The following is a 57,671-nucleotide window of genomic DNA, read 5'->3' as shown; positions in this document are numbered from 1 at the left end:
TAACGACAACTTCCTCGGCAATATCCAGAAAGACGGCACTTATTCGGTGATCCCACGCTCCGCCGGCGGTGAAATCACGCCGGACGGTTTGATGGCGGTCGGCCAGATCGCCAAGGAATACAATCTGTACACCAAGATGACCGGCTCTCAGCGCATCGGCATGTTCGGCGCGCAAAAAGACGACCTGCCGGCCATTTGGAGCAAACTGATTGCCGCCGGTTTTGAAACCGGCCACGCCTACGCCAAGGCGCTGCGCATGTCGAAAACCTGCGTTGGCAGCACCTGGTGCCGCTATGGCGTCGGCGACAGCGTCGGGTTTGGCGTCAAGCTGGAACACCGCTACAAAGGCATTCGCACCCCGCACAAAATGAAGTTTGGCGTTTCCGGCTGCACCCGTGAATGCGCCGAGGCGCAGGGCAAGGACGTCGGTATTATCGCGACCGAAAACGGCTGGAATCTGTACGTCTGCGGCAACGGCGGCATGAAACCGCGCCATGCCGATCTGCTGGCGGCTGACCTCGACAGCGAAACGCTGGAGCACTACCTCGATCGCTTTATGATGTTCTATATCCGCACCGCCGATAAGCTGCAGCGCACCTCGGTATGGCTGGAAAGCCTGGAAGGCGGCATCGATTACCTGCGCAAAGTGATCATTGACGACAAACTGGGCATCAACGCTCAACTGGAAGCCGAAATCGCCCGCCTTCGCGACGCGGTGATCTGCGAGTGGAAAGAAACCGTTGAGCACCCCGAATCTCAGGTCCGCTTCGCCCACTTTATCAACAGTAGCCAGCGCGATCCGAACGTCCAGGTGGTCGCCGAACGCGAGCAGCACCGCCCGGCCCGTCCGGATGAACGCATTCCTGTCACCCTGTTGGAAACCGAGGAGAACAACGCATGAGCCAGTGGACAACCCTTTGCCCTATCAGCGATATCCTGCCAGGTACCGGCGTGTGTGCCCTGATTGGCGACCAACAGGTGGCCATCTTCCGCCCCTACGCCGACGATCAGGTCTTTGCCATCAGCAATATTGATCCCTTCGCCCAGGCCAGCGTGTTATCACGCGGGCTGATCGCCGAACATCAGGGTGAGCTGTGGGTCGCCAGCCCGTTAAAAAAACAACATTTCCGCCTGCACGACGGTTACTGTCTGGAAGATGACAGCCGCTCCGTCGCGCATTTCGCCAGCCGGGTTTTGGACGGCATGGTGCAGGTCGCGGCCTGATATTTCTACTTTAACCTCAGGGGAAGCAGCATGTTCACCGATACCATCAACAAATGCGCCGCCAATGCGGCGCGCATCGTCCGGCTGGCAAAACACAGCCCGCTGGGCTTTTGGATCAGCTCGGCAATGGCCGGGGCCTACGTCGGCCTCGGCATCATTTTGATCTTCACCCTCGGCAATCTGGTCGATCCCTCCCTGCGTCCGCTGGTGATGGGGGCCACCTTCGGCATCGCGCTGACGCTGGTGATCATCGCCGGTTCCGAACTGTTCACTGGCCACACCATGTTCCTGACGCTCGGCGTCAAGGCCGGCACCATCACGCAGGGCCAAATGTGGGCGGTCTTGCCGCAGACCTGGTTGGGCAACCTGTTGGGCTCGGTGCTGGTGGCGCTGATGTACTATTACGGCGGCGGCAGCCTGTTGCCGGTGGATACCAGTCTGGTACACACCGCGGCGTTGGCAAAAACCACCGCACCGGCGGAAGTGCTGTTCTTCAAGGGCGTGCTGTGTAACTGGCTGGTCTGCCTGGCGATTTGGATGGCGATCCGCGTGGAAGGTGCCGCCAAGTTCATCGCCATCTGGTGGTGTCTGCTGGCCTTTATCGCTTCCGGCTATGAACACTCGGTTGCCAATATGACGCTGTTCGCCCTGTCCTGGTTCGGCCATCACAGCGAAGCCTATACCCTGAGTGGCATCGGCCATAACCTGCTGTGGGTGACACTGGGTAATATCCTGTCCGGCTCGGTGCTGATGGGCCTGGGCTACTGGTACGCCACACCACGTGCCGAACGGCCACAGGCTGAAAAAGCCGTAACGCGTCAAGCCGCATAATATTCCGGGGCGCTTTGCGCCCCACTGCTGATTGCCCCGAGGATTGCCGATGGATTACCTGCCGATTTTCTGCCAACTGCAACACAAAGCCTGCCTGCTGGTCGGTGGCGGTGAGATTGCCGAACGCAAAGCCCGTTTGCTGCTGGATGCCGGCGCGACGTTGACCGTCAACGCCTGCAGCTTTAGCCCGCAATTTCACGAATGGGCCGCGCTTGGCCGGGTCACGCTGGCAGAAGGCGAGTTCAGCGCGGCGTTGCTGGCGGAAAAGTGGCTGGTGATCGCCGCCACCGATCGGGTGGAAGTCAACGCGTTGGTGTATCAATGCGCCAACCAGCAACGGGTGTTCTGCAACGTCGTGGATGATCCCAAGCGCGCCAGCTTTATCATGCCATCGATTATCGATCGCTCGCCGATTATGGTCGCGGTGTCTTCCGGCGGTAAAGCGCCGGTGCTGGCGCGGCTGTTACGAGAAAAACTGGAGGCCATGCTGCCTCAGCACCTTGGCAAGCTGGCGCAACTGGGCGGCTTATTGCGTCAACGGGTGAAAAAGCACTTCTCTGACATCGGCGCACGCCGCCGTTTTTGGGAAAAACTGTTTGCCCACGACCGCCTGGCGCAGTCTTTGGCCAATGATGACCAACCGCTGGCGGATCGGCAGATCGAGGAGCTGTTTAGCCATCAACAGCAACAATGCGGTGAAGTGGTACTGGTGGGTGCCGGACCGGGTGACGCTGGCCTGTTGACCCTGAAAGGTCTGCAGCAGATCCAGCAGGCTGACGTGGTGGTTTATGACCGCCTGGTCTCCGATGAGGTCATGACGCTGGTGCGTCGCGATGCCGAGCGCATTTTCGTCGGCAAACGTGCCGGCAACCATTGCGTGCCACAAGATCAGATTAACCAAATCCTGCTCGAGCAGGCGCAACAAGGTAAGCGCGTGGTACGACTGAAAGGCGGTGACCCATTCATCTTTGGCCGCGGCGGTGAAGAGCTGGAAACGTTGGCCGACGCCAATATTCCGTTCTCGGTGGTGCCGGGCATTACCGCTGCTTCCGGTTGCTCAGCCTACAGCGGTATTCCCCTCACCCATCGCGACCATGCGCAAAGCGTGCGCCTGGTGACGGGGCACGCCAAGCGCGATGGCGGGTTAAACTGGTCAACGCTGGCCGCCGGGCAGCAAACGTTGGTGTTTTACATGGGCCTGACGCAGGCGGCAGAGATCCAACGCCAACTGATCGCGCACGGTATGCCAGCCTCCACCCCGGTGGCGCTGGTAGAAAACGGCACCTCTTGTCGTCAAAGGGTGATCGAAGGGGAACTGAAGCAGCTGGGAACCCTGGCCTTGCGTGCTGCCAGCCCAAGTTTAATCATCGTCGGCAGCGTGGTGAGCCTGCGCAGCAAGCTGAACTGGTTCTCTAGCCAGGAATCACCACAGCCACTGGCGCAAATGGCTTAATCCAGACGTAAAAAAAGCGGCCAATGGCCGCTTTTCTTTTATGGCGAGGATCACTGTGGTGACACGAAGCCAACTGCCTGGTAAACCTTGGCCAACGTTTCCTGTGCGCGCGCACGAGCCTTGGCCGCACCGTCACGCATCACCTGCTGCAGCAAGGCCTCGTCATTGCGGAAACGGTGGTAACGCTCCTGCAGCTCACCCAGCATGCCGGATACCGCTTCGGCTACCGCACCTTTCAGGTGGCCGTACATCTGGCCTTCAAACTCGGCTTCCAACTGAGCGATGCTCTTGCCGGTCACACCGGCGAGAATATCCAGCAGGTTTGATACCCCTGCCTTGTTCGCCACGTCGTAACGCACTACCGGCGGCTCTTCGGAGTCGGTCATCGCACGTTTGATTTTCTTGCTCACCGCTTTCGGATCTTCCAGCAGGCCAATCACGTTGTTGCGGTTATCGTCCGACTTGGACATTTTCTTGGTCGGCTCTTGCAGCGACATCACGCGAGCGCCGGACTTGGGAATAAACGGCTCAGGGACTTTGAATACGTCACCGTACAGCGCATTGAAACGCTGACCAATGTCACGGCTCAGTTCCAGATGTTGCTTCTGGTCTTCACCGACCGGAACCTGGTTGGTCTGGTACAGCAGGATATCCGCCGCCATCAGCACCGGATAGCTGAACAGGCCGGCGTTGATGTTTTCCGCATAGCGTGCGGATTTGTCTTTGAACTGGGTCATGCGGCTCAGTTCGCCGAAATAGGTATAGCAGTTCAACACCCAGCTCAGTTGCGTATGCTCCGGCACGTGAGACTGTACGAAGATGGTGCTCTTTTGCGGATCGATGCCGCAGGCCAGATACAGCGCCAGCGTGTCCAGCGTAGCTTTGCGCAGTTTTTCTGCGTCCTGACGTACGGTTATCGCATGCAAATCAACGATGCAGTAGATGCAGTCATAATCGTCCTGCATTTTCTCCCACTGACGCAGGGCACCCATGTAGTTGCCAATGGTCAGTTCACCGGACGGCTGTGCGCCGCTAAATACGATGGGCTTACTCATGTTTAAATTTCCTGATTCTCTAAAGATGACAGCCCAAGAGCGGGCAACAAATCGGCAAAGCGCTCCAACACGCGGTCGGGATGGCTCAGGGCAATCGCCTCGCCGTAGTTATAACCGTAGGTCAGCGCGGCGCTAGGGCAGCCAGCCGCCTGCGCCGCCTGAATATCGTTGCGGGAATCGCCCACAAACAGCAACTCGTTGGTGCGCAGGCCCAATTTGCCGAGGACCAGATACAGCGGTGCCGGGTGCGGTTTTTTTTCCACCACGTCATCGCCGCCGATAATCAGCGAAAAGTCATCGAGAATGCCCAATGCGGCCAACAGTGGTGCGACAAACGGCGTCGGCTTGTTGGTCACCAGCGCCATGGGATACCCTTGCGCAGCTAATTGGGCCAGCGTTTCCTTCACCTGCGGAAACAGGCGACTGCCGCTGTCCACGGTTTGCGCATAGAAGTGATCAAAACGTTCGCGCAGTTGTTGGCAGTGTTCTGGGGTGGCTTCCACCTCAGCCCAGCGCAGCGCGCGTTGTACCAGCACGTCTGCGCCATTGCCAATCCAGGTGCTGACCCGGTCTTCGCCGGCCTGTGGCAAACCCATTTCCGCCAGCGCCATATCAATAGCGGCCGCCAATCCCGGCGCGCTGTCTACCAGCGTGCCATCGAGATCAAAGGCCAGAGCGCGGATGGCACTGAAATCAGCCATGCGTCACCTTCGCCAGTTCGCTGCGCATATCATCAATCACCCGGCGATAGTCCGGCTTGCCGAAGATGGCTGAACCGGCGACAAACATGTCTGCACCGGCTGCGGCGATTTCGGCGATGTTGTCGACTTTCACCCCGCCATCCACTTCCAAACGGATATCGCGACCGCTTTCGTCGATCAGCTTGCGCACCTGGCGCAGCTTATCCAAAGTACCGTGGATAAACGACTGGCCGCCAAAGCCAGGGTTGACCGACATCAGCAGGATCACGTCGATTTTGTCCATCACGTAATCAAGATAGCTCAGCGGCGTCGCCGGGTTGAATACCAAGCCGGCTTTACAGCCGTGCTCTTTAATCAATTGAATGGTGCGATCGACGTGTTCGGAGGCTTCCGGATGGAAAGAGATGTAACTGGCACCCGCTGCGGCGAAGTCCGGCACTATGCGGTCTACCGGCTTCACCATCAGATGCACGTCAATCGGTGCGGTGATGCCGTAGTTACGCAGCGCCTGACAAACCATCGGCCCGATGGTCAGATTGGGAACGTAGTGGTTATCCATCACGTCGAAGTGCACTACGTCGGCACCTGCGGCCAGCACGTTGGCTGTGTCTTCACCCAGGCGAGCAAAATCTGCCGACAAAATGGACGGGGCAATCAAAAATTTTTTCATCCGCTATCTCCAAACGTAGGGTTCGAATTTGTTATACGCCGGGGCGTAACCCCGGTTTAACGATAAAGCGCCAAAAGTTCATTCACTTTGCTGCGGCCGAGAATATTGCGGCTGATGGTGCGACGCGCTTTCACAACAAACAGCGAGGCGTGCTGATACCAGTCACGCGTCAGTTCGGTATCGTGGTTGGAAATCAATACCGGCACCTGGCTTTCTACTGAAAGCTGATGTGCCATCAACGCCAGGCTTTGTTGATCGGCCATGCTGAAGCTGTTGGTGTGGTAGGCGGTAAAATTCGCCGTCGCCGATAATGGCGCATACGGCGGATCGCAATACACCACGGTACCACGCTCGGCTTTTGCCATGGTATCCCGGTAATGCTCGCAGACAAAAGTGGCGTTGCGGGATTTTTCGGCGAACCAGTACAGCTCTTCCTCGGGGAAGTACGGTTTCTTGTAACGTCCAAAGGGAACGTTGAACTCGCCACGCAGGTTATATCGGCACAGGCCGTTATAACAGTGGCGGTTCAGATAAAGAAACAGCAGCGCGCGGCGATAAGGATCGGCACTAGTATTAAACTCTTCGCGCAGCAGGTAAAACTGATCCGACTTATTGAATTCATCGGTGAAAAGAAGGCGGGCATCACGCACGAAGTCATCCGTACGCAGCTTAACGATGTTATACAGGTTAATAAGATCGCTGTTGATGTCGGCGAGAATATAGGCATCGTATTCCGTGTTCAGAAAGACTGAACCCGCACCCACGAAGGGCTCGATTAAGCAGTCGCCTGCTGGCAGATGACGACGAATCTCGTCCACCAGCGGGTATTTTCCACCAGCCCATTTTAAAAAAGCGCGGTTTTTCTTCATGCCGTCAATTAGCTACTTATTATACAATTCAGAGCGGCGGATTGTACTCTGTTTCAGACAGCACATCAGCGCACAAATTTAAGTGATTGATACCCTTCATACTTCAAGCCGCAGCATCGCTGGCCACGCACGGTTGTTCAGCCTGTTTCCAGGCCACTTCAGTCATCTGTCGCGGGCTAAATTGCGTGCCCCGATTAACATGGGCGCAGCATGCTGCGCCCCTAAATGTCTGAAATCCCTGCCTTCGCCAACTGAATGCAGCTTGAAATCTACCGGGTTACTTTTTCAGATCTTGCTGTACCTGGCGTACAGGTCGAACCCATGGTTTTTTCGCCTGAACATCCGCTGGCAGCGTCGCGATTGCGCGCTTCGCTTCTGCCGAAGAGGCATAGTTGCCACTCACCAGCACATACCAAGGTTTACCGTCACGCTGGGTTGCGTACACCAGATAATGCTGCAGTTTCTGCTGCTTGGCGTAAGCATTGAGCGTATCGGAACGCGAGGCACTGCTCAGTTGCAGAGTGTAATGGCCTGCCGGTGCAGATTGCAGCGAACCCGCGTTGCCGCTCACGGCTCCCGCCTTGGCACTTGCCGCTCCCGCTTTGGCGGAAGAGGTCGGCGCCGGTGTATACACCGTGGTTGGCGTTTTGTGCTGCGAGGTCGTAGCCGTCGGCTTGCTGGCTGTTTTTGCCGGCGTTTTGTGTTGCTGTGGCGCCGTTCCCTGAACCGGGCGTACGGTTTCTTTCGCCGTTGCGCCGTTCATCAGCGTCGCAGGAGCCGTCGGCAGGGTCGAAGCCGGCCCTGTCATGCCCTGCGCCGCGGTATCAACCGGCCCTTGCTGGGCCGACAGCGCGTCCGACATATTGCCCGGTAAATCGACCCGTTGCTGCGCGCCGCCTTGCTGTGGCTGCGGTTGCGCTTCCGTCGGGGTGCTGGCGATCGGTGGAACGCTGACGGTTTGCGGCTGCGAACTGCTGCTCACACCGTTATTGTCATTGGTGTCGGTAGTACCACCCGGAACGCCGGAATTACCGGCCGTCAGCGACGAAGAACCGGACAGGTTAATGTCTTTGGCCGCGCCATTTTGCGCGCCTTCCTGGGCCGCTTCATGCTTGGTTGGCGCTTTCAGCGCCGAGCCAATGCCGACAATCAGCAATAACAGCACCAAAATACCGATACCAATCATTAAATGCTGACGCGAAACGGCAAAACGCGGTCCCGGAGCCGGTTTGCGCGAACGTGCAGGACGACGATCGCTGCTATCAGGTCTGAGATCGTCTTCCGGTTTAAACTCATCCATCTGAAACCCTCCAACTAGAGGCAAAAGCCCACCACTGTAGATCTACCGTGGCACGGGCAGATTAACCCGATGATGTCAAAGCGACGCCATGCCTGCTTTGCACATAATTAATATAGATGTAAACGGCGGCTAAGCCACTGTTACTTCGTCCGATTTACTTAGGCATTCCCTGCAGGAAGGCAAGCTGCGATGGAAGCAAGCACCATTTCATGCCCAACTCCGCCGCGGACTTCCGCCTGGCCAATGGCCGTCGGCAGTACCAGACGCAGTTCACCGGCCAGTACTTTCTTATCGCGCATCATATGTGGCAAATAAGATTCCGGTGCCATTTCCTGCGGACCACACACCGGCAAGCCAGCGCGTAATAACAGTGCTTTGATACGTTCAATATCTTCGGCGGAGAACTGACCGAGACGGTGCGCGGTTTCTGCCGCCATCACCATGCCGGCAGCGACGGCCTCACCGTGCAACCATACACCATAGCCCATTTCGGCTTCGATAGCATGGCCGTAAGTATGGCCCAAATTCAGCAGCGCACGCAGACCGCTTTCGCGTTCGTCAGCGGCAACGACCTCAGCCTTAAGTTCACAGCAACGGCGGATGCAATAGGCCAAAGCCTGCATGTCCAACGCCACCAGAGCATCAATATTGTTTTCCAGCCAGACAAAGAAATCGCGATCGAGAATAATCCCGTACTTGATCACTTCAGCCAAACCAGAGGAGAGCTCACGCGCCGGCAAGGTTTTCAGGCAATCCAGATCAACCACGACTGAAGCGGGTTGATAGAAGGCACCGATCATGTTTTTACCGAGCGGATGATTGACGGCGGTTTTACCGCCAACGGAAGAGTCCACCTGCGACAGCAGAGTGGTAGGGACCTGAATAAAGCGGACTCCGCGCTGATAACACGCGGCGGCAAAACCGGTTAGATCGCCTACCACGCCGCCGCCAAGGGCAATCAGCGTGGTATCGCGACCGTGCGGTTTTTCCAACAGCGCCGAGAACACCTGCTCGAGCACGGCAAGAGATTTGTACTGTTCGCCATCAGGTAAAATCACCTGATCCACCATGACGCCAGCCTGTTCCAGCACCTTCCGGACGTGGTCCAGATAGAGTGGCGCCAGGGTTTGGTTGGTGACCAGCATAACCTGCTCACCCGCCTTCAGCGGCATAAAAGAAGCCGGATCGTTGAACAATCCGGCGGCTATGGTAATCGGGTAGCTGCGCTCCCCAAGCGTTACGGTAATTCTCTCCATGTCGCGCTCAGTTCTCAGTGTGGTTTATCCCCGCTACTGCGGGGAACACAATCAGTCTTTCCGCATTTGCCGTGGCGAACACGGAAACCGCAATCAGTTGCTTTCCAGCATGTTGATAATCTGGTTGGCAACCACTTTGGCGCTTTGATCGTCGGTGCGGATGGTGACATCTGCAATTTCTTCGTATAACGGATTGCGCTCTTTCGCCAGCGCTTCAAGCACTTCACGCGGAGGAGAATCAACCTGCAGCAGCGGACGCTTTTTGTCGCGCTGGGTTCGGGCCAATTGCTTCTCGATAGTGGTTTCCAGGTACACCACTACGCCACGCGCCGACAGACGGTTACGCGTTTCACGCGATTTAACCGAACCGCCGCCGGTAGCCAGCACGATGCCTTGCTTTTCCGTCAGTTCATTAATGACTTTTTCTTCACGATCGCGGAAACCTTCTTCACCTTCCACGTCGAATACCCAGCCCACGTCAGCTCCGGTACGTCGCTCAATTTCTTGATCGGAGTCGAAAAACTCCATATTGAGTTGCTGAGCTAACTGACGGCCAATAGTGCTTTTGCCGGCACCCATAGGCCCAACCAGAAAGATATTGCGTTTCTCTGCCATGTTTTTCGGTATTACTAAGACAATTCGTTAATGTTAACCCGCCCCGCCAATCAAATCAGCGGCGGGACCTAAACTGAAACCTCATGAACGATAGTGCGAGATCAGACGGAAAATTATCTCAACACTCTTGGTAGTTTGGCAACCGAATAAATCGCAATCCACGCCGCAGGAGGGAAACCATACGTTTTTAACGGCGTCTTGGCGCTAACAAAAAAACCTCGGTGCTCAATTCGGTAACCCTTGTAAGCTAAATCGGTCGCAGCGTCAAACGCAGATGCCCCCAAGGCGATAAAAAAGTGCATCTGCTCATCAACTTTAGGTGATTTTCCACGAACCTGACACATTGCCGCTCAGGCCTTAATCAATGTCGGAGTAATGAATATCACCAGCTCACGCCGTTTATGCTGCTTGCTGCTCTGTTTGAACAAAGATCCCAGCAGTGGCACATCGCCAATACCGGGCACCTTATCTGCCCCCTGGGCGCTATGGCGCTGAAATACGCCGCCCAAAACAATGGTTTCGCCATCTTTCACCGTCACCTGGGTTTTGATCTCCTGCTTATCTATCGCCAGCGTCTCGCCTGTCGCGCGGCTGATGGAGCGCCCCGGCATGTTCTGACTGATTTGCAACGTCAGGGTAATACGGCCATTCGGCAAAATTTTTGGCGTCACCTCCATGCCCAGCACCGCCTCTTTAAATTCTATCGATGTCGCCCCGCTGGCACCGCTGTTCACTTCATAGGGAATTTCCGTCCCTTGCTTGATGCTGGCAGTCTGCAGATTAGCGGTCAGCAGGCGCGGGCTGGCGATAATTTCCACCCGGTTCTCCTGTTCCAGCGCCATCAGTTCCAGATCGAGCAAACGGCCACCGATTCGTGCCAGATGAAAACCGGCGCTGACGGCGCTGCGATCCAACGGCAACGCCACGTTGAAGCCATCCAATTGCCACGACTTTGCTGGCCGCTCGTCCGGCGCCAGCCCCCAACGCACACCAAGCTCCCGCAAGCTTTCGCTGTTAATAGTGACGATATGCGCCGCTAACTGCACCTGCGCCAATGGCACATCCATCTCCGCGATCCGCTGCGTCAATAACGCCACTATCGGTGCGGTATCGCGGAGCAGCACGGCATTGGTGCGTTTGTCCGCCACCAGGCTGCCCCGCTCACTCAACAAGGTACCGTCCTGAGCATTCAGATTTTCAGCAATCTCCGTCGCGTCGGCATGATTCAGCGGCAGGGTCACGCTGTGTAATGGCTGTTTTTGCGCTAAAGCCAGCTGTTGTCGTTGCTTTTCCTGTTCGCTTGGTTCGGGAAACACCATCATCACGTTGCCCTCCAGCGTCATAGTCAGTTTCCCCATGCGTAAAATCACGGCCAGGGCCTGCCGCCAGGGTACCTTATCCAACCGCAGCGTCAGGTTTCCCCCCACGCCTGCGGCGGTGACGACATTAAGCTGCTGATGATCCGCCAGCGCCTGCAATACCACAGCCACAGGCGCATCCTGAAACTCCAGAGAAATGGGGTCAGGCTCCTGTGCTATGCTTGCGAATGCACTCCCCCACAGCAAAACTGCAAGCCAACGACATCCTTTCATTTTTCTTCCTTATGCTTTCCCAACGCCAACACCACCCTATCCTCGGCAACCGAACAGGCCGGATTACTCTGAACCGCGCTTAACGTCACTTGCCGCTCCAGTATCTGCTCAACCTGCCAACGCCCAGCCAGTAGCGTTTGGCTGGGTTTGACTCGCAACCACTTTCCGCCCGGCGTAACTATCCAGGCAAAACGCAGCTTCTCGTGTCCGAGGGTACCTTTTAATCGCCAATTCACCGGCGACTCTGCCGCGGCAGGACAGTCGGGGGAAGGCAGCGGTCGAAAAGGATCCCGTGGCTGCGCCAGCAGCGCCATCGGTAGCAACAACAGCCAGAACCCAAGGTTTTTATTCATAGGGGGCAACCCGCACAGCCTCAGCCACATCCTGGAAAGTGAAATGCACCGACACCCCCTCCGTCTGCGTTTCAACAGTCATCTGTTCGATGCGTAGCTTGGTGGGCAATTTTTCCAGCAGCCTTAATAAGCTGCCGTACTCAAGATGCAGCCGTAGGGCTTGCCGCGAGGCTTTTTCCTGCTGCTGCCAGCGTTGCAGCCCGGCCCCCACTTGCTGCAATACGTCCAGCAACGCTTCATTAGCCACCGGTGAGGGCTTAATCTGTTGCAGTTGTTGATTGAGAGCCTCCATTGTCGGCATCCGGGCCAATTGTGCCCACAGCGGAGACATTTGTTGCGTTAGGCGTTGCCGCTCCACCTGGGTCTGCCCCAGTTGCTGCCATTTGCCCTGTAGCAGCAGAAGGCCGAACAACAGGATCGGGCCGCTCAACGCCAGCCACTGCATCAGCAACAGCTTCCACCCCGGCAGGTTCAAGCATCTCGTTAGCCAGTGCGGTAGAGGCTTATTCATCCCGCCCCCACTGTGCCGTCAGGGTAAATGAAAACAAACCATCCTGACGCTGCACCACCTCAGTCAGGCGGCCGTGCTGCAACAACGGCAACGCAACTAGCCGTTGTTCAAACTGAGTCACCGCCTCATAACGGCGGCTCAGGCCCCGCAGACGGATATTTTGTGCATTAGTATCCAATGCGATAAGCCACAACGCTGCGGGCAACAGGGGCGACAGCTGTTGCAGCAATTGAAGGTAACGTCGGTTGTGCACCCCATTTATGCCCTGTTGCTCCACCTGCGCGGTTAAGCTTGCCAGGCGAGCCATTGCCCGTTGCCGTTGCTGAAAACGTTCCGTCAATTCCGTCTGCTGCCCGACCAACGTCAAAAGTGCCAGATGCTGTTGATCCTGCTGACGGTTTAACAATCCCAAAACCCCCGTCAGCACCGCCGCAGCCAGCGCCAGTTGCAACACCAACAGGCGCAACCAGAAAGTGGCGCGCCGACGCTGAGCTCGAGTGCGCCAGGGCAAAAGATTAACCTGATACATCAGCTAGTTGTCCTCTGTGCGCAGCGCCAAACCCCCGGCTAATACAAATGCCGCCGGTATAAGGGGCTGCGGTGGACGCAGTTGACTAAAAGCGCTAAATGGAGACCAGGACAAACATCCTGGCGGAGGCAGCTCATCCAGCACGCTGCTATAGTAAATTTGCTGCGTAGCAAGTGGCGGGCAGGCGGCATGCATTGCCGCCAGCGCCTGACCCGCCTCTGTGGCCTCCACCATTGGGACAACCCCATAGGCAAAGGACGTAGAAGGTGATGCGACCCATAACCACTCCAGCTCGAGGCGATGCAGCAAACCGGTTTCGGTCGACACGCCTGCCGCTGTCGCCATCGTGCGAAGCGCGCAAGGGGTAATATCGACTACCTGCGGCTGCAAATTGGCCTGGTGCAAGCAATGCAGCCACTGTTCCACCTCTTGCTGCCGCGCAGCGGTAATCAGCAAAGTGGCAGCGTCTGCCGGTGATGGACGGTAATCCAGAGCCAGCGACTGGCTATCCAGCGGGAACTGTTTTAATCCCTGGTTGGTGATGTATTCACCGCGAGCCGGCTCTTTCAGCCTGGCGTCCGGCAGCGGCATCTGCTGCTGTAAAACCCGTTGAGCGGGCAAAGCAATGCGTAAGGAAATATGTCTTGGTAACTGAATTCGCCATTGTCGCAGCGCCTGAATCAGCAGCTCGGGGTGTTCGAGGCAGCCTTCTCGCAACACCGGTTGCGGCAGACTGTGTTGCCACCAGTGACGCAGTTGCCAACCGTTGCGGCGCCGCTGTACCGCCAGGGCGCGAATGCAGCCACTTTGTATATCCAGCCCCACCTGCCATGCTTGAGTGAACATATTTCGCCCGACCTCCATATCGTCAGATGATAAAAGAACATATCCATGTTGCAGGCTTGCCTTTATACTACCGCGCGGTTGTTTATAAACTGCCCAAATGACATGAAAATGGGAAATCTCAGGTGAAGTTCGTAAAGTATTTACTAATCCTTGCAGTGTGTTGCATCGTATTGGGGGCAGCCTCGATCTTTGGCTTGTACAAATATGTCGAGCCACAGTTGCCTGACGTTGCGACGCTGAAAGATGTGCGGCTGCAAATACCGATGCAGGTTTACAGCGCCGACGGCGAACTGATCGCCCAATACGGTGAGAAACGCCGTATTCCGCTGAAGTTGAACCAAATTCCACCGGTTATGGTGCATGCGTTTATCGCTACCGAAGACAGCCGCTTCTATGAGCATCACGGCGTCGACCCGGTCGGTATCTTCCGTGCCGCCTCTATTGCGCTGGTCTCCGGCCATGCGTCCCAGGGGGCGAGTACCATTACCCAGCAGTTGGCGAGAAACTTCTTCTTAAGCCCGGAACGCACCCTGATGCGAAAAATCAAGGAAGCTTTCCTGGCGATTCGCATCGAACAGATGCTGAGCAAAGACGAAATTCTCGAGCTGTACCTGAACAAAATCTATCTGGGGTATCGCGCCTATGGCGTGGGTGCCGCGGCTCAGGTTTACTTCGGTAAAGACGTTAGCCAGCTCACCTTAAGCGAAATGGCGACCATCGCCGGCTTGCCGAAAGCACCGTCTACCTTCAACCCGCTTTACTCCCACGATCGCGCCGTCGCGCGCCGCAACGTGGTGCTGTCGCGCATGATGGATGAGCATTACATCACTCAGGCGCAGTACGATCAGGCCCGTAGCGAAGAACTGGTGGCCAACTACCATGCACCGGAAATCAGCTTCTCCGCCCCGTATCTCTCCGAGATGGTGCGTCAGGAAATGATCAAGCGTTATGGCGACAACGCCTATACCGACGGTTACAAGGTCTACACCACCATCACCAAAAAGCTGCAGCTGGCGGCGCAGGAGTCGGTACGTAACAACGTGCTGGCCTACGATATGCGCCACGGTTACCGCGGCCCGTCCAACGTGCTGTGGAAAGTCGGTGAAGCGGCGTGGGATCAAAAACAGATCGTCGATTCGCTGAAGAATCTGCCGAACTACGGCCCGCTGTCTCCGGCGGTGATTGTCTCGGCCAACGCCGAAGAAGCGACGGCGATGATGGCTGACGGCAGCCACATTGCGCTACCGATGGCGACCATGCGTTGGGCGCGTCCTTACAAATCAGATACTCAGCAGGGCCCAACGCCGAAACGCGTCACCGACGTAGTGCAGGCCGGTCAGCAAGTCTGGGTACGTAAGGTGGGCGAAAATTGGTGGCTGTCACAGGTGCCGGACGTCAACTCGGCCCTGGTGTCGATCAACCCGAATGACGGGGCCGTGAAGGCGCTGGTCGGCGGGTTCGACTTCAACCAGAGCAAGTTCAACCGCGTTACCCAGGCGCTGCGTCAGGTCGGTTCCAATATCAAACCTTTCCTGTACACCGCCGCGATGGACAAGGGCCTGACCCTGGCAACCATCCTGAATGACCTGCCGATCACCCGTTGGGATCCGGGCGCCGGTACCGACTGGCGACCGAAAAACTCACCGCCAACCTACGATGGGCCAATTCGTCTGCGTCAGGGTCTGGGACAGTCGAAGAACGTAGTGATGGTGCGTGCAATGCGTGCGATGGGCGTCGACTATGCGGCAGAATATCTGCAGCGTTTCGGCTTCCCGGCACAGAACATCGTGCACACCGAATCGCTGGCGTTAGGCTCCGCATCGTTCACCCCTATGCAACTGGTGCGCGGCTATGCGGTTCTGGCCAACGGCGGTTACCTGGTGGATCCGTACTTTATCACCAAGATTGAAGACGATAGCGGCAACACGGTGTTCGAAACCAAGCCGAAGATTGTCTGCAGCAGCTGTAACCTGCCGGTGATCTACGGTGATACCCACCGTTCCGCCGTACTTTCTGAAGACAATATTGAAAATGTCGCTACGTCGCAGGAAGGCAAGAATGGCAGCGTGCCGATGCCGCAACTGGAGCAGGTGACTCCGGCTCAGGTGCTCCAGGATGGCGATCAGCAGTATGCCCCACACGTGATCAGCACCCCGCTGGCGTTCCTGATGCATGACGCGCTGAACAGTAACATTTTCGGCGAACCGGGCTGGATGGGCACCGCATGGCGTGCGGGCCGTGACCTGAAGCGTCGTGATATCGGCGGCAAAACCGGTACCACCAACAGCTCGAAAGATGCCTGGTTCTCCGGCTATGGCCCGGATACCGTGACCTCGGTATGGATTGGCTTTGATGACCATCGCCGTGATCTTGGCCGCGCTACGGCTTCAGGCGCGATACCGGATCAGGTTTCCGGCGGCGAAGGCGGTGCGAAGAGTGCACAGCCGGCATGGGACGACTTTATGAAAACCGCGCTGGAAGGCATTCCGGAACAGAAGGTCACTCCACCACCGGGCATCATCAGCGTCACCATCGACAAGAGCAGCGGCAAGCTTTCTGGCGGCGGCGGCGGCAGTCGCTCCGAGTACTTCATCGAAGGGACTCAGCCAACGGACTACCCATCGCGAGATACCGGCACGACGTTGACGGATCCCGGCGGCGAGAGCCACGAGCTGTTCTAACAAAAAAGGGCCAGAGAAATCTGGCCCTTTTTTTATCTAGCAATCAACGATTAACGTGAACCGCGTAAAAATGCCTCGGTCAGGAACAGCGCACTGACATTGCGCGCCTCACGGAAATCCGGTTCGGCCAGCAACGCCATCATATCGGCAATCGGCCAGCGAACCTGCGGCAAGGGCTCCGGCTCATCCCCTTCCAGACTCTGCGGGTAGAGATCGTGCGCCAGCACGATATTCATTTTGCTGGAAAAGTACGAAGGGGCCATCGTCAGCTTGCTGAGGAAATCAAAACGTTTGGCGCCAAACCCCACCTCTTCCATCAGTTCACGGTTGGCCGCCTCCAACACACCCTCACCGGGATCGATCAGCCCCTTGGGGAACCCCAGCTCATAAGATTCGGTACCCACCGCATATTCACGGATCAGCAGCAAGTCATCGCCAATCACCGGCACAATCATCACGGCCTCACGGTCCGAGGGCCGCATCCGCTCATACACCCGCCGTACACCGTTACTGAACTCCAGATCGACGGACTCAACGTTAAATAAACGCGAACGTGCGACCATTTCAACTTTCAGAATTTTAGGTTTTTGCAGGTGTTTATCCATGATTGCCTCAAATGAGTTATCCGGCGGCAGGCCACAACATCAGGCGTGATGACGCAGATAACCAGAATAATGATTGGCGTGACGCGCAGTTCACTTGCGCTCAAACGCTGACCAAAACCGATCTTGATCACATTGTGCGTTAATGAGAACCTTTGCCGCAACGAGCACAAGCAGTAATTTACTTTTTTTTAACAACTGTAGCCAGCACCTGCCGATTTTCTGTCTTTCTCGGGTAAAAAAGAGTGCATTAAAATAAGATAATGCCGATACCGATAGAAGAGCCCGATTGCTATCATCACGCAGGTAAGACATGGCGATAAAACGGGCAGTTATTATCAATAAATGAGATCCCGGCGGAGAATCTTTCCTCCCGTCACTGTTCAGGGTGTCTCTTGGTGATTTGACTGCGTATAATGCGCCACGATTCATCAGGTTGGTGAGGTTCACGGGTCCAAGATGGGGATAGCATGAGCACAATAGTGTTGATATTGGCCTTAGTGCTTGCCTGCCTGATTGCCGCCGGCCTGTATCTCTGGTTTAAAGCCCGCAATCAGCCGCTGCTCACGCGCGCGTTGCCCTTTATCAAACCCACACACCGTAAACTGACCGGCGAAGAGCGCGCCGCCGTCGAGCATTATCTCGGCCAGCAAAATAAGCTGAGCAACAAACTGTTGCCCGGTAACGGCTCATTGCCTTCCGCCAAGCTGGCGCTGACTCCGCAAAGCGACAACGTCTACCCCATTACCCACGCCATTACCCGCTACGGGCTGGCCAGCGATGAACCCAACAAGTGGCGCTATTATCTGGACGCCGAAGAGGTGCATCTGCCACCGTTCTGGGAACAGTACATCAGCGCCGATAACCATGTGGAAGTGATCAGAACCCAGACGTTACCGCTGGTCATCTCCCTCAACGGGCATTCGCTGAAAGACCATATTCACGATCGGCCGCAACCGCCGGTGGTGAAAGCAGCCCCGAGCCAAAATGCCTCCATTCGCAAGGAAGAGAGCGAGCATGTCGAGCTGGTGAATATCCGCAAGGAAACGCCGGAAGAACATGCGCTGACTCGCCCGAACGGCATCAAGGAAGCCGCCGTTATCTCGGCAGCCCTGCTGCTGCTGTTCTTCAGCCTGATAAGCCCGGTGGTGGTCATTCCCTGGATGATAGTGGTCGCCGTGCTGATGATCGCCTGGGGTTGCTGGAATCTGTTCCGTCGGCCGACATCACGCGAACTGAAAGAAGTGCACTGCCTGCGTGGCACCCCCAAGCGTTGGGGGCTGTTTGGCGAATCTAATCAGGGGCAGATCAGCAATATCTCTCTCGGCATCATCGATCTGATTTATCCGCCGCACTGGCAGCCTTATATCACCCAGGATCTGGGCAAGACCACCGACGTGGATATCTACCTTAACCGCCAGGTGTTGCGCCAGGGACGCTTCCTTTCTCTGCATGATGAGGTGAAAAACTTCCCGTTGCAGCAGTGGGGCAGAAACGCGGTGCTGATGGCCAGTTCGTTTTTGGTGCTGGTGCTGCTGCTGACCTATATTCCGCTAAGTCTGCCGCTTAAGCTGAGCATGGCCTGGCTGCAGGGCGCGCAAAAAATCGAAGTGACCAACGTTCAGGCTCTCGAAGGCGCCACCTTGCGCATCGGCGATACCCTGAAAGCTCAAGGCAACGGTATGTGTTATGTGCCGCCACCGGTCAGCGGTTCGCACACCTCCAACTTTATGCCTTTCGACTGCTCAGGCATTTACTGGAACAACGCAGCCCCCCTGCCGCAGCCGGAATCAGACGTCATCGACAAAGCTTCAGCGTTGCTGGCGACGGTCAATACTCAGTTGCATCCCGATGGTACCGATCAGAAACTCAACCCGCAGCTGGCCAGCGCGATTGAAAAATCCGGCATGATCCTATTGGATGATTTTTCCGATATCGTGCTGAAAACGCAGGATCTGTGCCAGGCGGACAACGACTGCGTTCGGCTGAAAAACGCCCTGGTGAACCTGGGTAACGTCAAAAACTGGGCTACCCTGGTGAAACGCGCCAAGTCGGGCGCTTTGCAGGGGGTCAACGTGTTGCTGCGCCCGGTGAGTGCCGAATCGCTGGAAAGCCTGACCAAGGTTGCCGCATCGTCGTTTGTCTACAGCGAAACCCGGCAGGCCGCCGCCGCGCTCAACAGCCCTCCACCTGGCGGGTTCCTGATCAGCAGCGATGAAGGCAAACAGCTGGTCAATCACCCACAGCCTGCGGTCCCCTTAAACGAGTACAACGCGCTCGATCAATGGAATGAACTGCAACGTCTGGCCAGCATGCTGCTGCATACGCCGTTTGAAGCTCAGGGCGTGATCACCAGTATCAGCGTCGACGCCAACGGTACACGCCATATTGCGCTGCACAGCGAGCCAGATATCATCACCCTGTGGCGCTATCTCGGTACCAGCCTGCTGCTGCTGACGGTCGCCGTCGTTCTGGGTTACAACACCTGGCGACTGGTGCAGCGCCGCCGCATCAACCAGCACCGAACCGCCGATATCCAGCGCTATTACGAAAGCTGCTTTAACCCGCAGCTCTCCCCGATGTCATTGCGGCCAATGCCCTGAGTCGTTCGCAGGCCTGCTTCCTGTCATCCGCTTATGCTACGCTAACGCTATTCCCCTTATCCTGCGGACCCCCGACGGTTCGCCTATGGAGTTTTCATGGTTCCCGAGTTTGACTGGCGTGAAATTGATACCGTGCTGCTGGATATGGACGGCACCCTGCTCGATCTGGAGTTCGACAGCCACTTTTGGCTCAGCCTGGTGCCACAAGCCCTGAGCGAGCAGCGTGCTATTCCCTTCGACGAAGCGCGTAAAATCATTCACCAGGAATATTTGGCGGTGCAGCACACCATGAACTGGTACTGCTTCGACTACTGGAGCGAACGGCTGGATCTTGATATTTACCGCATGACCACTGAGGTTGGCAGCCGAGCCCGCCTGCGTGAGGATACCGAGCCCTTTTTGCAGGCATTGCGAGCCGCAGGTCACCGGACTATCCTGTTGACCAACGCCCATCCGCACAGCCTGGCGGTAAAAATTGAGCATACCGGTTTGGATCGCCACCTTGATTTATTACTTTCTACCCACACATTTGGTTATCCGAAAGAAGATCAGCGTTTGTGGCAGGCCGTGCAGCAACACACCGGATTTGATCCGCAACGCACCCTGTTCGTCGACGACGGTGAACCTATTCTGGATGCTGCCCGCACCTTCGGTATTCGCTATTGCCTGGGCGTGCAGAATCCGGACTCCAGCATGGCGGAGAAAACCTTTCGACACTACCCGGCAATGCGCGACTACCGCCTGTTGATACCGGCGTTAGCCAAGGGGGAGCAATGAAAGATAAGGAAACACGGGACGACGCGGTCCGGCTGGATAAATGGCTTTGGGCGGCTCGTTTCTACAAAACCCGCGCGTTGGCGCGGGACATGATCGACGGCGGCAAGGTGCACTATAACGGACAGCGCGGTAAGCCGAGCAAGAATGTCGAGCTCAATGCCGAGATCAAGCTGCGTCAGGGTAACGATGAACGCACGGTGATCGTTCTGGCTCTGGCCAGCCAACGGCGCGGCGCCGACGAGGCGCAGCAGATGTATCAGGAAACCGAAGCCAGCATCGCCAATCGAGAGAAAGTGGCGCTCGCACGCAAGATGAATGCGCTGACCATGCCGCATCCGGACCGCCGTCCGGACAAGAAAGAGCGGCGCGACCTGATTAAATTTAAATTTGGTGAGCAGGAATAACCCCTCGCCGCAATGAGAGAAAACTATGTCTAACCATGACCAATTGCACCGTTACCTGTTTGAAAACTACGCGGTGCGCGGTGAGCTGGTTACCGTCAGCGAAACCTATCAGCAGGTCCTGAACAACCATGATTATCCGGCGCCGGTTAAAAAACTGCTGGGTGAACTGCTGGTGGCCACCAGCCTGCTGACCGCAACCTTGAAGTTCGACGGCGATATCACCGTACAATTGCAGGGTGATGGCCCGCTGAAGCTGGCCGTGATTAACGGCAACAACCGCCAGGAAATGCGTGGCGTAGCGCGCGTACAGAGCGAAATCGCCGATGACAGCACGCTGCATCAGTTGATCGGCAACGGCGTCATGGTGATCACCATCGCGCCAACCGAAGGCGAGCGCTATCAGGGCGTAGTGGCACTGGAAGGCGAAACGCTGGCCGAATGCCTTGAGGCTTACTTCCGCCAGTCCGAACAGCTGCCAACCCGTCTGTTCATTCGCACCGGCGAGTTCGAAGGCCAACCGGCCGCGGGCGGTATGTTGCTGCAGGTGCTGCCGGCACAGGACGGCAATGCCGATGATTTCGATCATTTGGTACAACTGACCAACACGGTGAAAAGCGAAGAGCTGTTCAGCCTGCCAGCCAACGAAGTGCTGTATCGTCTGTATCACCAGGAAGAAGTCACTCTGTATGAACCACAGGACGTGATCTTCCGTTGCACCTGTTCACGTCAGCGCTGCGCTGATGCGTTGGTCACCTTGCCAACCGACGAAGTGGCCCAAATGCTGGAGCAGGATGGCAATATCGATATGCACTGCGATTACTGCGGCAATCACTATGTGTTTGACGCCGTAGACGTTGCCGCCTTGTACACCGGTAACACCGGTGACAGCGATCAGTTGCACTAAGTAGCACCCCATATCGGCGGGCGCGCCCTGCGCCCGCTCATTCACCTCGTTTGCACGTTTGCTTTTTTCCGTGTGCTATCTCTCAGATCGTAACGAAAAACCGACTAAAACGTTAAATATTTGATACCTATCGCGGTTACTCGCTGCTGAATCCCTACAATTGGCGCCAGAAATTCTGTGACCAAGGAGTAGTGACATGCGTGTTAAAGGTATAACCCCTCAGGATCTGGCCGCTTATGGGATTCATAACGTCGGCGAAATCGTTCACAACCCGAGTTATGACTTGCTGTTCAAGGAAGAAACAGACCCATCTCTGGAAGGTTATGAGCGTGGGGTCGTAACCAAGCTGGGTGCTGTATCCGTCGACACCGGTATTTTTACCGGCCGTTCCCCGAAAGATAAGTACATCGTCCGTGACGACATCACCCGTGACACCGTCTGGTGGGCCGATCAGGGTAAAGGCAAAAACGACAACAAACCCCTCAGTCCGGAAATTTGGGCTGACCTGAAACAGCTGGTCACCACGCAGCTCTCCGGCAAACGCCTGTTTGTGGTGGATACCTTCTGCGGCGCCAACGCCGACTCACGCTTGAAAGTCCGCTTTATCACCGAGGTGGCCTGGCAGGCGCACTTCGTCAAAAACATGTTCATTCGCCCGACGGAAGAAGAACTGCAGGATTTCGAACCGGACTTCGTGGTGATGAACGGCGCCAAATGCACTAACCCGAACTGGCAGCAACAGGGCCTGAACTCGGAGAACTTTGTCGCTTTCAACCTGACCGAACGCATGCAGTTGATTGGCGGCACCTGGTACGGCGGCGAAATGAAAAAGGGTATGTTCTCCATGATGAACTACCTGCTGCCGCTGAAAGGCATCGCTTCCATGCACTGCTCGGCTAACGTGGGTGAAAAAGGCGACGTGGCGGTGTTCTTCGGCCTGTCCGGCACCGGCAAAACCACCCTGTCCACCGATCCAAAACGCCAGTTGATTGGCGATGACGAACACGGCTGGGATGACGACGGCGTGTTCAACTTCGAAGGCGGTTGCTACGCCAAAACCATCAAGCTGTCCGAAGAAGCCGAGCCGGATATCTATCACGCCATCAAACGCGATGCGCTGCTGGAAAACGTCACGGTGCTGGCCGACGGTACGATTGATTTCAACGACGGCTCTAAAACCGAAAACACCCGTGTTTCCTACCCGATCTATCACATCCAGAACATCGTCAAGCCGGTTTCCAAGGCCGGCCACGCCACCAAGGTGATTTTCCTGACTGCGGACGCCTTCGGCGTGTTGCCACCGGTTTCTCGCCTGACCGCCAACCAGACCCAGTACCACTTCCTGTCCGGCTTTACCGCCAAGCTGGCCGGTACCGAGCGCGGCGTGACCGAGCCGACCCCAACCTTCTCCGCCTGCTTCGGCGCAGCCTTCCTGTCGCTGCACCCAACGCAATACGCCGAAGTCCTGGTGAAGCGCATGCAGGCTGCGGGTGCCCAGGCCTACCTGGTCAACACCGGCTGGAACGGCACCGGTAAACGCATTTCGATCAAAGATACTCGCGGTATTATCGATGCGATCCTCAGCGGTGAAATCGATAAGGCAGAAACCATTACCCTGCCTATCTTCGATCTGGCGATGCCAACCTCACTGCCGGGCGTCAACCCGGATATCCTGGATCCGCGCGCCACTTACGCCAGCATTGAGCAATGGCAAGAGAAGGCACAGGATCTGGCAGAGCGTTTTGTCACCAACTTTGACAAATACACCGACACTCCAGCGGGTGCAGCGCTGGTCAGCGCCGGTCCAAAACTGTAATAGCTTCCTTTTACAGCTTCAGCTAAGGCGTGGATATCACGCCTTTTTTTATTTTTATTGGTTGTTTCTTGAACGACGCAAAGAGATAATAATGCAGTGCAATCATTGATAGCAACGGAGGTTTCAATGGCTACCATAACCGTCAGAAATCTGGACGACGAAGTAAAGGAGTTGCTGCGCGTCTCGGCAGCAAAAAATGGCCATTCCATGGAGGAGGAAGCTCGCATGATTTTGAAACAGGCATTATTGAAAAAGCCGCCGCGTTATGGGTTAGGCACTTGGATGCATCAACACTTTGCCGAGTTGGGCGGGGTTGAATTGGAGATCCCACCGCGCGATGCCACGCCGCCGCGTATTGTCACCTTTGACGACGACGATGACCAATTATGATTATTCTCGATACCAACGTGGTTTCAGAAACGTTGCGCCCCAATCCGCACTATAACGTCATCAGATGGCTGAATGAAAAAGACAATGATGAGCTTTATCTTAGTGCGATAGTTCTCGCCGAGTTGTTCAGTGGCGTTGCCTGTATGCCTGATGGGAAACGGCAGCGCGAATTCAAACACAAGCTGGCGGAGGCAGTGCAGATTAGATTTGATGAGCAAACCCTGCCATTTGATACACTCTGCGCGCTGCAATACGCGGAACTTATGGAGAAAAATCAGCGTCAGGGCCGGTTAATGGGCATCGTCGATACCCAAATCGCCGCCACCTGCCTGCATTACGGTGCCACCCTGGCCACGCGCAATACCCAAAACTTTATCCATTGCGGCATTGAGTTAATCGATCCCTGGCAGGCCACGACGGGCCGGCGTCTGCATGAAGAGGCAGCGGAATACTACGTGATGAGCAGGAAGTCCTGACGGGGGCGCAAACTGCGGCCCCCAGACAAAAAGATTACGCGCTGTCCTTCGGGTTCTGATGCCCATTGCCCGACTCTTTTTTCTCCATCGGTAACGGAATATAAGCCCGAATCAACAGCCCACCGCGTTCGCTGGTGCCGATATCCAGTGCGCCATGATGCCCATCGATAATACGCTGTACGATAGCCAGGCCCAACCCGGTCCCGCTGGTACTGCGCGCGCTGTCACCACGAACAAATGGCTGCAACAGATGCTTCAGCTCTTCCGGTTTAATGCCCGGGCCGTCGTCTTCCACCTGGAACCAGCCGCGCTGCAGCTCACGGCCGCTGCTGACTTTGATCCAACCGTTGCCGTAACGCGCCGCATTCACCACCATATTCACTGCCGCACGCTTGATCGACAACGGATGCACATTCATCATCAGTTCGCCCGGCGCCAAAGCGGTTTCAATCACCCGCTCATAGCCACTCTCGGCAGCCACCACTTCGCCCAGAATGCTATTCAAATCGCTGATTTCTGTCTGCATCTCCTGGCCGGTGCGCAGATAATCAATAAACTGCTCAATGATGTCGTTGCACTCTTCAATATCTTTATTGATCGACTCCGCCAGGTAGCCGTCTTCGGCACTCATCATCTCGGTCGCCAGACGGATACGCGTCAGTGGCGTACGCAGGTCGTGGCTCACCCCGGCCATCAGCAATGTGCGGTCGTCTGCCAGCTGCTTGACGCCCGACGCCATCTGATTAAAGGCCCGCGTTACCGAACGGACTTCCGATGCGCCATACTCACGCAGCGGCGGTGGAATGATGCCCTTTCCCACCTGCAAAGCGGCGTGCTCAAGCTCCACCAGCGGGCGGTTCTGAATACGGATAAACAGCCAGGCGCCACCTATGGCCAACAGCATAATCGCCAGGGTATAGCGGAACAGCGGCGAGAAATCGCCCTGGTGAATTTCAGTCAGCGGAACACGCACCCAGATATCCGGTTGCAGCCAGGTTTTCAGCCACACCACCGGTGAGTTTTTGTTTACTTCCACTCGCACGTCGGTGGGCCCGCCGAGCTGCTGCGCCATTTGCTGGCTGAGGAATTGGTAGTGCTGCGCCCAGCGCAGACCGCTCTCTTCCGCCGCAGAATTGGTGTAGAGAGAAATGCCCAGTTCGCGATAGATTTCGCGACGGAACGCCGGTGGCACTTCCAGCAAAGTACCATCCTCCAGCTGCAGCCGGTCGGTCATCAGCATACGAACTTCGTAGGCCAACACCTTATTGAACTGCTGCAGGCTGGGCAGGATGGCGAAGTTCAGCACCACCAGATAGGTCGTCACCAGGCTGACGAACAGCAAGGTGACGATCAATAGCAGGGTTCGGGCAAACGAGCTACGCGGTGAAAAGCGCAATCGTCTCATGCCTTGCTGCCGTCCGGGACGAAGACGTAGCCAAGACCCCAAACGGTCTGGATATAGCGTGGATGCGCAGGATCTTCCTCGACCATGCGACGCAAACGAGAAATTTGCACGTCGATGGAGCGTTCCATGGCGCTGTATTCACGGCCGCGGGCCAGGTTCATCAGTTTGTCGCGCGAAAGCGGTTCGCGTGGATGGCTCACCAGCGCCTTCAGCACTGCGAATTCGCCGCTGGTCAACGGCATAGGCTCGTCTTCGCGGAACATTTCGCGGGTGCCGAGGTTCAGTTTGAATTTACCAAAGGCGATCACCGCCTCTTCCTGTGAAGGAGCGCCCGGCAGTTCATTGGCCTGACGGCGCAACACCGCACGGATGCGGGCCAGCAATTCACGCGGGTTGAAGGGTTTTGGGATGTAATCGTCAGCGCCGATTTCCAGGCCAACGATACGGTCGACTTCTTCACCTTTGGCGGTCACCATAATGATCGGCATAGGGTTGCTTTGGCTGCGCAGACGGCGGCAGATGGAAAGACCATCTTCGCCCGGCAACATCAGGTCAAGCACCATCAGATGGAATGATTCACGAGTCAGCAAGCGATCCATTTGCTCAGCGTTGGCTACGCTGCGAACCTGAAAACCCTGTTCGGTTAAATAACGCTCTAAAAGCGCACGCAGGCGCATGTCATCATCGACGACCAGAATCTTATGATTCTCTTGCATTGTATTACTCCCAAAGGCTTTATTGCCTGACGTGAATATTGTTAAAAAACCCTGTCATTTCGGACAGCGTTTAATGGTATATATTCTAGACGAAATTGTTACAAAGCTTATTCTTTTGCCCATTTATCAACAATTTTCATCAAAATGCCCGCGACGATTCGCCAAAATCCCGATGCGCATAGGTTAAATTTAGAAGCACTGCGTCTTTTGGCTGGCGGCATACCCGACGGCTGATTCGGCAGTGTAACTCAGCCGGGGCGATAAGAAACGCCAGCACCGGCAATTTTGCGCGTGGCCGATGATTAACGCTCATTGGATTGTGCAACAGCAGCCTACAGCCCGATGCGAGTTTATGCGACACTTTGCCAACGCAATGACGTCCTTCCCTTTGATATGTCCCTAAAGGCGGAACCACGATGAGAACGCAGCTGATAACCCGCGAAGGTTACGACAAGCTAAAGCAGGAATTAGACTTTCTCTGGCGCGAAGATCGGCCAGAGGTCACCAAAAAAGTGACCTGGGCAGCCAGCCTCGGCGACAGAAGTGAAAATGCCGATTATCAGTACAACAAAAAACGGCTGCGGGAAATCGATCGCCGCGTACGCTACCTGACCAAATGCCTCGAGCAATTAAAGATTGTCGATTACTCCCCGCAGCAGGAAGGCAAAGTGTTTTTCGGTGCCTGGGTGGTAGTGGAAAACGAGGACGGCGACACTAAACGCTTTCGCATCGTCGGCTATGACGAGATTTTTGGCCGCCGAGACTACATCTCCATCGATTCGCCCATGGCCCGCGCGCTGCTTAAAAAAGAAGTGGGTGATGCCGCCACCGTTAATACGCCAGTCGGCGATGCCCTGTGGTACGTGAATGAGATCGAGTACGTAAAATAAGATTTCAGTTTTTTCCGAGCGACCGCCCGCCGCCGCAGTACAGGCCGCTTTACGCGCTATGACTGTCGAGAGGCGGCCCGCTCCACTGGCATTTTCCCCGCGCAATCCGTATAACTGTCCCCCTGTTTACCAACCGTTCTCAACAGATACCAGACTTATGAATGACCCACTGAGCCGCATTATTGCAACAGAACTGCAGGCCCGGCCGGAGCAAGTTGACTCCGCCATCCGTCTGCTGGATGAAGGTAATACCGTGCCCTTTATTGCACGCTATCGTAAGGAAGTCACCGGGGGTCTGGACGATACCCAACTGCGCCAGCTGGAAACCCGCCTGGGTTATCTGCGTGAACTGGAAGACCGCCGTCAGACCATCCTTAAATCGATCGACGAGCAGGGCAAACTGACCGAACAGCTGGCGACGGCGATCACCGCCACGCAAAGCAAAACCGAACTCGAAGACCTCTACCTGCCTTACAAACCGAAGCGCCGCACCCGCGGCCAGATCGCGATTGAAGCCGGTCTGGAGCCTCTGGCGGACACGCTGTGGCAGGATCCTCAGCAGCAACCTGAACAGTTGGCCGAAGGTTACGTTAATGCAGACAAGGGCGTAGCGGACGTAAAAGCCGCCCTCGACGGCGCGCGTTATATCCTGATGGAGCGCTTCGCCGAAGACGCCGCATTACTGGCCAAGGTCCGTAACTACCTGTGGAAACATGCGCACCTGGTGTCCAAAGTGGTGGAAGGCAAGGAAGAAGCCGGGGCCAAGTTCCGCGACTATTTCGATCATCATGAACCCATTGCCCAGGTGCCATCGCACCGTGCGCTGGCCATGTTCCGCGGCCGTAACGAAGGCGTACTGCAGCTGGCGCTGAATGCCGATCCGCAGTTTGAAGAAGCCCCACGCGAAAGCCAGGCGGAGCAGATCATCATCAGCCACCTGGATCTGCGCCTGAATGATGCTCCGGCGGACGCCTGGCGCAAAGCGGTGGTCAACTGGACCTGGCGTATCAAGGTGCTGCTGCATCTGGAAACCGAGCTGATGAGCACGGTACGCGAACGCGCGGAAGACGAAGCGATCAACGTCTTTGCCCGTAACATGCATGACCTGCTGATGGCGGCACCGGCCGGTATGCGCGCCACCATGGGGCTGGATCCGGGCCTGCGTACCGGGGTCAAAGTGGCGGTAGTCGATGCTACCGGCAAGCTGGTCGCCACCGACACCGTGTACCCGCACACCGGTCAGGCCGCTAAAGCCGCCGCCATCGTCGCCGCCCTGTGCATCAAGCATAAAGTGGAGCTGGTCGCCATCGGCAACGGCACCGCATCGCGCGAGACCGAACGTTTTTACCTCGACCTGCAACAGCAGTTCAGCGAAGTCAAAGCACAAAAGGTGATCGTCAGCGAAGCCGGCGCTTCGGTGTACTCCGCTTCCGAACTGGCGGCGCTGGAATTCCCTAACCTCGACGTCTCGCTGCGCGGTGCGGTATCCATCGCACGTCGTCTGCAGGATCCGCTGGCCGAGCTGGTCAAAATCGATCCGAAATCCATCGGCGTCGGCCAGTATCAGCATGACGTCAGCCAAAGCCAACTGGCGAAAAAGCTCGATTCCGTGGTCGAAGACTGCGTGAACGCCGTCGGTGTGGATCTGAATACCGCCTCGGTGCCGCTGCTAACCCGCGTAGCCGGCCTGACGCGCATGATGGCGCAGAATATTGTCACCTGGCGTGACGAAAACGGCCGCTTCAGCAACCGCGAACAGCTGCTGAAAGTCAGTCGCTTGGGGCCGAAAGCCTTTGAACAGTGCGCCGGCTTCTTGCGTATCAACCACGGCGACAACCCACTGGACGCCTCGACCGTTCACCCGGAAACCTACCCGGTGGTCGAACGCATTCTGGCCGCAACTCATCAGGCTCTGCAGGATCTGATGGGCAACCCGGCGGCGGTGCGCAGCCTGAAGGCCAGCGACTTTACCGACGAGAAGTTCGGTGTGCCGACGGTGACCGACATCCTGAAGGAGCTGGAGAAGCCGGGCCGCGATCCGCGTCCGGAATTCAAAACCGCAACCTTTGCCGAAGGGGTGGAAACCCTCAACGACCTGCAGCCGGGAATGATCCTGGAAGGTTCGGTCACCAACGTCACCAACTTCGGTGCCTTTGTTGATATCGGCGTGCATCAGGATGGGTTGGTGCATATCTCCTCGCTGGCGGACAAGTTTGTCGAAGATCCGCACACCGTGGTGAAAGCCGGTGACATCGTCAAAGTGAAGGTGATGGAAGTGGACCTGCAACGTAAACGCATTGCATTGAGCATGCGTCTGGACGAGCAACCGGGTGAAGGTTCCCCACGGCGCGGTGGCAATTCAGCACCGGCCAAGGACAACACCTCGCGACCGCAGGCCAATAAGTCCAAACCGCGTGGCGCTAACACCTCGGCAGGCAACAGCGCCATGGGTGACGCACTGGCGGCGGCCTTTGGCAGAAAGTCGTAGTCAGGCGGCCAGCAGAAAACGCATGAGGCACAGGGAGGGGGTTAACCCCTCCCTTTTCCGCTAAATACCCTCATCATTTTTTGACCCGCCTCAATAAACCCGCATTTTTATTCGCTGCCGCCGACAGCCCTGATAATTCCGGTTTTAAGCCTGAAAGCCACGCTAAATAGCCATTTATTAACATCTCTATTAACATTAAATTCTCATTCCGGTATTTCTCAGCGAAACACAAATGCTTAGCGCTCGTATTCAGCCGGCAATATGTTGCCTAATAAATACCGATATTGACGTCACCGAATCAAAGCTGTCGAATCTGTCACTACTTTTTTCAAACCGGAAAAATTCACTACAAATACGTAACTGATTTAACTCACCATTCGCATTTGCACCCCACCAGGCTGGGTGATAAAAATAGCGCTGTCAGGCAATTGCATTCTCTAAATGTGATCGCCACAACCTTTGGTTACCAATACCCCTATTTTTTGTATTGAATACGATAATTATTCTCACTATTATTATTTTGCGTGTTCACTGCATTGCCTCATGGATTGAAAGCGTCGGCAGCTCGTGGTTTTTATCTCGGGACTGCCATTGGAACGTTCTTTTATCATCACCAGCCCAATAGCCTGGGCTTAGAGAAGGTTACATGCATCTTCTGCCTAAACGGTCTTATAAGATCGCCGGCTTCGCCAATGAAATCGGCCCGGCTTATCGCCAAAAACTTTTATCCCTCGGCATGCTGCCGGGCTCGTCTTTTGAAGTGGTACGCGTCGCACCATTGGGTGATCCCATAGAAATAAAAACCCGCCGCGTCAGCCTGGTGCTGCGCAGGAAAGATCTGGCCCTGATCCTGCTCGACGGCTAGTCCTGAGCCGCCTTGCTTTGGCCATGCATCTTGCCTGGCCCAACTTCCATTGACTGATATCACGCTAAATTATGAAAAAACTCACTATTGGCTTAATAGGCAACCCCAACTCCGGTAAAACTACGCTGTTCAACCAGCTGACCGGGGCACGCCAGCGGGTCGGTAACTGGGCGGGCGTGACGGTAGAACGCAAAGAAGGCCTGTTCACCACGCCGCAATCACAGGTCAAACTGGTCGATCTGCCCGGCACCTACTCCCTGACCACCATCTCGGAGCAAACCTCACTCGACGAACAAATTGCCTGCCACTACATTCTGAGCGGCGACGCCGATCTGCTGATCAACGTGGTCGATGCTTCCAATCTGGAACGTAATCTATACCTGACGCTGCAACTGCTGGAGCTGGGCATCCCCTGCATTGTCGCGCTGAATATGTTGGATATCGCCAAAAGCCAAAAAATTAATATCGATATCGCGGCACTGTCGGCGCGTCTCGGCTGTCCGGTGGTGCCGATGGTATCCACCAAAGCCGACGGCATTGGCGTGCTGAAGCAGATGATCGACAACCATCAGTTCAACGAATTAAAAGCGCTGGTGAACTACCCGCCGCTGCTGCTCAAGGAAATGACCACGCTGAGCGACGCCATGCCGCAGACCCTGCCAAGCGAACAACGTCGCTGGCTGGCGCTGCAGATGCTGGAAGGCGATATCTACAGCCACCAGCTTGCCGGCCCTGCGGCGGCCCTGCTGCCGGCGGCCAAACAGGCGCTGCAGCGGCAACAGCAGGAAGATCCTGCACTGGTGATTGCCGATGCGCGTTATCAGTCAATCGCCACCCTGTGCGATGCCGTGAGCAATTCACAACAGGCCATGCCGAACCGTCTGACCGAAGCGCTGGATAAAGTGATCCTCAACCGCTGGTTAGGGGTGCCCATCTTCCTGCTGGTGATGTATTTGATGTTCCTGCTAGCCATCAACCTCGGCGGCGCACTGCAGCCGATCTTCGATATCGGGTCGGCGGCAATCTTTATTCAGGGTATTCAATGGCTGGGCTATACCCTGCACTTCCCTGAATGGTTGACCATTTTCCTGGCGCAGGGGGTCGGTGGTGGTATCAACACCGTGCTGCCGCTGGTGCCGCAAATTGGCATGATGTACCTGTTCCTGTCGTTCCTCGAAGACTCCGGCTATATGGCGCGTGCGGCATTCGTGATGGACCGCCTGATGCAGGCGCTCGGGTTGCCCGGCAAGTCCTTCGTGCCGCTGATCGTCGGCTTCGGCTGTAACGTGCCTTCGATCATGGGCGCACGTACGCTGGATGCGCAGCGCGAACGCCTGATTACCATCATGATGGCGCCCTTCATGTCCTGCGGGGCTCGGCTGGCGATCTTCGCCGTGTTTGCCGCTGCTTTCTTTGGCCAGGACGGCGCAGGCGTGGTGTTCTCTTTGTATATGCTGGGTATTGTGGTGGCAATCCTCACCGGTCTGGTATTGAAGTACACCATCATGCGCGGTGAAGCTTCCCCCTTCGTGATGGAGCTGCCGGTTTACCACGTGCCACACCTGAAAAGCCTGCTGCTGCAAACCTGGCAGCGCCTGAAAGGCTTTGTGCTGCGTGCCGGTAAGGTGATTGTAGTTGCCAGCATCTTTATTGGCGGCCTGAACAGCTTTTCGTTCAGCGGCAAGCCGGTAGATAACATTAATGACTCGGCGCTGGCGTCGGTGTCCAAAGTATTGACGCCGCTGCTGAAACCGATGGGCGTGCACAGTGACAACTGGCAGGCTACCGTCGGCCTGGTGACCGGGGCCATGGCGAAAGAAGTGGTGGTCGGTACGCTAAATACCCTGTACACCGCCGAACATATCAACAGCACCGAATTTGATGCCGTCAACTTTAACCTGCTGGATGAACTGGGTGGCGCATTGGACACCACCTGGCAAGGGCTGAAAGACACCTTCAGCCTGAGCGTACTGTCCAACCCGATTGAGGCCAGCAAGGGCGATGGGGAAATGGACGTCGGCTCAATGGGCGTTATGAGCAGCAAATTCGGCTCAGGGGTTTCCGCCTACAGCTACCTGATCTTTGTGTTGCTGTACGTCCCTTGCGTCTCGGTGATGGGGGCCATCGCCCGCGAATCCAGCCGCGGCTGGATGACCTTCTCCATTCTCTGGGGGCTGAACGTCGCCTACTCGCTGGCCACGCTGTTTTATCAGATTGCCACCTTCAGCCAGCATCCGCAGTACAGTCTGGCGGCGATCGCCATTGTGGTGTTGTTCAATCTGCTGATTCTGTTCGGCCTGCGCCGGGCACGTAGTCGGGTCACGGTACGCCTGAGCAACGCCACCCCGGCAGCCTGCTGTCAGGGCGCCAAGGGCAACTGCCACTAATGGCCGGCCTGCTGCAGATCCGCGACGCATTGGCGCTGCACGGTAGCATACAGGCGCTTCAGCTCAGCCGTCAGTTGGCGGCTCCGCTGCCGCTGGTGCAGGCAATGCTGGAGCGTTTGGTCGCAATGGGGAAAGTGGAGCGTATCGAGCAGGATAACAGCGCCTGCCTGAGCGGCAGCTGCAAAAGCTGTCCGGAAGGCAAAGCGTGCAGCAGTACGGTGATATATCGGTTAAAACACTGAGAGGTGGGGCGCGGCACGAGGCGCGCCCCCTTCTTGATTATTGCTTGTCTTTGTACACTTCGGCGATAGCACTGAACTTGCCGTGCTCACGGCCTGCCAGGATCACGTAATATTGTCCGCCTTTTTCATCAGCCAGTTTGGACAGTTCTTCTTTTGCATCCATCGGCGATGTGGTTTGTGCGGTGGTAGTTACCGTACCGATCTTCTCATATTTACCCGGATTCTTATCCAGATCTTCCTTGGTCAGCAAGGTTGCCGCCAGGGTGCTGAAAGACACGGAACCCACAACTAACGCTGCAACAATCATTTTCAAAGATTTCATTACCATACCTCTCAAGGGATAATTTATTTGTTATGAAAGCCGTCCAGAGTAAATGCGCGATAACACTGGCTGCCGTGACATCTTCGGACCTCGTTGCTTTCCCTGACGAGACCGTTTTCCCAGAGACGAAACGCCGAATGAAAATACGCACGCGTTTTTTCATTGTGCAGCCAACGCAGTTACCCACCTAAGTATTGAACAGGTTTATTTTTTATCCACTAAGCGGCTCTTTTTTTAGCGCTTTATTGTGCGATTTTGGGTCAGATCCCATTTTCTGCCACAAAAGTGCCAATAATTTCTGCAAATTCATCAGGGTGGGAAATGAATGGTGCATGAGCTGCTTTTGCAATGATGATTGATGGCGAGTTTGGCCACTTGGCATCAAGCAGTTCTGCCACCTTACGCGGCACCAAACCGTCCAGATAACCGTAAACTCGCAACAGCGGCAACGGCAGCTTGGCCAGTGGCTGGCGCAAATCGGCCGTTCGCAGTATTTCCAGCCCACCGTTTAATACCTCAACGCTTGGCATCGGTTGGTTAAGCACCACCGATTTCAGCAGGCGGGCATCTTGCCGCGCGCTTTCCGTTCCCAGCGTCTGCAATGCCAGAAAACGCTCTACGGTACGCTGAAAATCCTGCCCCAGCTGATGCTGGAAACCGCTCAACACCTCCGAGCGGATCCCCGGCCAGTCATCCTGAGCGGCAAAACAGGGTGATGAAGCCACGGTGATCAACCCGCTCACCCGTTGCGGCTGCAACAGCGCAATCTGGCTGGCCACCAGCCCGCCCAGCGACCAGCCCAGCCACCAGGCCTGCGCCGGTGCCGCGGCCATCACGGTTTCCGCCATCTGTTCGAGTGACATAGGGCCAAACCCCTGGCTACGGCCATAGCCCGGCAGGTCGACCAGATGCAGGCGGAAATGCGGCGTCAGTCGCTCAATCATGCAATGCCACACTTCGGCATTCAGCCCCCAGCCGTGGAGCAGCACAAGATCGCGATCGCCTTCACCTATTGTTTGCCAGTACAACGCACTCATCCGTTATTGTCCTTTCATTCTCATCCGTCAGGGAGGACGGTTATGCTATCAATCCAGAGCCGCTGTTGGCTATGCCGACAGTCGCTGCGTCTTTATGGTCAGGGTATCTGCAGCTACTGCCTGCGTCACATGCCCGCCAAACCTTTGTGCTGCCCGCGCTGCGGCCTGCCCGCCGGCGATGCCAGATTGCCCTGTGGCCGCTGCCTGCAACAGCCGCCACCCTGGCAGGCGCTGGTGTTCGTCAATGACTACGCCGCGCCGCTGCGCCAGTTGATAAAAAAGTTCAAGTTTCAGCACACGCCGGAACTGGCCCCGCTGCTGGCGCGGCTAATCCTGCTGAACTGGCAACAGGCGCATCGAGAGCAATATCTGAACAGACCCGATATCATTTTAGCGGTACCCTTACAGGCAAAACGTTGCTGGCGGCGCGGCTATAATCAGAGCGATCTGCTGGCGCGGCCGCTGGCCCACTGGTTAGGGTGCGATTACCGCCCCGCCGCCCTGAGCCGGGTGCGTAAAACGGCTCCGCAGCAACGGCTATCGGCCCGCGCGCGGCGGCGCAATTTGCGTGGTGCGTTTCGTTGCCATGAAGCCATGGCGGGCCGACACGTCGCGCTGCTGGACGATGTGGTGACAACCGGCAGTACGGTCATGGAAATCGCCAAGTTGTTGCAGCAGCAGGGTGCCGCATCGATCCAAATCTGGTGCGTTTGCCGCACGTTGTAGTACCAGGGCAATGGGCGTATTATAACCTAGTATTAAAGTCAACTATTTGAACTAACGAGCTAATGCCATGATTCGTATAACAGATACTGCACAGGAACACTTTGCCAAACTGCTGGCAAACCAAGAGGAAGGCACCCAAATCCGCGTATTCGTGATCAACCCGGGTACGCCTACGGCCGAATGCGGTGTCTCTTATTGCCCGCCGGACGCCGTTGAAGCGACAGATACCGAGCTGAAGTTCGAAAAGCTGTCCGCCTATATTGACGAGCTGAGCAAACCGTATCTGGAAGATGCCGAAATCGACTTCGTCACCGACCAACTGGGCTCGCAGCTGACGCTGAAAGCGCCAAACGCCAAAATGCGCAAGGTAGACGACAATGCGCCGCTGATGGAGCGTGTTGAATACGTGCTGCAGTCGCAGATCAACCCACAGCTGGCTGGCCACGGCGGCCGTGTGACCCTGATGGAAATCACCGACGATAGCCTGGCTATCCTGCAGTTTGGCGGCGGTTGTAACGGTTGTTCAATGGTCGATGTGACCCTGAAGGAAGGCATCGAGAAAGAGCTGCTGCAGAAGTTCCCTGAACTGAAAGGCGTGCGCGATTTGACCGAGCACCAGCGCGGCGAGCATTCTTACTACTGATACCCTTCTTACTTGACGTTGCAGCGTTGTTGGCTGCGTGCACTTACCCCAGTCACTTACCTGAGTAAGTTCCTGGGGATGCTCGCACTTGCCGCCTAGCTGCAACTCCAATTAATTTGGGTATCTACCATTTGCATGAGAGCTAAAGTTCTCATGCCCCGTCTTTAATACACAATGGCTCTCTGTTACCCCACCGAGACCTTGCGACGCCGCTTGTCCAAATCCTTCAGCAGGCGATTAACCTGCTGATCGGCAAACATCTCTTCCAGCGTTTTGGTCAGTTTTCGCCGCCAGTTTGGGTACTGATCGCTGGTGCCGGGAATATTGACCGGATCCGCCATATCCAACCAGTCTTCCGGCTGCAGACCCAGCAAGGCGCTGGCGCTGTCGGCGACATAGCGCTGCAAACCACGATTAAGCAGCGGGCTCATATTCAACAACGCCGCCTTTTTGCCCACTTTCTGCGGCACACAGCCATAGTGATGTAAGCCATCCAGTAGCCCCTGCTTGGCACGTTCGCGATCGGCGAACAGCTCTTTCAGGATCTCCGCATCCGGATACAACCCCAGCTTGTTGCCGAGCTTCAGATCGCCACTTTGCCAATAGCCGCGCAGCGTCGGCAGGTCGTGCGTGGTGATGGTCGCCATCGCCTGAACCGGATAGGCCTGCGGGGCGCGGAAGTGGTTCTCGCCGTCGCGTTCGAAGTACAGCACCTTGTAGGAATAAACGCCGCTGTCGCGCAGCTTGCCGACGATTTCCACCGGAACGGTACCGAGGTCCTCGCCAATCACCATGCAGCGGTGACGTTGACTTTCCAGCGCCAGCACCGCCAGCAGATCATCTACCGGATATTTCACGTAGGCGCCGTGAACGGCGGTTTCACCGTAAGGGATCCACCATAAACGCAGTAACGCCATCACATGATCAATACGCAGCGCACCACAGCTGGTCATATTGGCGCGCAGCAGATCGATAAACGGCTGATAGCCGCGCGCCGCCATCACATGCGGATCCATCGGCGGCAGCCCCCAGTTTTGCCCCAGCGGCCCGAGAATGTCCGGCGGTGCGCCAACCGAGGCCTTCAGACAATACAGCTCGCGTTCGCACCAGGTTTCCGCGCCCCCTTCCGCCACGCCGACCGCCAGATCGCGATACAGGCCAATCGGCATCTGCTGTTGCTGACTTTGGCGGAAACAATCGGCGAACTGACTGGCAGCCAACCACTGCAGCCACAGGTAAAATTGCACCTGTTCTTGCTGCTGCTGACAAAATTGCTTTACCGCAGCGCTATCACCCTGCTGATATTCTTCCGGCCAGGCCGGCCAGCCCCACAGGCTGTCATCCGCAGCCGCAAGATGAGCATGCAGCGCGTCGAATGCCGCCTGCTGATACAAACTTTCGCCGCCGTCGATAACAAACTGCTCGAATGCCTGACGTTGAGAGTCAGCGGCTTTACGCGCCTGGAACAGCGGGAATGCCAGTTGCAACGCCGCCAGCTTAAGCTGCGTCACCTTGCCGTAATCCACCCGATCGCTGGCACGGGCCTCGGCCAACTTTTTTTGCGTTGCCGGTTTCAGCCACCATTGCTGGGCGGCTTCGTTGCGCTGGAAATCTTCCACCGCGTTCACGTCAATATAGATGACGTTCAACCAGCGTCGCGACGACGGGCTATACGGGCTGGCGCTTTCCGGGTTAGCCGGGTACAGCGAGTGAATCGGATTCAGCCCGACAAAAGCGCCGCCCCGTTCACCGACCTGCTCCACCATCTGGCGTAAGTCGCCAAAGTCACCGATGCCCCAGTTGCGATCGGAGCGAAGAGTGTAAAGCTGGACGCAAGCGCCCCACAGCTTCTTGCCGGTCAACAAGGCATCCGGTTCGAAGCAGCGTTTCGGCGCCACAATCAACCGGCACTGCCACTGCTGTTCACCCTGTGTCAGCGTCAGTTGATGATAGCCCGGTGGCAATTCAGCCGGCAGGGTGAACGTTTTGCGTGCGCTGGCGCGGCCTTGCTGCCGGCCGCCGTCTTCGCGCAGCAGCGTCCACTGATACTCTCCGCTGCCCGCTAGCGGCAAAGCCACCGGCGCGCCCTGATAAAACACCTTCACCGCCGGCAACGGCGTCACCGCAGCCTCCTGCGGTGATGCGCTTCGGCCCATGGCGTCCAGCAGCCTGCGCTTGGTGTCTTCAGCGATCGCCTGCTGTTGACCATGGGCGTTAATATAATCGGCAGCGATACCCGCCTGAGCTGCCGCCTGATCGATGACCTTGCGATCCATTCGCTCTCCTTAACGCTTGGCTTGCCAGATACGCTGCTGGTAGTCGCGGATCGAGCGATCCGAGCTGAACATCCCAACGCGTGCGGTGTTAAGAATAGTACGACGCGTCCATTCATCACGGTCACGATAGAGTTCGTCTACCTGCTGTTGAGCTTTACAGTAAGAAGCAAAGTCCGCCAGCACCAAATAAGGGTCGCCGCCTTCCAGCAGGCTGTGCAGCATCATGTCGAAAGCATGCTTGTCACCGTTGCTGAATGCACCGCTCGCCAATTCGTCCAGAATCGCTTTCAGATGTTTGTCTTTCTTGCGGTAGCTGAGCGGATCGTAGCCTTTCGCCAGCAGCGCCTTCACCTGATCCACGGTATTGCCGAAGATAAAGATGTTGTCTTCGCCCACCTGCTCGGCGATTTCCACGTTAGCGCCATCCAGCGTGCCGACGGTCAGTGCGCCGTTTAACGCCAGCTTCATATTGCCGGTCCCTGAAGCTTCTTTGCCGGCGGTGGAGATCTGCTCGGAGATATCCGCGGCCGGGATCATCAGCTCAGCGACGGAAACGCGGTAGTCAGGAATAAACGCCACTTTCAGGCGATCCTTCACCAGCGGATCGTTGTTGATCTTCGACGCCGCCTGGTTGATCGCATAAATGATGTTTTTCGCCAGGTAATAGCCCGGAGCCGCTTTGGCGCCAAACAGGAACACGCGCGGCACGATATCCAGCTGCGGGTTATCGCGCAGTTGACGATACAGCGACAGGATATGCAGCAGGTTAAGGTGCTGACGTTTGTATTCGTGCAGGCGCTTGATCTGCACGTCGAAAATCGCGTCCGGGTTCAGTTTCAACCCCATGACGTCGTGCACGTAATTGGCCAATACGACTTTATTATCGCGCTTGATTTGCTGATAACGCTGACGGAACGCCGCGTCATCGGCGTACTTCTCCAACCCCTTCAGCGCGTCAAGATCGTTAGCCCACTCTACCTTCAGCGTTTCGTCAATCAGCCCAGACAACGCCGGGTTACACTGCTTCAGCCAGCGACGCGGCGTGATGCCGTTGGTGACGTTGTGGAATTTGTTCGGCCACAGTTGGTGATATTCCGGGAACAGATCTTTCACCACCAGATCGGAGTGCAATTGCGCCACACCGTTGACCGCAAAGCCGCTGACCACGCACAGGTTAGCCATGCGGACCTGCTTGTTATGGTGTACTGCCAACTTGGCCCACACCGCGTCGTCACCCGGCCAGTGCTTGTCCACCAGCTTTTTGAAGTTGGCGTTGATCTGCTTGATGATGGAGAAGTGGCGCGGCAGCAGGCTGCGTACCAGTTTCTCATCCCAGCACTCCAACGCCTCCGGCATCAGGGTATGGTTGGTGTAGGCGAAGGTCTTGCTGGTGATGGCCCAGGCGGCATCCCACTCCAACTGATGCTCATCCAACAGAATGCGCAGCATTTCCGGAATGGCGATGGTCGGGTGAGTGTCATTAAGCTGGATCACTTCGTACTTCGGCAGATCTTCAATTTTGCGGCCTGCCAGATGGTGCTTACGCAGGATATCCGCCACCGAACAGGCGCACTGGAAGTATTGTTGCATCAGGCGCAGGCGCTTGCCTGCCTGGTGGTTGTCATTCGGATACAGCACCTTGGTCAGCTTGGCCGCTTCAACGCCCTGCTTCTCCGCCTGCAGGAATTTACCGTCGTTGAAATCACTCAGATTAAACGGATGCTGATGCGTCGCCTGCCACAGGCGCAGCGGTTGAGTCACGCCATTGCGGAAGCCCAATACCGGCAGATCCCAGGCCTCGCCGCGCAGGGTAAATGCCGGACGCCACAGTTCACGGCCATCGGCCAATTTCTCCAGTTTCCCGCCGATGCCCACATCCACCGACAGCGCGGCGTTGTGGCGGAACCACGGGTAGCTTTCGCGCTGCCAGTTATCCGGCGCTTCCTGCTGCTGGCCGTCGCTAAACGACTGGCGGAACAGCCCGTATTGGTAATTCAACCCGTAGCCGGTGGCCGGTTGTTCCACCGTCGCCATCGAATCCAGGAAACAGGCCGCCAAACGCCCCAGCCCACCATTGCCCAACGCCGGATCGGTTTCCTGCTCCAGCAGATCCGCCAGCTTGATGTCCTGCTCCGCCAATGCCTGCTCGACGGTGTCATACCAGCCCAGGTTAATCAGGTTGTTGGCCGTCAGGCGACCAATCAGAAACTCCATCGAAATGTAGTTCACGTGGCGCAGCGGCTTACTGCTTTTGCGTGGTGCAGGCTGCGCAGCCAACTGCTCGGCCAACGCCGCGCTTACTGCCTCCCACCATTGGTGCTGAGTCATTTGTTGTGCAGAACTGAGGCCAAACTTTTGCCACTGACGGGTCAGTGCCGCCAGGAAAGCATCCTTTTTAAGCGTAGGCTGGGACATAAAAAACTCTCTATCCAGTAAGTGGGTCAAATTAGCGTTATCGTGCCGGGGAGAAAGAGTGAAGGCATCATCCCGCCTGGGGATTAGCTGGGGAGGAGGATTGGGGCGTAGCTAAAATTGTGATCTCAGGCACTTTTTGACTCCCTTGCATCATGCAAAAAAGCCCACCGACGGACGCGGCGAGCACTGAGAACCAGGCGAAAACTTGTTCAATGACGTTAGCACAGTTATCGCAGAGGCTACAGTCGCCTGCGCGCCCATAAATGCTTTCTTGTACCTGCGTCACTCAAGCGCGCTAAAACACCACGGTTCCACAGGGCTTTAGCTGTAAACGTAAAAAAGTGTGATCAATAGCAATATAACTCCAAGCCAATGCGGAACCTTGTTGCAATACGTTTAACGTTGTCAGAAGTTAGGAGGGGGATTAATTACGAGCTATAAAATAATTAACCCTACTCCGATCCCGGCAGGCGTCGCGCTGCGATGAACGCCAACGGGCAGGCCAACGGCTACGGAAACCGCGATTTTCACTCTGGAATACTATGCTGATCCCATCGAAACTGAGCCGTCCGGTACGGCTGCAAAATACCGTGATCCGCGATCGCCTGCTGGCCAAATTAGCCAGCACGGCCAACTATCGCCTGACATTGGTCAATTGCCCTGCGGGATACGGGAAAACGACGCTGGTCGCACAGTGGGCGGCCGGTAAATCAGATCTGGGCTGGTACTCGCTGGATGAAAGCGACAACCAACCCGAGCGCTTCGCCAGCTACCTGATCGCCGCCTTGCAACACGCCAGCGGCGGCCACTGCGTCAAAAGCGAAGCACTGAGTCAAAAGCATCAGTACGCCAGCCTGTCGGCACTGTTCGCCCAGGTGTTTATCGAGCTTTCCGACTGGCATCAGCCACTGTATCTGGTGATTGACGACTACCACCTGATCACCAATGACGTGATTCATGAAGCCATGCGCTTTTTCCTGCGCCACCAGCCGGAAAATCTGACGCTGATCCTGCTGTCCCGCACCTTGCCGCCGTTGGGCATTGCCAATCTGCGCGTGCGTGACCAACTTTTGGAAATGGGCACGCAGCAGCTGGCGTTTACCCATCACGAAGCCAAACAGTTCTTTGACTGCCGCCTGACGGCCCCCATGGAACAGCATGACAGCAGCCGGCTGTGCGATGAAGTCGAAGGTTGGGCCACCGCGCTGCAGCTCATTGCGTTATCCGCCCGTCAATCCACTTCTTCCGCCCAGCAGTCGGCCAAACGTCTGGCGGGGCTTAATGCCAGCCACCTGTCGGATTATCTGGTGGACGAAGTGCTGGATCACGTCGATGCCGAGGCGCGCGCCTTCCTGCTGCGTTGCTCGGTGCTGCGTTCCATGAACGATGCGCTGATCGTCCGCCTGACCGGCGAAGACAATGGCCAGCAACGGCTGGAAGAGCTGGAGCGTCAGGGCTTATTTATCCACCGCATGGACGACAGCGGCGAGTGGTTCTGTTTCCACCCGTTATTCGCCACCTTCCTGCGTCAGCGTTGCCAATGGGAATTGGCGCTGGAACTGCCGGGCCTGCACCGGGCCGCCGCCGAAGGTTGGCTGGCGCTGGGGTATCCAGCGGAGGCAATCCACCACGCGCTGGCGGCCAGCGACGTCAGCATGCTACGCGATATCCTGTTGCAGCATGCCTGGTCGCTGTTCCACCACAGTGAACTGGCCCTGCTGGAAGAGTGTCTGAACGCACTTCCCTACGAAAAGCTGATCCAAAACCCCAAGCTTGCACTGCTGCAGGCCTGGCTGGCACAAAGCCAGCACCGCTATATCGAAGTGAATACCCTGCTGGAGCGCGCAGAACAGGCAATGCGTGAGCATAAAATTGACGTCGATCGCACCCTGCACGCCGAATTTGATGCTCTGCGCGCGCAGGTGGCAATCAACGCCGGCAAGCCGGAAGAGGCCGAACGCCTGGCCACCGAAGCGCTGAAATTCCTGCCGCTTTCCAGCTATTACAGCCGCATCGTCGCCACCTCGGTCACCGGCGAAGTCCATCACTGCAAGGGCGAACTGGCTCGCGCACTGCCGATGATGCAGCAGACCGAGCAGATGGCCCGGCGCCATCAGGCATACCACTACGCGCTTTGGGCGCTGCTGCAGCAGAGCGAAATTCTGATTGCGCAGGGGTTCCTGCAGGCCGCCTACGAAACGCAGGACAAAGCTTTTGAGCTGGTGCGCGAACAGCATCTGGAACAGCTGCCGATGCACGAGTTCCTGCTGCGTATCCGTTCACAAATCCTGTGGTCCTGGTCGCGGCTGGACGAAGCGGAAGATGCCGCCCGCGAAGGCCTGAAAATCCTGGCCAACTATCAGCCTCAACAGCAGCTGCAGTGCATGGCCATGTTGGCCAAGTGCTCGCTGGCGCGTGGCGATCTGGATAACGCCAATGCGCACATGCAACGTTGTGAAGTCCTGCTGCACGGCTCTCAATACCACCGCGACTGGCTGACCAATGCCGACAAACCGCGGGTGATCCACTGGCAGATGACCGGCGACACTGCAGCCGCTGCCCAATGGCTGCGCCAGACCGAAAAACCCGGCATGGCGGACAACCACTTTATGCAAGGCCAGTGGCGCAACATTGCCCGGGTGCAGATCATGCTGGGCCAGTATGAAGAGGCCGAAGTGGTGCTCGATGAGCTCAACGACAATGCCCGCCGCCTGCGCCTGGTCAGCGATCTGAACCGTAACCTGTTGCTCAGCAACCAGCTTTACTGGCAGATGGAGCGTAAAAGCGACGCGCAGAAGGTCCTGATGGAGGCGCTTTCACTGGCCAGCCGTACCGGATTTATCAGCCATTTCGTCATTGAAGGCGAAGCGATGGCGCAGCAACTGCGCCAATTGATTCAGCTTAATACGCTGCCGGAGTTGGAAAATCATCGCGCCCAACGTATTCTGCGCGACATCAATCAACATCACCGGCATAAGTTCGCGCATTTTGACGAGAACTTCGTCGATAAGCTGCTAACTCATCCACAGGTACCGGAACTGATCCGCACCAGCCCGCTGACGCAGCGCGAATGGCAGGTTCTGGGGTTGATTTATTCCGGCTACAGCAACGATCAAATTGCCGGCGAACTGGACGTGGCGGCCACCACCATCAAAACCCATATCCGTAACCTGTACCAAAAGTTGGGCGTGGCCCATCGCCAGGAAGCGGTACAGCAGGCGCAGCAACTGCTGAAGATGATGGGGTACGGCGCCTGACGAATACAGCAAGGACTAATCGATTATGGAAGATGTCATTATTGGCAACGCTAAAAAATCTGATGCGGAAGAGGTGGTAAGGCTTATCGCACTGGCGGATAAAGATGCGGTGCTGGCCCTGTCTGGCAAAGACGATATCAACGAAGCCCTGTTTCAGTACGAAGTGAACTTCGGCCGCCATGATGTCTATTTTGGCTATAAAAACGTCTTCGTGGCTCGGGACCAGGAAAAAATACTTGGCTGTATCCTGTATTTCAAAGGAGAAGACGAGTCAGGGTTCACAGCCATAACAGAGCATCGAGCTGAAATGGAAAATGAATCAGACCCCGATGAAATATATATAGATTCCCTGGCCGTCCTGCCGGAGTGCAGAGGACGAGGGATAGCAAAATCTCTGATAAGCCGTGTTGTTGAGGAAGCCGGGCGACAAGGGCTCAATAAAGTCGGCCTTCTGGCAGACACGAAAAAACCTCATCTGAAAGCACTGTATCGCAAGCTAGGGTTCAAGGTGACGGCGGAGATAGAGCTCCTCAACGATCGCTACGAAAAGATGACGGTCGAAACGGGAGTTTAATGAGTCAGGAAAAGGGCGCCCTTTTCCTGATAGTGTTCTATATAGCAGCAGTACAACTGGTGTAATAAACCACAATTTTCATCTGGTCTTAATTGCCGCGAAATTGACTACAATGGCGGCATATTCTTATTACGAGGCAGTTGGCAGTTATGGAACAGTTTGAAGCGATCAACGTTGAGCAGGCGCACAGCCGTTGGAAAGACGACAGCGCCGCGCTGGTCGACATCCGCGATCCCCAGAGTTTTGAAGCCGGGCACACGCCAGGCGCCTTCCACCTGACCAACGCCAGCCTGCAGACCTTTATGCAGCAAAACGACTTTGATCGTCCGGTGATGGTGATGTGCTACCACGGCAACAGCAGCCGCAGCGCGGCTCAATACCTGCTGCATCAGGGGTTTGACGCGGTGTACAGCATTGACGGCGGCTTCGAGGCATGGGCACGCCAATATCCTCAGGACATTGAAACCTCCGCATAATCCTCCCCCCGCCGTCTGCGGCGGGTTCCTTTTTCGCGCTTTTAGTGAGTGTTTTTGCGGGTTTTTCGCAGATCTGCTGCCTGCGCTCAGGATTTCGACGGTATAATCGGCCGTCAACGCCATCGGGGTAAACCGGCGGCTAAAATCATTCACTTAGACGGAAAAGCCATGGTTAGAGTAATCGCCGTATCCAACCCCCGCCTGGCGCAGGCCTTTGTCGACTATATGGCGACACAGGGCATCGAGCTACGGGTGCACAACAGCGGCGAAGCGGCAGAGATCTGGCTGGCTGACGACAGCCATCTGGAGCAGGTACAACATGAGCTGCAGCAGTTTCTGATCGATCCACTCAACAGCCGCTACCGGGCCGCCAGTTGGCAGGCCGGCAAGACCGACGCCGAGCTGCACTACCAGGGCTATTCTTATCTGCAAACCTTGCGCAGCAAGGCCGGCCCGCTGACGCTGAGCGTGATGGCGCTGTGCATTGTGGTCTATATCCTGATGCAGATACTGGGCGACGACGCGGTAATGTACTGGCTGTCCTGGCCGCAGAACAGCGAGCAGTACACGCAACTGTGGCGCTGGTTCAGCCATGCTTTCCTGCATTTCTCGCTGCTGCACATTACCTTTAACCTGATGTGGTGGTGGTATCTCGGCGGCCCGATGGAAAAACGCCTCGGCGCCGGCAAGCTGTTCGTGCTGGCGGTGGTCTCGGCCTTTTTCAGCGGTTGGGCGCAGTCGCTGTTCAGCGGTGCCTTGTTCGGTGGCCTGTCCGGCGTAGTCTATGCGCTGATGGGTTACTGTTGGCTTAGCGGCGAACGTGCACCGGAACGCGGTCTGATGCTGCCACGCGGCCTGATGGTGTTTTCGGTTCTGTGGCTGGTGGCCGGATATTTCGATATTTTAGGAATGTCGATCGCTAACGCGGCACACGTAGCCGGTTTAGTGTTAGGGTTATTGATGGCATTTTGGGACACGCGTCATCGCGCGCACAACGAACAATAACAGCCAGGTACAAGCCGGGCGTTTTAGGGGATTATCGTGAAGCAAACACAGCGTCATGACGCAATTATCGAGCTGGTGCGCCTGCAGGGGTATGTCAGCACGGAAGAACTGGTCGAACATTTTGACGTCAGCCCGCAAACGATTCGCCGTGATTTGAATGACCTGGCCGATCAGAACAAAATCCAACGTCATCACGGTGGCGCCGCGCTGCCCTCCAGCTCGGTGAACGCCGCGTATAACGATCGTAAAGTGATGTGGTCGGAACAGAAAGCGCGTATTGCCCAACGCGTCGCCAGCCAAATCCCGGACGGTGCCACGCTGTTTATCGACATCGGCACCACGCCGGAAGCGGTCGCCCATGCACTGATGAACCACAAGAACCTGCGCGTGGTGACCAATAACCTGAACGTCGCCACCCTGCTGACCGCCAAAGAAGATTTCCGTTTGATCCTTGCCGGTGGCGAAGTGCGCACCCGCGATGGCGGCATCATGGGTGAGGCCACGCTGGACTTTATCTCCCAGTTCCGTCTCGATTACGGCATTCTCGGTATCAGCGGCATCGATATGGACGGCTCGCTGCTCGAATTCGACTATCACGAAGTGCGCACCAAACGCGCAATTATCGAAAACTCACGCTGCGTGATGCTGGTGACCGACCACTCCAAATTCGGCCGTAACGCGATGGTCAACCTCGGTAACATGAACCTGATCGACTATCTGTTTACCGACCAACTGCCACCGCCAAGCGTGATGAAAATCATCGAGCAGTACGACGTACAGCTCGAACTGTGCTAAGCCCTCTCCGTCACGTTTAACCCTGCGGTACCGCTTTTACCTCCGTTATTCCTGCCGTTTTCTCCGGGGTTCAGCCTGCTGGCCCCGGTCATTCCTGATCGAAATACCCCTTCTTTTTGTACACCTACTATCACCAAACTGTTACCTCTATCACGCCCAAATGTTTTTGTTTGGTTAAGTCTTGGCTTGTTTGTTGGTTTTTGATTACAATCATGAGCGAAAACGAACATGAAAGAGCTATTTCGAACATCTGGAGGAAGTTGACGTGGAAACCAAAGACTTGATCGTTATCGGTGGCGGCATCAACGGTGCCGGCATCGCGGCGGATGCTGCCGGGCGCGGCCTGTCCGTACTGCTGCTGGAAGCGCAAGACTTGGCCTGTGCTACGTCTTCCGCCAGTTCCAAACTGATCCACGGTGGCCTGCGCTACCTGGAACACTACGAATTCCGTTTGGTCAGCGAAGCGCTGGCAGAGCGTGAAGTGCTGCTGAAACTGGCCCCGCACATTGCCTTCCCTATGCGTTTCCGTCTGCCGCACCAGCCGCACCTGCGTCCGGCCTGGATGATCCGTATCGGTCTGTTCCTGTACGATCACCTGGGTAAACGCACCAGCCTGCCAGGCAGCAAGGGTTTGCGCTTTGGACCAGAATCGGTGCTGAAACCTGAATTGAAGCGCGGTTTCGAATATTCCGACTGCTGGGTCGACGATGCTCGCCTGGTGGTGTTGAACGCCCAGGAAGTGGAAAAACGCGGTGGCGAAGTGCGTACCCGTACCAAGGTCACCCGCGCATGGCGTGAGAATGGCCTGTGGATGGTAGAAGCGGTCGACGTCGACAGCGGCAAAACCTTTACCTGGCGCGCCAAAGGCCTGGTGAACGCCACTGGCCCATGGGTGAAACACTTCTTCGACGACGGCCTGAAGCTGAAATCACCTTACGGTATCCGCCTGATCAAAGGCAGCCACATCGTGGTGCCGCGCGTACACGATCAGCCGCAGTCCTATATTCTGCAAAACGAAGACCACCGTATCGTCTTCGTGATCCCATGGAATGACGAGCTCTCCATCATCGGCACCACCGACGTGGAATACCACGGCGATCCGAAAGACGTGAAGATTGACGATAACGAAATCAACTACCTGCTGAAAGTGTATAACGACCACTTCAAGAAACAGCTGGGCCGTAACGATATCGTCTGGACTTACTCCGGCGTGCGCCCACTGTGCGACGACGAATCGGACTCGCCGCAGGCGGTCACCCGCGACTACACGCTGGACGTGCATGACGAACAGGGCAAAGCGCCGCTGCTGTCGGTGTTCGGCGGTAAACTGACCACCTATCGCAAGCTGGCTGAGCATGCGATGGAAAAACTGTCGCACTACTACCCTGGCTGCGGCCCGGCGTGGACCAAAAACGGTTCGCTGCCAGGCGGCGACATCGGTGGCGATCGCGACAGCTACGCCGCAAAACTGCGCCGCGAGCACAGCTGGCTGCCTGAATCACTGGCGCGTCGCTTTGCACGCACCTACGGCAGCCACAGTGAGCTTATCCTGGCCGGTGCCAACAGCCTCAACGAGCTGGGCGAAGATTTCGGTCACGGCCTGCATGAAGCCGAGCTGCGCTACCTGATCGAAAAAGAATGGGTGGTCGAGCTGGATGACGCTATCTGGCGCCGCACCAAGTTGGGCATGTGGCTGGATGAAACGCAGCAGGCACGAGTCAAGGCCTGGCTGGCAGAACACGCGAAAGCGAAAACGCTGTCTCTGGCATCGTAAACCGCTAAACGTTAAAAGGGCCGGATATCCGGCCCTTTTTTACATTACAGCTTAATGGGTTTGATGTGCCAGATTTCGTCCGCATACTCCTGGATGGTGCGGTCGGATGAGAAGTAGCCCATATTGGCGATATTCAGCACCGCCCGACGCGTCCAGTCGTCCTGATTGCGATACACCTCATCCACCTTGTCCTGCGTATCCACATAGCTGCGGTAATCTGCCAGCAGTTGATAGTGATCGCCCAGATTTACCAGTGAATCAAACAGGTTGCTGTAGCGCTTGGGTTCTTCAGGGCTGTAAACGCCGGTGGCAATCTGGGTCAGCGCCTGATGCAGCTCCGGATCCTGCTCATAGTACAGATGCGGGTTGTAACCGTTGCGGCGTAGCTCCTCCACCTGCTCGGCGGTGTTGCCGAAGATGAAGATGTTCTCCGCCCCCACGTGTTCCAGCATTTCAACGTTAGCCCCATCCAGCGTGCCGATAGTCAGCGCGCCATTCAGCGCAAATTTCATGTTACTGGTGCCGGACGCCTCGGTGCCTGCCAGCGAGATCTGTTCGGACAGGTCCGCCGCCGGAATGATCATTTGCGCCAGGCTGACGCTGTAGTTTGGAATGAACACCACTTTCAGCTGCGTATGCACTCGCGGATCGTTGTTGATCACCTTGGCGACGTCGTTGATCAAGCGGATGATTTGTTTGGCGGCGTAATAAGCCGAAGCCGCCTTGCCGGCAAAGATCACCACGCGCGGCACCCGTTCGGTTTCCGGATCCTGCAGCAGGCGGTTATACAGCGTGATCACGTGCAGTACGTTAAGCAGCTGCCGTTTGTATTCGTGGATACGCTTAATCTGTACGTCGAACAGCGCGTCCGGGTTGACCACCACATTCAACGTTTTGGCGATGTAGGTCGCCAGTCGCTCCTTGTTCTGCCGTTTGGCGCTTTGCACCGCCTTCAGGAAGCTGGGGTAATCGATATTGGCCTTGATCTCGCTCAGTTGGCTGAGATCGGTACGCCAGGTCTGACCGATGCTGTCGTCCAGCACGTCAGACAGCGGTCGGTTAGCCAGCCCCAGCCAGCGGCGTGGGGTGACGCCGTTGGTTTTATTGCAGAAGCGATCAGGGAAAATACGGGCGAAATCGGCAAACAGCGATTGCACCATCAGTTCGGAGTGCAGCGCTGAAACGCCGTTAACCTTGTGGCTCGCCACGACCGCCAGCCAGGCCATACGCACCCGGCGACCATTGGTTTCATCAATGATAGACACCCGCGCCAGCAGCTCATTGTCGCCCGGCGCCACTTCCTGCACCTGTTTGAGGAAGTGATCGTTAATCTCGAAAATCAGCTGCAGGTGACGCGGCAGGATCCGACCAATCATGTCCAGCGGCCAGGTTTCCAGCGCTTCGCTCATCAACGTGTGGTTGGTGTAAGAAAACACCTGCTCGACCACCGCCCAGGCATCCAGCCAGCTGAACTTATGTTCGTCGATTAGCCGGTGCATCAGCTCAGGGATAGATAACACCGGGTGGGTATCATTGAGGTGAATGGCAATCTTGTCTGCCAGGTTGTCGAAGCTTTTATGCATCGTCCAATGGCGGTTGAGGATATCCTGCACCGTGGCCGACACCAGGAAATACTCCTGCCGCAGGCGAAGCTCACGCCCTGAATACGTCGAGTCATCGGGATAGAGCACGCGTGATACGTTTTCAGAATGGTTTTTGTCCTCAACCGCCGCAAAGTAATCGCCCTGATTGAATTTACCCAGGTTGATTTCATTACTGGCCTGCGCGCTCCACAGCCGCAGCGTATTGGTGGCGTCGGTATCAAAACCGGGGATCACCTGATCGTAAGCGGTGGCGACTACCTCTTCGGTTTCCACCCAGCGCGCCTTGGCGCCTTCCTGCTGGATCCGTCCGCCAAAGCGCACCTTATAGCGGGTGTTATGACGCGGGAACTCCCACGGATTGCCGTATTCCAGCCAATAGTCCGGTGACTCCATCTGTTGGCCGTTTACGATATTCTGTTTGAACATGCCGTATTCGTAACGAATGCCGTAACCCCGACCCGGCAGCGCCAGCGTCGCCAGCGAATCCAGGAAGCAGGCGGCCAATCGCCCCAGCCCGCCGTTGCCCAGCCCTGGATCGTTCTCCTCCTCCAGCAGCTCGCCCAGGCTCAGCCCCATCTCATTCAACGCGTCGTCGATATCCTGATAAATCCCCATCGACAACAAGGCGTTGGACAGCGTCCTGCCAATCAGAAACTCCATCGACAGGTAATAAACCTGGCGCACATCCTGCGAAAGTTGCGCACGGTTAGAACGTAACCAGCGCTCCACCATACGGTCACGCACCGCAAACAGCACGGCATTCAGCCAGTCATGCTGGTTGGCGATAGCCGGATCCTTGCCGACGATAAACATTAACTTATAGGCGATGGAGTGTTTCAGCGCTTCAACACTGACCGTGGGTGAGGTGTAACTAATCGGTGAAGTCATAGCTTTTCGATCCCAAGTTTGTGGCTGCCCGTCGCCTTTCAAGCCGCAGCGTTGTTACCTGCACTTGCTCACCCAGTTACTTACTAAAGTAAGCGCCTGGGGATGAGTAAGCTGGCCGCCTAGCTGCAACGTGAAATTCATAGGGCATTACAATAGGTGTTGATATACCCAAAATAATTGGCGCTGCATCAAGGCGGCAAAAAAACTTATCCCGATGAGCTTACACTGGTAAGTGATTCGGGTAAGTGAGTGCAGCCAACACAGAGGCAGCGTCAAATATGACGGGAATAAAGCGACAAATATTCCTTTGCCGCGACCTGCCAGCCAAAATCCACGCTCATGGCGTGGCGCTGGACGTGACGCCAATGCTTCGGCCTGCTCCACAGCACCATGGCGCGCCGAATGGCGTTGCCCAGTGCGGTGGCGTCACAATCATCAAACACAAATCCGCTGGCGCTGCCGTCGGCCAGATTCTCCAACGCACAGTCCACCACCGTGTCCGCCAACCCCCCGGTGCGGCGCACCAGTGGCAGCGTGCCGTATTTCAAGCCATAGAGTTGAGTCAGCCCGCAGGGTTCAAAGCGGCTCGGCACCATGATCACATCGGCCCCGCCGATAATGCGGTGCGAGAAGGCTTCGTGGTAACCAATCTGTACGCCAACCTGCTCCGGATAGTCGGCGGCAGCGGCGAGAAACGCCTGTTGCAGTACCGCATCGCCGGCCCCCAGCAGCGCCAGTTGGCCGCCCTGCTCCAGCAGTGCCGGCAGGGCTTCCAGCACCAGATCCAGCCCTTTCTGACTGGTCAGGCGGCTCACTACCGCAAACACCGGCAACGACTCATCCACCTTCAGGCCCATGGCTTTTTGCAGGTGCAGCTTGTTCTTGACCTTGTTCTTCAGATCGTCAGCGTCGTAACGGGCAGTCAGCCGCGGATCGTGGGACGGGTCCCAAATTTTGTCATCTACGCCGTTAAGAATGCCGCTCAAGCGCCCCTGATGCTGGCGTTCCTGCAGCAGCCCCTCCATGCCATAGCCAAACTCCGGCCGGGTGATTTCGCGCGCGTAGGTCGGGCTGACGGCGGTGATATGGTCGGCGTAGTACAACCCCGCCTTCAGGAATGACATCTGGCCGTAAAACTCCAGGCCATAGACGTTGTAGAACGAAGGCGGTAACCACAGCTCTGCCACGTGATGGGCGGAGAACAGCCCCTGATAGGCCAGGTTATGCACGGTGAAGATGGATCGCGCCGGGTGGCCATTGGCGGCCAGATAGGCACAGGCCAGCCCCGCATGCCAGTCATGGGCATGCACTATCTGCGGGCGCCAGTACCGATCCAGCCCCTTGGCCAGCTCGCAGGCCATCCAGCCCAGCAGGGCAAAGCGTCGGTGGTTGTCGGAATAGGCATTCATTGATTGGTCGTGATACGGGCTACCCGGCCGCTCGTACAGCCAGGGGGCATCAATCAGGTAAATGCCCACGCCGTGGTAGGTACCGTAACGCAAGCCGACCCGGCCGGCGAAAGAATCGATTTCTGCCACCAGCACCGAGTCCGGTATGCCATTACGCACGTCAGGAAAAGCGGGCAATAACACCCGAACATCGCCGCCCTCGGCGATCTGAGCCGCCGGTAATGCGCCAACCACGTCTGCGAGCCCGCCGGTTTTCAACAGGGGGAACATTTCAGAACATACGTGTAAAACCTGCATTATCACTCCTGAGAATCGGCAAAATTACTCTGGAAAAGCAGGCTTGCCGCTGTTGTTAACCCCGCGTTGTGCAAGCCATCAGTCCGTTTATATGGCGGCAGGCTATCGTTCTGCCGACTACCTTAACTCACAACTTTGACAACATTTCGCGCGTAACCAGCACAATGCCACCTTCCGAGCGATAAAAGCGTTTGCTGTCCTCGTCGGCGTTTTCGCCAATCACCATGCCCTCGGGAATATGACAGGCACGGTCGATAATGCAGCGCCGCAGACGGCAGGAACGGCCGACGTTAACGTCCGGCAGCAATACGGTAGAGTCGATGGTGCAGAACGAGTTCACCCGCACCCGCGGGAATAGCACCGAATGCACCACCACCGAACCGGAGACGATGCAACCGCCGGACACCAGCGAGTTCATGGTCATACCGTGGCTACCGGAACGATCCTGTACGAATTTGGCTGGCGGCAGCGGTTCCATATGAGTGCGGATTGGCCAGGCACGGTCATACATATCCAGCTCTGGTGTCACCGAAGCCAGATCGAGGTTGGCGCGCCAGTAGGCCTCGAGCGTACCCACATCACGCCAGTACGGCGGCAGATCGGGGTTGGAGGTCACGCAGGACAGCGTGAACGGGTGCGCCCAAGCCGCTTTCTGGGCGGTGATTTTCGGGATCAGATCCTTGCCGAAATCGTGGGTGGAGCCCGGCGTCGACATGTCCTCTTCCAGCAGTTGGAACAGGTAGTCAGCGTTAAAGATGTAGATCCCCATGCTGGCCAGCGACATATCCGGGTTGCCCGGCATCGGCGGCGGGTTGCTGGGTTTTTCCAGGAATTCGAGGATCAGATCGTTTTCGTCCACTTCCATCACGCCGAACTCGCTGGCTTCCTCACGGGGTACCGGCAAGCAGGCAACGGTGCATTGCGCGCCCTTCTCCACGTGGTCGATCAGCATGCGCGAGTAATCCATCTTGTAGATGTGATCGCCCGCCAGGATCACCACATATTCGGCGTCGTAACGGCGAATGATATCCAGGTTCTGGTACACCGCATCCGCCGTGCCCTTGTACCAGTGCTCGGTACTGAGGCGTTGCTGGGCCGGCAACAGATCGACAAACTCGTTCATCTCTTCGTTGAGGAACGACCAACCGCGCTGGATATGCTGCACCAGGGTATGGGACTGGTATTGGGTGATCACGCCGATGCGGCGAATGCCCGAATTCAGACAGTTCGACAGGGCAAAATCGATAATGCGGAATTTACCGCCAAAGTGGACGGCCGGCTTGGCCCGGGTTGAGGTTAAATCTTTCAAACGCGAACCGCGGCCACCGGCCAGGATCAGGGCGACGGACTTAATCGGCAGTTGGCGTGCCAACATCAGGGGGTCTTTATTTTCAAACCTAACCATAGCTGACTCCTTTTATTTTTTCTTTACCAGCACGCAAATCGAGTGCGCAGCCTGGTGCCAGGCGGGTAAAACCGCCCGCGAATCTTCCTGAGTAAAGGGAGCGACAAGCTGCCAATCGCCGACGGGCAACGTCATCTCCACCGCCTGCTGCGTGGCGTTCACGACCACCAGCCAGCGTTGCGACAGATAGATCTGCAAACGCAGTTCACCCTGCTCCCACTCTTGCGCGTCGAGGGGGTGCCCCTGCGCGTTCAGCCACTGCACGCTGCCGTCACCCTCCTGCCACCAGCGGTCTTGCTGCAAGGCAGGGATTTGTTGGCGTAAACGGATCAGTGCTGCGGTGTAATCGGTGAGAGCGTCATCTGCCGTGGCCCAGTCGAGCCAGGTGATAGCGTTGTCCTGACAATAGGCATTGTTGTTGCCCTGCTGGCTGTGTCCATGCTCGTCGCCGGCCAGCAGCATCGGCGTCCCCTGGGACAGCAACAACGTGGCGAGCAGCGCTCGTCGGCTGGCCCTGCGGCGTTGCAAAATGGCATCGTCGGCAATCGGGCCTTCAACACCGTGGTTATTGCTAAAGTTACGATCACTGCCGTCACGGTTACCTTCACCGTTCAGTTGGTTGTGCTTGCGGTTAAAACTGACCAAGTCCTGCAGGGTGAACCCGTCATGAGCGGTCAGCATGTTGATGCTGGCGTACGGCGCACGCCCGCGTTGGTTAAACAGATCACTGGAAGCAGCGAAACGTTGGGCGAACTGCCCCAACGATATGCCGTCCTGCAGCCAGAAACGACGGATATCGTCCCGGTAATGGTCGTTCCACTCGGCGAAGCGCCCCGGGAATTGGCCCACCTGGTAACCGCCAGGCCCGATATCCCACGGCTCGGCGATCAGCTTGCAGCGAGAAAGCAGGTCGTCCGCCAGCAACGCCTGAAACAACGGCGCATCGCGGTCGAACGCAGGCGTACGGCCAAGTACGCTGCCCAGATCGAAGCGGAAGCCATCAACGTGGCATTCGCCCACCCAAAAACGCAGACAGTCCATCACCCAGGCCACGCCCTGTGGCTGATCCAATCGCAGCGTGTTACCGCAGCCGGTATCGTTCACGTAGTCGCCGTCGGGCGTGAGCCAGTAATAGCCCGGGTTATCGATACCGCGCAGCGACAACGTCGGCCCATCGGTATCCAGCTCGGCGCTGTGGTTGAACACCACGTCGAGGATCACCTCAATACCGGCCTTATGCAGCGCTTTCACCGCATCGCGAAACTCGCGCAGCGGCGTCGTATCAGTGCGCAGGCTGGAATAACGGTTATCCGGCGCAAAGGGCGCAAGTACGTTATAGCCCCAGTAATTAATCAGTCCGAGCCGCTGCAGACGCGGTTCAGAACTGTGCTGCTGCACCGGCAACAACTCCAGCGCAGTGATGCCGAGCCGCTTGAAATAGGCAATCATCACCGGGTGACCGAGCGCGGCGAAGCTACCGCGCAACACCGGTGGGATTTCTGGATGCTGCAAGGTCAGGCCGCGCACATGCGCTTCGTAGATCACCGTTTTGCCCCAGGGCGTAGCCGGCGGGCGGTCATCCTGCCAATCGTAAGCTTCGTCAATCACCACACACTTGGGCATCAGTTCGGCGCTGTCATGCTGATCCGGCCGGTCATAGCCGCCATGCAGGTAAGGATCATCTGCAACCGGTCCCTCTACCGCGCGCGCGGCGGGATCTAACAGCAGTTTGTTGGGGTTAAAACGCAACCCCTGCGCAGGATCAAACGGACCATGTACGCGGAAACCGTAACGCTGCCCCGGTTTACCGCCCGGCAGGTAGCCGTGCCAGATATCACCGCTGCGCGCCGTCAGTGGCAGCCGAACCTCCTGCTGCTGCTCGTCAAACAGGCACAGCTCCACCCCCGTGGCTCGGGCGGAATACAGGCTAAAGTTGATGCCGTTACCGTCATAGCGCGCCCCGAGAGGCGCGGCGATACCGGGCGTCAGCTCAGTCATTGCGCCTCCCGCAGCAGGTAGATGGTCGCCAATGGCGGTACGGTCACGCTGATCGAATGCTCGCGGCCGTGGTTGCCTATCGGTTCAGACACCACGCGGCCCTGATTGCCGGTATTGCTGCCGTGATAATGATGCGAGTCGGTATTGAGGATTTCCCGGTATTCGCCGGCACGCGAAATGCCGATGCGATAATGATGGCGCGGTACCGGAGTGAAGTTGCTGACGGCAATCAGCTCATTACCCTGCGAATCGTAACGGGCAAAGGCGAACACCGAGTTGTCGTGGTCGTCCACCACCAGCCACTCAAAGCCGTCAGGGCGATAGTCGCGCTCATACAACGGCGCCTGCTGTTGATAGCAATGGTTGAGATCGCGCACCAGCCGTTGCACGCCGTGGTGCCAGCCGTCCAACCCTTCCAGCAGGTGCCAGTCGAGGCTGCTGTCGAAGTTCCATTCGCGCCCCTGGGCAAATTCGCAGCCCATAAACAGCAGCTTCTTGCCCGGATGCGCCCACATAAAGCCGTAGTAGGCGCGCAGGTTGGCAAACTTCTGCCAGGCATCGCCGGGCATGCGGTCGAGCACCGATTTCTTGCCATGCACCACTTCGTCATGGGAAATCGGCAGCACAAAGTTCTCGGTGTAGGCGTACAACATGCCGAAAGTCATCTGATTGTGATGATATTTACGGTGCACCGGGTCGCATTTCATGTAGTTAAGCGTGTCGTGCATCCACCCCAGGTTCCATTTGTAATGGAACCCCAGGCCATTGGATTCCGGCGGCAGCGTCACCCCTGGGTAATCGGTGGATTCTTCCGCCAGCGTCACCGCGCCGGGACGCTCCTTGCCGACGGTGTGGTTGGTATAACGCAGGAAGGCGATGGCCTCCAGGTTCTCGTTACCGCCGTAGTAATTCGGCACCCATTCGCCGTCAGCGCGGCTGTAATCACGGTAGATCATCGAGGCTACCGCATCGACGCGCAGCGCATCTATGCCATAACGCTCCAGCCAGTAAAGGGCATTACCTGCCAGATAATTACGCACCTCGTTGCGGCCATAGTTATAGATCAGGGTATTCCAGTCCTGATGAAAGCCTTCGCGCGGATCGGCGTATTCATACAGCGCGGTGCCGTCGAAGTTCGCCAGGCCATAGGCGTCGCTGGGAAAATGCCCCGGCACCCAGTCGAGGATCACGTTAATGCCGGCCCGATGCGCCGCAGCCACAAACGCCTTAAAGTCAGCCGGAGTGCCGAAACGTCGGGTCGGCGCGTACAGACCTAGAGGCTGATAACCCCAACTGCCGTCAAACGGGTGCTCGTTAAT

At 56.7% G+C, this 57,671-nt stretch carries 50 protein-coding genes (2 of these 50 running past the window's edge); 25 read left to right on the top strand and 25 right to left on the bottom strand.

Features of this window, described 5'->3' with window-relative positions; translation table 11 throughout:
• The 4 genes in view from nirB to cysG are tightly spaced (at most 49 nt apart) and all read left to right on the top strand, a layout consistent with a single transcriptional unit that may run on beyond the window.
• Positions 1-901 carry the 3' end of a nitrite reductase large subunit NirB gene (nirB, locus tag AC1RKC_RS21520; RefSeq protein ID WP_308530223.1) on the top strand. The gene continues 1,649 nt to the left of window position 1, outside the view, so 901 of the gene's 2,550 nt are visible here — the last part of the coding sequence; its start codon lies beyond the left edge, outside the window; it ends in the stop codon at positions 899-901.
• The gene (nirD, locus tag AC1RKC_RS21515) at positions 898-1,224 is read left to right on the top strand and encodes a nitrite reductase small subunit NirD (RefSeq protein ID WP_020837321.1); all 327 of its coding nucleotides are present in this window, start codon (positions 898-900) and stop codon (positions 1,222-1,224) included. The genes nirB and nirD overlap by 4 nt, the downstream gene beginning before the upstream one ends.
• Positions 1,225-1,254: 30 nt before the next feature.
• Entirely contained in the window at positions 1,255-2,055 is an 801-nt protein-coding gene (nirC, locus tag AC1RKC_RS21510; protein ID WP_046372484.1) for a nitrite transporter NirC, read from the top strand.
• A gap of 49 nt (positions 2,056-2,104) precedes the next feature.
• On the top strand, positions 2,105-3,508 hold the full coding sequence (gene cysG / locus AC1RKC_RS21505) for a siroheme synthase CysG (protein WP_371078834.1): 1,404 nt from the start codon (positions 2,105-2,107) through the stop codon (positions 3,506-3,508).
• Between the two features lie 50 nt (positions 3,509-3,558).
• Here cysG and trpS read toward each other — a convergent pair whose 3' ends face one another.
• The 13 genes from trpS to pilM form a co-directional block, all read right to left on the bottom strand.
• A complete protein-coding gene (gene trpS, locus AC1RKC_RS21500) occupies positions 3,559-4,563 on the bottom strand; it encodes a tryptophan--tRNA ligase (RefSeq protein ID WP_020837324.1) in 1,005 nt (334 codons plus the stop codon).
• A gap of 2 nt (positions 4,564-4,565) precedes the next feature.
• Positions 4,566-5,264 (bottom strand): phosphoglycolate phosphatase, encoded by a 699-nt coding sequence (locus AC1RKC_RS21495; RefSeq protein WP_046372482.1) that lies wholly within the window; start codon positions 5,262-5,264, stop codon positions 4,566-4,568.
• Positions 5,257-5,934, bottom strand: coding sequence for a ribulose-phosphate 3-epimerase (rpe, locus tag AC1RKC_RS21490; RefSeq protein ID WP_020837326.1), 678 nt, complete (start codon positions 5,932-5,934; stop codon positions 5,257-5,259). Before rpe ends, AC1RKC_RS21495 begins: the two co-directional genes overlap by 8 nt.
• 56 nt (positions 5,935-5,990) lie before the next feature.
• A complete protein-coding gene (dam, locus tag AC1RKC_RS21485) occupies positions 5,991-6,803 on the bottom strand; it encodes an adenine-specific DNA-methyltransferase (RefSeq protein ID WP_020837327.1) in 813 nt (270 codons plus the stop codon).
• Positions 6,804-7,080: 277 nt separating this feature from the next.
• Complete coding sequence (locus AC1RKC_RS21480; RefSeq protein WP_261136691.1) at positions 7,081-8,103, bottom strand: SPOR domain-containing protein; 1,023 nt, start codon at positions 8,101-8,103, stop codon at positions 7,081-7,083.
• A 158-nt stretch (positions 8,104-8,261) separates the two neighbouring features.
• Positions 8,262-9,359, bottom strand: a complete 1,098-nt coding sequence (aroB, locus tag AC1RKC_RS21475) for a 3-dehydroquinate synthase (RefSeq protein ID WP_020837329.1) — start codon at positions 9,357-9,359, stop codon at positions 8,262-8,264.
• Positions 9,360-9,452: 93 nt separating this feature from the next.
• Entirely contained in the window at positions 9,453-9,974 is a 522-nt protein-coding gene (gene aroK / locus AC1RKC_RS21470) for a shikimate kinase AroK (protein WP_004391482.1), read from the bottom strand.
• Positions 9,975-10,087: 113 nt separating this feature from the next.
• On the bottom strand, positions 10,088-10,318 hold the full coding sequence (locus AC1RKC_RS21465) for a hypothetical protein (RefSeq protein WP_020837331.1): 231 nt from the start codon (positions 10,316-10,318) through the stop codon (positions 10,088-10,090).
• A 6-nt stretch (positions 10,319-10,324) separates the two neighbouring features.
• Positions 10,325-11,566, bottom strand: coding sequence for a DNA uptake porin HofQ (hofQ, locus tag AC1RKC_RS21460; protein WP_071844529.1), 1,242 nt, complete (start codon positions 11,564-11,566; stop codon positions 10,325-10,327).
• Positions 11,563-11,919: a HofP DNA utilization family protein gene (locus tag AC1RKC_RS21455; RefSeq protein ID WP_046372480.1), complete on the bottom strand. Its 357-nt coding sequence runs from the start codon at positions 11,917-11,919 to the stop codon at positions 11,563-11,565. Before AC1RKC_RS21455 ends, hofQ begins: the two co-directional genes overlap by 4 nt.
• A complete protein-coding gene (locus tag AC1RKC_RS21450; RefSeq protein WP_046372479.1) occupies positions 11,912-12,430 on the bottom strand; it encodes a hypothetical protein in 519 nt (172 codons plus the stop codon). The genes AC1RKC_RS21455 and AC1RKC_RS21450 overlap by 8 nt, the downstream gene beginning before the upstream one ends.
• On the bottom strand, positions 12,423-12,959 hold the full coding sequence (locus AC1RKC_RS21445; protein ID WP_046372478.1) for a PilN domain-containing protein: 537 nt from the start codon (positions 12,957-12,959) through the stop codon (positions 12,423-12,425). The genes AC1RKC_RS21450 and AC1RKC_RS21445 overlap by 8 nt, the downstream gene beginning before the upstream one ends.
• 3 nt (positions 12,960-12,962) lie before the next feature.
• Positions 12,963-13,805, bottom strand: coding sequence for a type IV pilus biogenesis protein PilM (gene pilM / locus AC1RKC_RS21440; RefSeq protein ID WP_046372477.1), 843 nt, complete (start codon positions 13,803-13,805; stop codon positions 12,963-12,965).
• A gap of 122 nt (positions 13,806-13,927) precedes the next feature.
• On the opposite strand from pilM, the gene mrcA reads away from it, so the two are divergent.
• Positions 13,928-16,486 (top strand): peptidoglycan glycosyltransferase/peptidoglycan DD-transpeptidase MrcA, encoded by a 2,559-nt coding sequence (mrcA, locus tag AC1RKC_RS21435; RefSeq protein WP_041415065.1) that lies wholly within the window; start codon positions 13,928-13,930, stop codon positions 16,484-16,486.
• A gap of 50 nt (positions 16,487-16,536) precedes the next feature.
• On the opposite strand, the gene nudE is transcribed toward mrcA, so the two are convergent.
• Complete coding sequence (gene nudE, locus AC1RKC_RS21430) at positions 16,537-17,091, bottom strand: ADP compounds hydrolase NudE (protein WP_493092725.1); 555 nt, start codon at positions 17,089-17,091, stop codon at positions 16,537-16,539.
• A 467-nt stretch (positions 17,092-17,558) separates the two neighbouring features.
• Between nudE and AC1RKC_RS21425 the strand changes: the two genes are divergently transcribed.
• The 7 genes from AC1RKC_RS21425 (at position 17,559) to AC1RKC_RS21395 (ending at position 24,458) form a co-directional block, all read left to right on the top strand.
• Positions 17,559-19,691, top strand: coding sequence for an intracellular growth attenuator family protein (locus AC1RKC_RS21425; protein WP_129941689.1), 2,133 nt, complete (start codon positions 17,559-17,561; stop codon positions 19,689-19,691).
• A 96-nt stretch (positions 19,692-19,787) separates the two neighbouring features.
• The gene (yrfG, locus tag AC1RKC_RS21420) at positions 19,788-20,468 is read left to right on the top strand and encodes a GMP/IMP nucleotidase (RefSeq protein WP_046372475.1); all 681 of its coding nucleotides are present in this window, start codon (positions 19,788-19,790) and stop codon (positions 20,466-20,468) included.
• Complete coding sequence (hslR, locus tag AC1RKC_RS21415) at positions 20,465-20,872, top strand: ribosome-associated heat shock protein Hsp15 (RefSeq protein ID WP_020837348.1); 408 nt, start codon at positions 20,465-20,467, stop codon at positions 20,870-20,872. The genes yrfG and hslR overlap by 4 nt, the downstream gene beginning before the upstream one ends.
• Before the next feature lie 25 nt (positions 20,873-20,897).
• Positions 20,898-21,776, top strand: coding sequence for an Hsp33 family molecular chaperone HslO (gene hslO / locus AC1RKC_RS21410; RefSeq protein WP_020837350.1), 879 nt, complete (start codon positions 20,898-20,900; stop codon positions 21,774-21,776).
• Positions 21,777-21,972: 196 nt separating this feature from the next.
• A complete protein-coding gene (gene pckA / locus AC1RKC_RS21405; RefSeq protein ID WP_020837351.1) occupies positions 21,973-23,592 on the top strand; it encodes a phosphoenolpyruvate carboxykinase (ATP) in 1,620 nt (539 codons plus the stop codon).
• Positions 23,593-23,718: 126 nt separating this feature from the next.
• Positions 23,719-23,982: a FitA-like ribbon-helix-helix domain-containing protein gene (locus AC1RKC_RS21400; protein ID WP_046372474.1), complete on the top strand. Its 264-nt coding sequence runs from the start codon at positions 23,719-23,721 to the stop codon at positions 23,980-23,982.
• The gene (locus tag AC1RKC_RS21395) at positions 23,979-24,458 is read left to right on the top strand and encodes a type II toxin-antitoxin system VapC family toxin (protein WP_046372473.1); all 480 of its coding nucleotides are present in this window, start codon (positions 23,979-23,981) and stop codon (positions 24,456-24,458) included. Before AC1RKC_RS21400 ends, AC1RKC_RS21395 begins: the two co-directional genes overlap by 4 nt.
• 34 nt (positions 24,459-24,492) lie before the next feature.
• Here AC1RKC_RS21395 and envZ read toward each other — a convergent pair whose 3' ends face one another.
• Entirely contained in the window at positions 24,493-25,863 is a 1,371-nt protein-coding gene (envZ, locus tag AC1RKC_RS21390; RefSeq protein WP_046372472.1) for a two-component system sensor histidine kinase EnvZ, read from the bottom strand.
• Positions 25,860-26,579 carry an osmolarity response regulator transcription factor OmpR gene (gene ompR / locus AC1RKC_RS21385; protein WP_004709363.1) on the bottom strand — a complete coding sequence of 240 codons (720 nt, stop codon included), beginning with the start codon at positions 26,577-26,579 and terminating at the stop codon, positions 25,860-25,862. The genes envZ and ompR overlap by 4 nt, the downstream gene beginning before the upstream one ends.
• A gap of 416 nt (positions 26,580-26,995) precedes the next feature.
• Here ompR and greB point away from each other — a divergent pair, with 416 nt between their 5' ends.
• The 5 genes from greB (at position 26,996) to AC1RKC_RS21360 (ending at position 33,451) form a co-directional block, all read left to right on the top strand.
• Complete coding sequence (greB, locus tag AC1RKC_RS21380) at positions 26,996-27,469, top strand: transcription elongation factor GreB (RefSeq protein WP_020837359.1); 474 nt, start codon at positions 26,996-26,998, stop codon at positions 27,467-27,469.
• 157 nt (positions 27,470-27,626) lie between these two features.
• On the top strand, positions 27,627-29,957 hold the full coding sequence (locus AC1RKC_RS21375; protein WP_046372471.1) for a Tex family protein: 2,331 nt from the start codon (positions 27,627-27,629) through the stop codon (positions 29,955-29,957).
• Positions 29,958-30,603: 646 nt separating this feature from the next.
• Positions 30,604-30,822 carry a ferrous iron transporter A gene (gene feoA / locus AC1RKC_RS21370; protein ID WP_020837362.1) on the top strand — a complete coding sequence of 73 codons (219 nt, stop codon included), beginning with the start codon at positions 30,604-30,606 and terminating at the stop codon, positions 30,820-30,822.
• 71 nt (positions 30,823-30,893) lie between these two features.
• Positions 30,894-33,209, top strand: coding sequence for a Fe(2+) transporter permease subunit FeoB (gene feoB, locus AC1RKC_RS21365; RefSeq protein WP_046372470.1), 2,316 nt, complete (start codon positions 30,894-30,896; stop codon positions 33,207-33,209).
• Positions 33,209-33,451, top strand: a complete 243-nt coding sequence (locus AC1RKC_RS21360) for a FeoC-like transcriptional regulator (protein ID WP_020837364.1) — start codon at positions 33,209-33,211, stop codon at positions 33,449-33,451. The genes feoB and AC1RKC_RS21360 overlap by 1 nt, the downstream gene beginning before the upstream one ends.
• Positions 33,452-33,488: 37 nt before the next feature.
• Here AC1RKC_RS21360 and AC1RKC_RS21355 read toward each other — a convergent pair whose 3' ends face one another.
• Both AC1RKC_RS21355 and bioH read right to left on the bottom strand, forming a co-directional pair.
• Complete coding sequence (locus AC1RKC_RS21355; protein ID WP_046372469.1) at positions 33,489-33,773, bottom strand: YdgH/BhsA/McbA-like domain containing protein; 285 nt, start codon at positions 33,771-33,773, stop codon at positions 33,489-33,491.
• A gap of 260 nt (positions 33,774-34,033) precedes the next feature.
• Complete coding sequence (gene bioH / locus AC1RKC_RS21350; protein ID WP_020837366.1) at positions 34,034-34,810, bottom strand: pimeloyl-ACP methyl ester esterase BioH; 777 nt, start codon at positions 34,808-34,810, stop codon at positions 34,034-34,036.
• Positions 34,811-34,852: 42 nt separating this feature from the next.
• On the opposite strand from bioH, the gene gntX reads away from it, so the two are divergent.
• Complete coding sequence (gene gntX / locus AC1RKC_RS21345; RefSeq protein WP_046372467.1) at positions 34,853-35,536, top strand: DNA utilization protein GntX; 684 nt, start codon at positions 34,853-34,855, stop codon at positions 35,534-35,536.
• Between the two features lie 67 nt (positions 35,537-35,603).
• Entirely contained in the window at positions 35,604-36,179 is a 576-nt protein-coding gene (nfuA, locus tag AC1RKC_RS21340; protein WP_006328556.1) for a Fe-S biogenesis protein NfuA, read from the top strand.
• A gap of 185 nt (positions 36,180-36,364) precedes the next feature.
• On the opposite strand, the gene malQ is transcribed toward nfuA, so the two are convergent.
• Positions 36,365-38,455 carry a 4-alpha-glucanotransferase gene (gene malQ / locus AC1RKC_RS21335; RefSeq protein ID WP_493092724.1) on the bottom strand — a complete coding sequence of 697 codons (2,091 nt, stop codon included), beginning with the start codon at positions 38,453-38,455 and terminating at the stop codon, positions 36,365-36,367.
• A gap of 9 nt (positions 38,456-38,464) precedes the next feature.
• Complete coding sequence (gene malP, locus AC1RKC_RS21330; RefSeq protein WP_020837369.1) at positions 38,465-40,870, bottom strand: maltodextrin phosphorylase; 2,406 nt, start codon at positions 40,868-40,870, stop codon at positions 38,465-38,467.
• A gap of 542 nt (positions 40,871-41,412) precedes the next feature.
• Between malP and malT the strand changes: the two genes are divergently transcribed.
• From malT to glpD, 6 genes are all read left to right on the top strand, one after another.
• On the top strand, positions 41,413-44,127 hold the full coding sequence (malT, locus tag AC1RKC_RS21325; protein WP_020837370.1) for an HTH-type transcriptional regulator MalT: 2,715 nt from the start codon (positions 41,413-41,415) through the stop codon (positions 44,125-44,127).
• Between the two features lie 25 nt (positions 44,128-44,152).
• On the top strand, positions 44,153-44,701 hold the full coding sequence (locus AC1RKC_RS21320; protein WP_256814484.1) for a GNAT family N-acetyltransferase: 549 nt from the start codon (positions 44,153-44,155) through the stop codon (positions 44,699-44,701).
• A 149-nt stretch (positions 44,702-44,850) separates the two neighbouring features.
• A complete protein-coding gene (gene glpE / locus AC1RKC_RS21315) occupies positions 44,851-45,177 on the top strand; it encodes a thiosulfate sulfurtransferase GlpE (protein ID WP_308530768.1) in 327 nt (108 codons plus the stop codon).
• Between the two features lie 168 nt (positions 45,178-45,345).
• The gene (glpG, locus tag AC1RKC_RS21310; protein WP_174574859.1) at positions 45,346-46,182 is read left to right on the top strand and encodes a rhomboid family intramembrane serine protease GlpG; all 837 of its coding nucleotides are present in this window, start codon (positions 45,346-45,348) and stop codon (positions 46,180-46,182) included.
• 36 nt (positions 46,183-46,218) lie between these two features.
• Complete coding sequence (locus AC1RKC_RS21305) at positions 46,219-46,977, top strand: DeoR/GlpR family transcriptional regulator (RefSeq protein ID WP_020837378.1); 759 nt, start codon at positions 46,219-46,221, stop codon at positions 46,975-46,977.
• A 265-nt stretch (positions 46,978-47,242) separates the two neighbouring features.
• Entirely contained in the window at positions 47,243-48,751 is a 1,509-nt protein-coding gene (glpD, locus tag AC1RKC_RS21300) for a glycerol-3-phosphate dehydrogenase (protein ID WP_493092723.1), read from the top strand.
• Positions 48,752-48,795: 44 nt separating this feature from the next.
• Here the strand turns inward: glpD and glgP are convergent, their stop codons facing one another.
• The 5 genes from glgP to glgB all read right to left on the bottom strand — a co-directional run.
• Complete coding sequence (gene glgP, locus AC1RKC_RS21295; RefSeq protein ID WP_046372455.1) at positions 48,796-51,243, bottom strand: glycogen phosphorylase; 2,448 nt, start codon at positions 51,241-51,243, stop codon at positions 48,796-48,798.
• A 272-nt stretch (positions 51,244-51,515) separates the two neighbouring features.
• Positions 51,516-52,949 (bottom strand): glycogen synthase GlgA, encoded by a 1,434-nt coding sequence (gene glgA, locus AC1RKC_RS21290; protein WP_020837382.1) that lies wholly within the window; start codon positions 52,947-52,949, stop codon positions 51,516-51,518.
• Positions 52,950-53,076: 127 nt separating this feature from the next.
• Entirely contained in the window at positions 53,077-54,354 is a 1,278-nt protein-coding gene (gene glgC, locus AC1RKC_RS21285; RefSeq protein ID WP_020837383.1) for a glucose-1-phosphate adenylyltransferase, read from the bottom strand.
• 12 nt (positions 54,355-54,366) lie between these two features.
• Positions 54,367-56,352, bottom strand: a complete 1,986-nt coding sequence (gene glgX / locus AC1RKC_RS21280; protein ID WP_493092722.1) for a glycogen debranching protein GlgX — start codon at positions 56,350-56,352, stop codon at positions 54,367-54,369.
• Positions 56,349-57,671 carry the 3' portion of a 1,4-alpha-glucan branching protein GlgB gene (gene glgB, locus AC1RKC_RS21275; protein ID WP_392454983.1) on the bottom strand. The gene runs 864 nt beyond the window's last position, so the window shows 1,323 of its 2,187 coding nt (coding positions 865-2,187); its start codon lies beyond the right edge, outside the window; its stop codon occupies positions 56,349-56,351. Before glgB ends, glgX begins: the two co-directional genes overlap by 4 nt.

The organism is Serratia sp. GW822-FHT06E05 (assembly GCF_058799445.1).
The sequence above is the reverse complement of the archived record's forward strand: the minus strand, read 5'-3'. Positions and strand labels throughout refer to the sequence as shown.

Coding starts and splice junctions, on each gene's coding strand:
- ompR (WP_004709363.1), bottom strand. CDS start 26,579: ATGCAAGAGAATCATAAGATTCTGGTCGTCGATGATGACATGCGCCTG.
- bioH (WP_020837366.1), bottom strand. CDS start 34,810: ATGAGTGCGTTGTACTGGCAAACAATAGGTGAAGGCGATCGCGATCTT.
- AC1RKC_RS21455 (WP_046372480.1), bottom strand. CDS start 11,919: ATGAATAAAAACCTTGGGTTCTGGCTGTTGTTGCTACCGATGGCGCTG.
- greB (WP_020837359.1), top strand. CDS start 26,996: ATGAGAACGCAGCTGATAACCCGCGAAGGTTACGACAAGCTAAAGCAG.
- AC1RKC_RS21375 (WP_046372471.1), top strand. CDS start 27,627: ATGAATGACCCACTGAGCCGCATTATTGCAACAGAACTGCAGGCCCGG.
- pckA (WP_020837351.1), top strand. CDS start 21,973: ATGCGTGTTAAAGGTATAACCCCTCAGGATCTGGCCGCTTATGGGATT.
- rpe (WP_020837326.1), bottom strand. CDS start 5,934: ATGAAAAAATTTTTGATTGCCCCGTCCATTTTGTCGGCAGATTTTGCT.
- AC1RKC_RS21465 (WP_020837331.1), bottom strand. CDS start 10,318: ATGTGTCAGGTTCGTGGAAAATCACCTAAAGTTGATGAGCAGATGCAC.
- glgA (WP_020837382.1), bottom strand. CDS start 52,949: ATGCAGGTTTTACACGTATGTTCTGAAATGTTCCCCCTGTTGAAAACC.
- feoB (WP_046372470.1), top strand. CDS start 30,894: ATGAAAAAACTCACTATTGGCTTAATAGGCAACCCCAACTCCGGTAAA.
- trpS (WP_020837324.1), bottom strand. CDS start 4,563: ATGAGTAAGCCCATCGTATTTAGCGGCGCACAGCCGTCCGGTGAACTG.
- hslO (WP_020837350.1), top strand. CDS start 20,898: ATGTCTAACCATGACCAATTGCACCGTTACCTGTTTGAAAACTACGCG.
- yrfG (WP_046372475.1), top strand. CDS start 19,788: ATGGTTCCCGAGTTTGACTGGCGTGAAATTGATACCGTGCTGCTGGAT.
- malT (WP_020837370.1), top strand. CDS start 41,413: ATGCTGATCCCATCGAAACTGAGCCGTCCGGTACGGCTGCAAAATACC.
- glpG (WP_174574859.1), top strand. CDS start 45,346: ATGGTTAGAGTAATCGCCGTATCCAACCCCCGCCTGGCGCAGGCCTTT.
- hslR (WP_020837348.1), top strand. CDS start 20,465: ATGAAAGATAAGGAAACACGGGACGACGCGGTCCGGCTGGATAAATGG.
- hofQ (WP_071844529.1), bottom strand. CDS start 11,566: ATGAAAGGATGTCGTTGGCTTGCAGTTTTGCTGTGGGGGAGTGCATTC.
- AC1RKC_RS21355 (WP_046372469.1), bottom strand. CDS start 33,773: ATGAAATCTTTGAAAATGATTGTTGCAGCGTTAGTTGTGGGTTCCGTG.
- AC1RKC_RS21400 (WP_046372474.1), top strand. CDS start 23,719: ATGGCTACCATAACCGTCAGAAATCTGGACGACGAAGTAAAGGAGTTG.
- feoA (WP_020837362.1), top strand. CDS start 30,604: ATGCATCTTCTGCCTAAACGGTCTTATAAGATCGCCGGCTTCGCCAAT.
- cysG (WP_371078834.1), top strand. CDS start 2,105: ATGGATTACCTGCCGATTTTCTGCCAACTGCAACACAAAGCCTGCCTG.
- nudE (WP_493092725.1), bottom strand. CDS start 17,091: ATGGATAAACACCTGCAAAAACCTAAAATTCTGAAAGTTGAAATGGTC.
- gntX (WP_046372467.1), top strand. CDS start 34,853: ATGCTATCAATCCAGAGCCGCTGTTGGCTATGCCGACAGTCGCTGCGT.
- AC1RKC_RS21480 (WP_261136691.1), bottom strand. CDS start 8,103: ATGGATGAGTTTAAACCGGAAGACGATCTCAGACCTGATAGCAGCGAT.
- AC1RKC_RS21425 (WP_129941689.1), top strand. CDS start 17,559: ATGAGCACAATAGTGTTGATATTGGCCTTAGTGCTTGCCTGCCTGATT.
- glgC (WP_020837383.1), bottom strand. CDS start 54,354: ATGGTTAGGTTTGAAAATAAAGACCCCCTGATGTTGGCACGCCAACTG.
- AC1RKC_RS21450 (WP_046372479.1), bottom strand. CDS start 12,430: ATGAATAAGCCTCTACCGCACTGGCTAACGAGATGCTTGAACCTGCCG.
- glgP (WP_046372455.1), bottom strand. CDS start 51,243: ATGACTTCACCGATTAGTTACACCTCACCCACGGTCAGTGTTGAAGCG.
- envZ (WP_046372472.1), bottom strand. CDS start 25,863: ATGAGACGATTGCGCTTTTCACCGCGTAGCTCGTTTGCCCGAACCCTG.
- aroK (WP_004391482.1), bottom strand. CDS start 9,974: ATGGCAGAGAAACGCAATATCTTTCTGGTTGGGCCTATGGGTGCCGGC.
- AC1RKC_RS21495 (WP_046372482.1), bottom strand. CDS start 5,264: ATGGCTGATTTCAGTGCCATCCGCGCTCTGGCCTTTGATCTCGATGGC.
- dam (WP_020837327.1), bottom strand. CDS start 6,803: ATGAAGAAAAACCGCGCTTTTTTAAAATGGGCTGGTGGAAAATACCCG.
- glgX (WP_493092722.1), bottom strand. CDS start 56,352: ATGACTGAGCTGACGCCCGGTATCGCCGCGCCTCTCGGGGCGCGCTAT.
- malP (WP_020837369.1), bottom strand. CDS start 40,870: ATGTCCCAGCCTACGCTTAAAAAGGATGCTTTCCTGGCGGCACTGACC.
- AC1RKC_RS21445 (WP_046372478.1), bottom strand. CDS start 12,959: ATGTATCAGGTTAATCTTTTGCCCTGGCGCACTCGAGCTCAGCGTCGG.
- AC1RKC_RS21395 (WP_046372473.1), top strand. CDS start 23,979: ATGATTATTCTCGATACCAACGTGGTTTCAGAAACGTTGCGCCCCAAT.
- AC1RKC_RS21360 (WP_020837364.1), top strand. CDS start 33,209: ATGGCCGGCCTGCTGCAGATCCGCGACGCATTGGCGCTGCACGGTAGC.
- aroB (WP_020837329.1), bottom strand. CDS start 9,359: ATGGAGAGAATTACCGTAACGCTTGGGGAGCGCAGCTACCCGATTACC.
- AC1RKC_RS21320 (WP_256814484.1), top strand. CDS start 44,153: ATGGAAGATGTCATTATTGGCAACGCTAAAAAATCTGATGCGGAAGAG.
- nirD (WP_020837321.1), top strand. CDS start 898: ATGAGCCAGTGGACAACCCTTTGCCCTATCAGCGATATCCTGCCAGGT.
- glpE (WP_308530768.1), top strand. CDS start 44,851: ATGGAACAGTTTGAAGCGATCAACGTTGAGCAGGCGCACAGCCGTTGG.
- malQ (WP_493092724.1), bottom strand. CDS start 38,455: ATGGATCGCAAGGTCATCGATCAGGCGGCAGCTCAGGCGGGTATCGCT.
- pilM (WP_046372477.1), bottom strand. CDS start 13,805: ATGTTCACTCAAGCATGGCAGGTGGGGCTGGATATACAAAGTGGCTGC.
- nfuA (WP_006328556.1), top strand. CDS start 35,604: ATGATTCGTATAACAGATACTGCACAGGAACACTTTGCCAAACTGCTG.
- nirC (WP_046372484.1), top strand. CDS start 1,255: ATGTTCACCGATACCATCAACAAATGCGCCGCCAATGCGGCGCGCATC.